Origin of the sequence: Holdemania massiliensis (assembly GCF_022440805.1) — a bacterium.
Lineage (GTDB): Bacteria > Bacillota_I > Bacilli_A > Erysipelotrichales > Erysipelotrichaceae > Holdemania > Holdemania massiliensis_A.
Genome location: NZ_JAKNTK010000001.1, coordinates 1,785,095 through 1,842,765 on the forward strand (window position 1 = coordinate 1,785,095; position 57,671 = coordinate 1,842,765).

At 46.9% G+C, this 57,671-nt stretch carries 54 protein-coding genes (2 of these 54 running past the window's edge); 36 read left to right on the top strand and 18 right to left on the bottom strand.

The genetic code is table 11. The features are described from left to right. From MCG46_RS08105 to nagA (MCG46_RS08115), 3 genes are all read left to right on the top strand, one after another. Positions 1 to 547 carry the 3' portion of a PTS system mannose/fructose/sorbose family transporter subunit IID gene (locus MCG46_RS08105; protein ID WP_020223262.1) on the top strand. Its footprint begins 266 nt before the window's first position, so the window shows 547 of its 813 coding nt (coding positions 267–813); its start codon lies beyond the left edge, outside the window; it ends in the stop codon at positions 545 to 547. 240 nt (positions 548 to 787) lie between these two features. Beyond that, positions 788 to 2,008, top strand: coding sequence for an N-acetylglucosamine-6-phosphate deacetylase (nagA, locus tag MCG46_RS08110; RefSeq protein WP_240279193.1), 1,221 nt, complete (start codon positions 788 to 790; stop codon positions 2,006 to 2,008). Positions 2,009 to 2,023: 15 nt separating this feature from the next. After that, positions 2,024 to 3,226 (top strand): N-acetylglucosamine-6-phosphate deacetylase, encoded by a 1,203-nt coding sequence (gene nagA / locus MCG46_RS08115; RefSeq protein ID WP_240279196.1) that lies wholly within the window; start codon positions 2,024 to 2,026, stop codon positions 3,224 to 3,226. A gap of 43 nt (positions 3,227 to 3,269) precedes the next feature. Here the strand turns inward: nagA (MCG46_RS08115) and MCG46_RS08120 are convergent, their stop codons facing one another. Continuing rightward, positions 3,270 to 3,746: a DUF3021 domain-containing protein gene (locus MCG46_RS08120; RefSeq protein ID WP_240279198.1), complete on the bottom strand. Its 477-nt coding sequence runs from the start codon at positions 3,744 to 3,746 to the stop codon at positions 3,270 to 3,272. Between the two features lie 9 nt (positions 3,747 to 3,755). Next, on the bottom strand, positions 3,756 to 4,196 hold the full coding sequence (locus MCG46_RS08125) for a LytTR family DNA-binding domain-containing protein (protein WP_020223266.1): 441 nt from the start codon (positions 4,194 to 4,196) through the stop codon (positions 3,756 to 3,758). Positions 4,197 to 4,470: 274 nt separating this feature from the next. Between MCG46_RS08125 and MCG46_RS08130 the strand changes: the two genes are divergently transcribed. Next, the gene (locus MCG46_RS08130) at positions 4,471 to 5,856 is read left to right on the top strand and encodes a sodium-dependent transporter (protein WP_240279200.1); all 1,386 of its coding nucleotides are present in this window, start codon (positions 4,471 to 4,473) and stop codon (positions 5,854 to 5,856) included. Between the two features lie 48 nt (positions 5,857 to 5,904). On the opposite strand, the gene MCG46_RS08135 is transcribed toward MCG46_RS08130, so the two are convergent. From MCG46_RS08135 to MCG46_RS08170, 8 genes are all read right to left on the bottom strand, one after another. Next, positions 5,905 to 6,591 (bottom strand): hypothetical protein, encoded by a 687-nt coding sequence (locus MCG46_RS08135; RefSeq protein ID WP_240279202.1) that lies wholly within the window; start codon positions 6,589 to 6,591, stop codon positions 5,905 to 5,907. 23 nt (positions 6,592 to 6,614) lie between these two features. Next, positions 6,615 to 7,310, bottom strand: coding sequence for a hypothetical protein (locus tag MCG46_RS08140; protein WP_240279204.1), 696 nt, complete (start codon positions 7,308 to 7,310; stop codon positions 6,615 to 6,617). Between the two features lie 249 nt (positions 7,311 to 7,559). Further along, on the bottom strand, positions 7,560 to 8,906 hold the full coding sequence (locus tag MCG46_RS08145) for a S1C family serine protease (RefSeq protein WP_240279213.1): 1,347 nt from the start codon (positions 8,904 to 8,906) through the stop codon (positions 7,560 to 7,562). 210 nt (positions 8,907 to 9,116) lie between these two features. Then, the gene (spoIVA, locus tag MCG46_RS08150; RefSeq protein WP_020223273.1) at positions 9,117 to 10,595 is read right to left on the bottom strand and encodes a stage IV sporulation protein A; all 1,479 of its coding nucleotides are present in this window, start codon (positions 10,593 to 10,595) and stop codon (positions 9,117 to 9,119) included. Positions 10,596 to 10,855: 260 nt separating this feature from the next. Further along, positions 10,856 to 11,149 carry a hypothetical protein gene (locus tag MCG46_RS08155; RefSeq protein WP_020223274.1) on the bottom strand — a complete coding sequence of 98 codons (294 nt, stop codon included), beginning with the start codon at positions 11,147 to 11,149 and terminating at the stop codon, positions 10,856 to 10,858. Between the two features lie 8 nt (positions 11,150 to 11,157). Next, entirely contained in the window at positions 11,158 to 11,565 is a 408-nt protein-coding gene (locus MCG46_RS08160) for a hypothetical protein (RefSeq protein WP_240279215.1), read from the bottom strand. Further along, on the bottom strand, positions 11,558 to 12,013 hold the full coding sequence (locus MCG46_RS08165; RefSeq protein WP_020223276.1) for a MarR family winged helix-turn-helix transcriptional regulator: 456 nt from the start codon (positions 12,011 to 12,013) through the stop codon (positions 11,558 to 11,560). Before MCG46_RS08165 ends, MCG46_RS08160 begins: the two co-directional genes overlap by 8 nt. Positions 12,014 to 12,150: 137 nt before the next feature. After that, positions 12,151 to 13,002, bottom strand: coding sequence for a DegV family protein (locus MCG46_RS08170; protein ID WP_020223277.1), 852 nt, complete (start codon positions 13,000 to 13,002; stop codon positions 12,151 to 12,153). 469 nt (positions 13,003 to 13,471) lie between these two features. Here MCG46_RS08170 and dnaE point away from each other — a divergent pair, with 469 nt between their 5' ends. The 4 genes from dnaE to MCG46_RS08190 are packed head-to-tail and all read left to right on the top strand — an operon-like array spanning position 13,472 to position 19,424. Continuing rightward, positions 13,472 to 16,555: a DNA polymerase III subunit alpha gene (gene dnaE / locus MCG46_RS08175; RefSeq protein WP_240279217.1), complete on the top strand. Its 3,084-nt coding sequence runs from the start codon at positions 13,472 to 13,474 to the stop codon at positions 16,553 to 16,555. Positions 16,556 to 16,592: 37 nt separating this feature from the next. Then, a complete protein-coding gene (locus tag MCG46_RS08180) occupies positions 16,593 to 17,255 on the top strand; it encodes a response regulator transcription factor (RefSeq protein WP_020223279.1) in 663 nt (220 codons plus the stop codon). Then, on the top strand, positions 17,245 to 18,714 hold the full coding sequence (locus MCG46_RS08185) for a sensor histidine kinase (protein ID WP_020223280.1): 1,470 nt from the start codon (positions 17,245 to 17,247) through the stop codon (positions 18,712 to 18,714). The genes MCG46_RS08180 and MCG46_RS08185 overlap by 11 nt, the downstream gene beginning before the upstream one ends. A 26-nt stretch (positions 18,715 to 18,740) precedes the next feature. Next, positions 18,741 to 19,424, top strand: coding sequence for a tRNA1(Val) (adenine(37)-N6)-methyltransferase (locus tag MCG46_RS08190; protein WP_240279219.1), 684 nt, complete (start codon positions 18,741 to 18,743; stop codon positions 19,422 to 19,424). Between the two features lie 324 nt (positions 19,425 to 19,748). On the opposite strand, the gene MCG46_RS08195 is transcribed toward MCG46_RS08190, so the two are convergent. Then, a complete protein-coding gene (locus MCG46_RS08195; protein ID WP_240279220.1) occupies positions 19,749 to 20,930 on the bottom strand; it encodes a hypothetical protein in 1,182 nt (393 codons plus the stop codon). A 333-nt stretch (positions 20,931 to 21,263) separates the two neighbouring features. On the opposite strand from MCG46_RS08195, the gene MCG46_RS08200 reads away from it, so the two are divergent. Continuing rightward, entirely contained in the window at positions 21,264 to 24,026 is a 2,763-nt protein-coding gene (locus MCG46_RS08200; protein ID WP_240279230.1) for a glucosaminidase domain-containing protein, read from the top strand. A 57-nt stretch (positions 24,027 to 24,083) separates the two neighbouring features. On the opposite strand, the gene MCG46_RS08205 is transcribed toward MCG46_RS08200, so the two are convergent. After that, positions 24,084 to 24,623 carry a TetR/AcrR family transcriptional regulator C-terminal domain-containing protein gene (locus MCG46_RS08205; protein ID WP_240279232.1) on the bottom strand — a complete coding sequence of 180 codons (540 nt, stop codon included), beginning with the start codon at positions 24,621 to 24,623 and terminating at the stop codon, positions 24,084 to 24,086. Positions 24,624 to 24,780: 157 nt separating this feature from the next. Here MCG46_RS08205 and MCG46_RS08210 point away from each other — a divergent pair, with 157 nt between their 5' ends. Further along, on the top strand, positions 24,781 to 26,670 hold the full coding sequence (locus tag MCG46_RS08210; RefSeq protein ID WP_240279234.1) for an alkyl/aryl-sulfatase: 1,890 nt from the start codon (positions 24,781 to 24,783) through the stop codon (positions 26,668 to 26,670). Positions 26,671 to 26,769: 99 nt separating this feature from the next. Here MCG46_RS08210 and MCG46_RS08215 read toward each other — a convergent pair whose 3' ends face one another. Further along, positions 26,770 to 27,573: an amidohydrolase family protein gene (locus MCG46_RS08215; RefSeq protein WP_240279242.1), complete on the bottom strand. Its 804-nt coding sequence runs from the start codon at positions 27,571 to 27,573 to the stop codon at positions 26,770 to 26,772. 154 nt (positions 27,574 to 27,727) lie between these two features. Here MCG46_RS08215 and MCG46_RS08220 point away from each other — a divergent pair, with 154 nt between their 5' ends. Genes MCG46_RS08220 through MCG46_RS08235 form a run of 4 tightly spaced genes read left to right on the top strand, consistent with a single transcriptional unit; the run spans position 27,728 to position 30,864 of the window. After that, the gene (locus tag MCG46_RS08220; RefSeq protein ID WP_240279247.1) at positions 27,728 to 28,096 is read left to right on the top strand and encodes a GntR family transcriptional regulator; all 369 of its coding nucleotides are present in this window, start codon (positions 27,728 to 27,730) and stop codon (positions 28,094 to 28,096) included. Next, positions 28,080 to 28,979, top strand: a complete 900-nt coding sequence (locus tag MCG46_RS08225; protein WP_240279249.1) for an ATP-binding cassette domain-containing protein — start codon at positions 28,080 to 28,082, stop codon at positions 28,977 to 28,979. The genes MCG46_RS08220 and MCG46_RS08225 overlap by 17 nt, the downstream gene beginning before the upstream one ends. Further along, a complete protein-coding gene (locus tag MCG46_RS08230) occupies positions 28,960 to 30,300 on the top strand; it encodes an ABC transporter permease (protein ID WP_240279251.1) in 1,341 nt (446 codons plus the stop codon). The genes MCG46_RS08225 and MCG46_RS08230 overlap by 20 nt, the downstream gene beginning before the upstream one ends. A gap of 48 nt (positions 30,301 to 30,348) precedes the next feature. Next, positions 30,349 to 30,864 (top strand): GNAT family N-acetyltransferase, encoded by a 516-nt coding sequence (locus tag MCG46_RS08235; RefSeq protein ID WP_240279253.1) that lies wholly within the window; start codon positions 30,349 to 30,351, stop codon positions 30,862 to 30,864. Between the two features lie 66 nt (positions 30,865 to 30,930). Here the strand turns inward: MCG46_RS08235 and MCG46_RS08240 are convergent, their stop codons facing one another. Then, positions 30,931 to 31,698: a sulfite exporter TauE/SafE family protein gene (locus tag MCG46_RS08240; protein ID WP_240279261.1), complete on the bottom strand. Its 768-nt coding sequence runs from the start codon at positions 31,696 to 31,698 to the stop codon at positions 30,931 to 30,933. A gap of 129 nt (positions 31,699 to 31,827) precedes the next feature. Next, positions 31,828 to 33,171, bottom strand: coding sequence for a citrate synthase (locus MCG46_RS08245; RefSeq protein WP_240279262.1), 1,344 nt, complete (start codon positions 33,169 to 33,171; stop codon positions 31,828 to 31,830). A 137-nt stretch (positions 33,172 to 33,308) separates the two neighbouring features. On the opposite strand from MCG46_RS08245, the gene MCG46_RS08250 reads away from it, so the two are divergent. The 12 genes from MCG46_RS08250 to MCG46_RS08305 all read left to right on the top strand — a co-directional run bounded on the left by MCG46_RS08250 (position 33,309) and on the right by MCG46_RS08305 (position 45,753). Then, the gene (locus tag MCG46_RS08250; protein WP_240279264.1) at positions 33,309 to 35,231 is read left to right on the top strand and encodes an aconitate hydratase; all 1,923 of its coding nucleotides are present in this window, start codon (positions 33,309 to 33,311) and stop codon (positions 35,229 to 35,231) included. A gap of 123 nt (positions 35,232 to 35,354) precedes the next feature. Then, on the top strand, positions 35,355 to 36,686 hold the full coding sequence (locus MCG46_RS08255) for an MATE family efflux transporter (RefSeq protein WP_240279266.1): 1,332 nt from the start codon (positions 35,355 to 35,357) through the stop codon (positions 36,684 to 36,686). A 188-nt stretch (positions 36,687 to 36,874) separates the two neighbouring features. Further along, positions 36,875 to 37,798: a DUF5131 family protein gene (locus MCG46_RS08260; RefSeq protein WP_240279268.1), complete on the top strand. Its 924-nt coding sequence runs from the start codon at positions 36,875 to 36,877 to the stop codon at positions 37,796 to 37,798. Positions 37,799 to 37,801: 3 nt separating this feature from the next. Beyond that, on the top strand, positions 37,802 to 38,629 hold the full coding sequence (locus MCG46_RS08265; RefSeq protein ID WP_240279270.1) for a MerR family transcriptional regulator: 828 nt from the start codon (positions 37,802 to 37,804) through the stop codon (positions 38,627 to 38,629). 87 nt (positions 38,630 to 38,716) lie between these two features. Beyond that, positions 38,717 to 39,193 carry an SAM-dependent methyltransferase gene (locus MCG46_RS08270; RefSeq protein ID WP_240279272.1) on the top strand — a complete coding sequence of 159 codons (477 nt, stop codon included), beginning with the start codon at positions 38,717 to 38,719 and terminating at the stop codon, positions 39,191 to 39,193. A gap of 126 nt (positions 39,194 to 39,319) precedes the next feature. After that, positions 39,320 to 40,327, top strand: coding sequence for a D-alanyl-D-alanine carboxypeptidase family protein (locus tag MCG46_RS08275; protein ID WP_240279274.1), 1,008 nt, complete (start codon positions 39,320 to 39,322; stop codon positions 40,325 to 40,327). Next, on the top strand, positions 40,324 to 40,899 hold the full coding sequence (locus tag MCG46_RS08280; protein WP_154238034.1) for a nucleoside recognition domain-containing protein: 576 nt from the start codon (positions 40,324 to 40,326) through the stop codon (positions 40,897 to 40,899). The genes MCG46_RS08275 and MCG46_RS08280 overlap by 4 nt, the downstream gene beginning before the upstream one ends. Then, positions 40,889 to 41,401, top strand: coding sequence for a spore maturation protein (locus MCG46_RS08285; protein WP_020223297.1), 513 nt, complete (start codon positions 40,889 to 40,891; stop codon positions 41,399 to 41,401). Before MCG46_RS08280 ends, MCG46_RS08285 begins: the two co-directional genes overlap by 11 nt. A 67-nt stretch (positions 41,402 to 41,468) precedes the next feature. Continuing rightward, complete coding sequence (locus tag MCG46_RS08290; protein ID WP_020223298.1) at positions 41,469 to 42,203, top strand: pseudouridine synthase; 735 nt, start codon at positions 41,469 to 41,471, stop codon at positions 42,201 to 42,203. Beyond that, entirely contained in the window at positions 42,203 to 42,883 is a 681-nt protein-coding gene (locus MCG46_RS08295) for a YjjG family noncanonical pyrimidine nucleotidase (protein WP_240279276.1), read from the top strand. The genes MCG46_RS08290 and MCG46_RS08295 overlap by 1 nt, the downstream gene beginning before the upstream one ends. 213 nt (positions 42,884 to 43,096) lie before the next feature. Then, entirely contained in the window at positions 43,097 to 43,981 is an 885-nt protein-coding gene (locus MCG46_RS08300; protein ID WP_240279277.1) for a LysR family transcriptional regulator, read from the top strand. 92 nt (positions 43,982 to 44,073) lie between these two features. Beyond that, positions 44,074 to 45,753, top strand: coding sequence for an FAD-dependent oxidoreductase (locus tag MCG46_RS08305; RefSeq protein WP_240279278.1), 1,680 nt, complete (start codon positions 44,074 to 44,076; stop codon positions 45,751 to 45,753). Positions 45,754 to 45,881: 128 nt separating this feature from the next. Here MCG46_RS08305 and MCG46_RS08310 read toward each other — a convergent pair whose 3' ends face one another. The 3 genes from MCG46_RS08310 to MCG46_RS08320 all read right to left on the bottom strand — a co-directional run bounded on the left by MCG46_RS08310 (position 45,882) and on the right by MCG46_RS08320 (position 48,838). Next, the gene (locus tag MCG46_RS08310; RefSeq protein ID WP_240279279.1) at positions 45,882 to 46,784 is read right to left on the bottom strand and encodes a hypothetical protein; all 903 of its coding nucleotides are present in this window, start codon (positions 46,782 to 46,784) and stop codon (positions 45,882 to 45,884) included. Between the two features lie 102 nt (positions 46,785 to 46,886). Then, positions 46,887 to 47,186 (bottom strand): hypothetical protein, encoded by a 300-nt coding sequence (locus MCG46_RS08315; protein WP_240279280.1) that lies wholly within the window; start codon positions 47,184 to 47,186, stop codon positions 46,887 to 46,889. Then, positions 47,183 to 48,838, bottom strand: coding sequence for an Rqc2 family fibronectin-binding protein (locus tag MCG46_RS08320; RefSeq protein WP_240279281.1), 1,656 nt, complete (start codon positions 48,836 to 48,838; stop codon positions 47,183 to 47,185). Before MCG46_RS08320 ends, MCG46_RS08315 begins: the two co-directional genes overlap by 4 nt. Positions 48,839 to 48,975: 137 nt before the next feature. On the opposite strand from MCG46_RS08320, the gene gmk reads away from it, so the two are divergent. The 10 genes from gmk to MCG46_RS08370 form a co-directional block, all read left to right on the top strand. After that, positions 48,976 to 49,539, top strand: a complete 564-nt coding sequence (gene gmk, locus MCG46_RS08325) for a guanylate kinase (protein ID WP_154238027.1) — start codon at positions 48,976 to 48,978, stop codon at positions 49,537 to 49,539. Positions 49,540 to 49,738: 199 nt separating this feature from the next. Continuing rightward, complete coding sequence (locus MCG46_RS08330) at positions 49,739 to 50,482, top strand: sugar isomerase domain-containing protein (RefSeq protein ID WP_240279282.1); 744 nt, start codon at positions 49,739 to 49,741, stop codon at positions 50,480 to 50,482. Positions 50,483 to 50,493: 11 nt separating this feature from the next. Continuing rightward, positions 50,494 to 51,243 carry a sugar isomerase domain-containing protein gene (locus MCG46_RS08335; protein WP_154238025.1) on the top strand — a complete coding sequence of 250 codons (750 nt, stop codon included), beginning with the start codon at positions 50,494 to 50,496 and terminating at the stop codon, positions 51,241 to 51,243. 23 nt (positions 51,244 to 51,266) lie between these two features. Beyond that, positions 51,267 to 51,989 (top strand): sugar isomerase domain-containing protein, encoded by a 723-nt coding sequence (locus MCG46_RS08340; RefSeq protein ID WP_020223308.1) that lies wholly within the window; start codon positions 51,267 to 51,269, stop codon positions 51,987 to 51,989. Between the two features lie 128 nt (positions 51,990 to 52,117). Continuing rightward, positions 52,118 to 53,437 carry an RNA-binding domain-containing protein gene (locus MCG46_RS08345; RefSeq protein ID WP_240279283.1) on the top strand — a complete coding sequence of 440 codons (1,320 nt, stop codon included), beginning with the start codon at positions 52,118 to 52,120 and terminating at the stop codon, positions 53,435 to 53,437. A gap of 345 nt (positions 53,438 to 53,782) precedes the next feature. Beyond that, on the top strand, positions 53,783 to 54,298 hold the full coding sequence (gene nusG / locus MCG46_RS08350) for a transcription termination/antitermination protein NusG (protein ID WP_240279285.1): 516 nt from the start codon (positions 53,783 to 53,785) through the stop codon (positions 54,296 to 54,298). A gap of 116 nt (positions 54,299 to 54,414) precedes the next feature. Further along, positions 54,415 to 55,473 carry an LCP family protein gene (locus MCG46_RS08355; RefSeq protein ID WP_240279286.1) on the top strand — a complete coding sequence of 353 codons (1,059 nt, stop codon included), beginning with the start codon at positions 54,415 to 54,417 and terminating at the stop codon, positions 55,471 to 55,473. A 46-nt stretch (positions 55,474 to 55,519) separates the two neighbouring features. Beyond that, entirely contained in the window at positions 55,520 to 56,227 is a 708-nt protein-coding gene (locus tag MCG46_RS08360; protein ID WP_240279288.1) for a YveK family protein, read from the top strand. Continuing rightward, the gene (locus MCG46_RS08365) at positions 56,227 to 56,982 is read left to right on the top strand and encodes a CpsD/CapB family tyrosine-protein kinase (RefSeq protein ID WP_240279290.1); all 756 of its coding nucleotides are present in this window, start codon (positions 56,227 to 56,229) and stop codon (positions 56,980 to 56,982) included. Before MCG46_RS08360 ends, MCG46_RS08365 begins: the two co-directional genes overlap by 1 nt. After that, positions 56,979 to 57,671, top strand: partial view of a tyrosine-protein phosphatase gene (locus tag MCG46_RS08370; protein ID WP_240279292.1) — the 5' portion only. Its footprint extends 54 nt past the window's final position; only the first 693 of its 747 coding nucleotides appear in the window; it begins with the start codon at positions 56,979 to 56,981; its stop codon lies beyond the right edge, outside the window. Before MCG46_RS08365 ends, MCG46_RS08370 begins: the two co-directional genes overlap by 4 nt.

Below are 57,671 nucleotides of genomic sequence, written 5' to 3' on the forward strand. Positions count from 1 at the left end.
GAAAAAGGATATGGATCCGGCTACAATCAATGCTGTTAAGGTTTCGCTGATGGGGCCGCTGTCAGGAATCGGCGATTCCTTCTTCTGGGGGACTTTCCGCGTGATCGCTGCCGGCGTCGGAATTTCGCTGGCTCAGCAGGGAAGCATTCTCGGTCCGATTTTATTCCTGCTTCTGTTCAATGTTCCGCATCTGATCATCCGATATTACTGTACGGTATGGGGATATCAGCTGGGCAGCAAGTTTATCCAGACTTCGTATGAAAACGGTCTGGTTTCGCACATGAGCAAGCTGGCCACGGTCATCGGTCTGACGACAGTCGGTGCTATGATCGCAACGATGGTTACCTTCAATGTCGGCTTTAGTGCGCAAATTGGGGAAACGACGCTGGTGCTGCAGGACGTGTTCGACCAGATCATGCCGAAAATCCTGCCGCTGTTATTGACTCTGGGCGCCTTTGGTGCGATTCGCAAGGGTGTCAAAGTCAATACGGTAATTTTAGCAATCTTTGCGTTCGGTCTGATCGGAACCTTGATCGGTCTGCTATAATAATCTTAATCGACGGGCGGCTCGTTTTATCCGAGCCGCTTCTTCAATAAGAATCAATGAGGATTCTTTCACCTCGACCGGTGGCAAGCGGAATTACGAAAAACAAAAGAACGGCAGCGGTGGGCAAAGCGAAATCGGCATCCCCGCTGTCATGAAGTCAGTCCACACATCGATAGAGGGGTCGTCCTCGGTTCAAGGATCGAGCATGGATTGAAACAACTGAGAAAGGAGTTGGAAATCTTGCATCAAGAAACAAGTTCATTTTACAGCCGTCATATCGTCACGGAACAGGGTACAGTGGAAGGCGTACTGCAGATTAGCGGAGGGAAGATGACCGAGCTGATTCTCCATCCGACTGCACAACAGATCGCCCAGGCGAAAGATTTTGGGGATGAGCGGATTTTTGTGGGAATCATCGACCTGCACAGCCACGGTTATCACAGCTGGTCAGCTAAGACGATTGATTCTGAGGAGATTCAGGGATTATCTAAAATTCTGCCTTCTATCGGTGTTACCGCGACTCTGGCGACAACTACAGGCTGGAAGGAACATGAGATGGACATGTTAAGCGCGATTGCCGGGGCTTTGGAGCAGGGAGTATCCGGAGCCAGGATTTTGGGAATTCATATGGAAGGCCCGTTTTTTAATCCGGATAAGCACAATGCGACACCGCGCGGCGAGGTTATCCCGCCCAGTGTCCAAAAGTGCGAGGCTTATTGGCAGGCTGCGCGGGGAAAGATTCGCTATATGACGCTGGCGCCGGAAATTGAGGGTGCTGGTGAAACGATCCGCTGGCTGCGTGATCATAACATTGTTGCGGGTGCTGGACATACCCTCGCCAGTGATCAGCAGATGCAGAAAGCCATTGCCGAGGGCATTCAGGTCTCAATTCACACCGGCAATGCGATGCGTCAGATTGACCGCCGGGATATCGGAGCGCTGGGAGCGGCCTTACTGGATCCCGATGTCCTCTGCGAGATCATCTGTGATTTCTATCATATCGCACCGCGAATGCTTGAAATCATGTTCCGGGTTAAAAACAACTTTGATAAATTCATCATGATCTCCGATTCCGACACGCTTTCCGGTGTTGCACCGGGCACGTATTTCGCCTATGGCAAGCGCGTGAATGTGCATGCGGACGGCCGAATCCTTTTGGATGACGGAACGATTTCCGGCAGCTCCAAATTTGTTTTGTACGGAATGGAGAATCTGATTGAAAAGCTGGGCATCCCAGCCCATATTGTCAGCCGGATGGCGTCGCTGAACCCAGCGAAGCTGTTGGGCATGGAGAATCAAAAAGGATCGATCGCAGCCGGCAAAGACGCTGATTTCTTCATTGTCAACGATCGTTATGAGGTGCAGGAAACCTGGGTCGAGGGCCGCTTGGTTTATAAGAACACCGATGTGATCGAAACGAATAAGCATTTTTCCCAGTTCTGCCGGAAACTGGATTCATGATAAGGAGGTCAGAGAATGAAAATACGCTGCAATGAAATCGTAACTCCTACTGGGGTAATCGACGGATTAGTCGTCATCGAAAATAAAAGGATCGTCCAAATCGTGCCTGCGGAACAAATCACAGATACGCAATGGGATCAAGATTGGCAGGGGTATAAGCTGCTTCCGGGACTGATTGATATCCATACCCATGGGTATTACGGCTATTCTGCACTCTCCGTCAAGCGTGAGGATTTCCATGCGCTTTCGCATTTGATGGCTGCGGTCGGCGTGACGAGTTATCTGGTAACGGCCGGGGATCATAATGCCACAGAAATGGAAAATCTGAAAGCCATTGCCCAGGCGATTGAGGATCAGCGTCACGGTTTGAATCAGGAAGCGCGAATGCTGGGCATTCATATGGAAGGGCCGTTCCTGAATCCCAACCGCCGCGGAGCCTTTCAGCCAGAGGAACTGTTAGCGCCCTCCATCACTAAAATGCAGGCTTATATGGAAGCCAGCCAAGGACAGATTCGCTATATGACCCTGGCGCCGGAGCTGGATCCCCAGGGGGAACTGATCCGTTTCTGCCGCACTCAGAATGTTTTGCTCAGCGGCGGCCATACTGTTGCGACCTATGATGAATACAATCAGGCGATAGCGCAGGGATTGTCCTGTTCCACCCATACCGGCAATGCGATGCGGCAGATGGATCGGCGCGAGCCGGGAGCGTATGGCGCAGCTCTACTTTCTGATAAAATTTACAGCGAAGTGATCTGCGATCTGTTTCACATCAGTCTGCCGATGCTTGAAATCATGTTCCGGATCAAACCGATGTCGGGTTTTATCATGATTTCCGATTCCGGACCGATGAGCGGAATGCCGTCCGGCACGTATACCATCCGCGGTCATCGCCGCACGATCAGTGAAGCGGGATTGGTGCTGTTAGAGGATGGAACGATTGCGGGCAGCTCTAAGAACATGCTTTACGGCGTAAAGAACCTAGCGGAAATCTTGCATAAGCCGATTACCGAGATTGTCAAAATGACCTCGGAAAACCCCGCCAGGCTGTTCAAGCTTGAACACAAGGGTGCGATTGAAGTAGGCAAGGACGCCGATCTGATTGTCGTGGATCAGCAGTATCAGCTGATGAGCACGTTTGTCGAAGGGGTTGAGGCCTATCGGCAGCATGATCCAATGACCGTGAATCCGGATTTTTTAAACCCGGATGCAGCGTAACGAAACAAAGGAAAAAGAGAAAAAGAACTGCGGTCATTGCTGATCACAGTTCTTTTTGATTGGTGTTTCCGCGAGTATTCAGTTGTTGATTGAGCTGTCTGATTTTGCGTTTCATCGTGGCGAACTGCCAAAACCAAATCAGGGCATAAATAAGAAAGAACAGGCTGAAATAAAAGCCGATGCCAGGCAGGCTGTGCGGCATCCACCATAGGCAGTAAGCAATCGGCAGCGTCCCGAATGAACAGACAGTCAGATGCACCAGCGTCTGTTTCAGCAAACTCCAATTTTCGATTGTCCAGATCAGACTGGCTAACGCCCAGATCGCGCCGTAAAGCAAGGAACAGATTGTCTGCACAAGCATCGCGCTGACTTCGGTTTTGCAAAGTAAGATTAATTCCGGAACGACAGGATAATACTGTCCGTTGTTGTGCATTAACGAGATGCCAAGGGTGATCAGCGTAGAAAGGGCAACACCCGCTAACGCTCCCACCAGCGCAGTCATCATGATTTTCTTTTTCATCATTTCACCTCATATTCCGCATGTCTGCTTAATTTTTGAAACGTAACGCCGTGAAACAAAAGTTCTCTCACCATTGACCATTGTCACGCCGATGGTGCCGGAATAGCTTAAATCAAAATGTTTTACTTTGTCCAGATTGATCATTTCGGAATGGGATATCCGGACGAAGCTGCCGGAAATCAGCCGTGTTTGAACTTCCTGCAGCGTGAGCCGGATAATACATCGGCCTTTTTCAGTTTCGGCTATGGTTTTCTTCTCCTCAGCATAAATCCGCAGGATATCGCGCGGATGAAGCAGAATAAGCTCCTCGTTCTGAAATCCGGGAAGATAGACGGCTGGTCCTTCCGATAACGACTGAATCAACATCTGAATCTCGTCGGTGAGCTGCCGGGCAACGAGGATGATTTTGCATTCGGTACAGGTTTCGTCAATCTGAATTTCAACTTTCATGTTCATCACTCCCTTAGGTTTGAGGTCTGGCTGTTCTCAGTATATCGGATTTTACCCGTTTATTCATTGGATTTTGGATAAACGGTTGATTTCGCGGGACAGTCGGCCTGCTTACCGGATGAAGTAAACAAGCTCAGGTTAATCTGCGGGAAGTAAAACTGCAGGAAAAGCGCAGGGAAGGGAAAGCAGCCTAATCAAAAAAGCCAGTTTTTCATTCAAATTTAACGCCGCTTTTGATATAATGAAAAACAAGGTTTAAAAAGGGGAGCAGGAAATGAATTCTAAACGAGGACAATGGGCTAGTAATCTGGGCTTTATTCTGGCCGCGGCAGGCAGTGCTGTCGGCTTAGGCAATATCTGGAAGTTTCCAGGCAAAATCGCAGCTTACGGCGGCGGAGCGTTTTTGCTTTTGTATGTACTGATCGTCGCCTTGATCGGCTTGCCAGTCATGCTGGCGGAATTATCCATCGGGCGGGCAACGCAGAAAAATGTCGTCGGCGCGTTTCACAGCTTGAACCGGCGCTGGACTTTCTGCGGCGCACTGGGTGTGATCACGTTGTTTGTTATTTTATCCTATTACTGTATTGTCGGCGGCTGGGTAACGAAATATGTTTTTGTATATTTAACCGGTGCGCACTTTCCGGCAACGGCAGCACCGTTCCAGGATTTCTTCGTACAGTTTATTTCAGCACCGGTGCAGCCTCTGCTGTGGGGAGCTTTGTTTTTAGGCGTATGCATTTTTGTTGTTGTACGCGGAGTTTCCAGCGGAATTGAAAAGTTCAGTAAGTTTTTGATGCCGTGTTTGTTTCTGCTGCTGATTGCAATCATGCTTCGTGCGGTCACTTTGCCGAACGCTTGGGAAGGCGTTAAGTATCTGTTTGAAATCCGGCCGGAGGCGATCAATGGTGATACACTTGTCGCGGCTTTGGGGCAGGCCTTTTTCTCTTTGTCAGTCGGAATGGGGATCATGGTAACCTATGGTTCGTATGTTCCCAAAAAAGAAAATCTTTTGCGCAGTGCGGTGATGATCTGTTTTTTGGATACGCTGGTTGCGATTTTAGCCGGCTTGGCAATTGTCCCTGTGGTTTTTGCTACAATGGGGGCTGAAGGCCTGGGCATGGGCGGCGGCTTTGCTTTCATGGCGCTGCCGGAGGTTTTTGCGATGATGCCCGGCGGTGTGTTGTTTGGCTTAGCATTCTTTCTGTTATTGTTTCTGGCAGCCCTGACCAGCGCGATCAGCATTTTGGAAAGCTGTACAGCATTCTTAAATGAAGAGCTGCACTGGAGCCGGCTGAAATCGACCTTGCTTTTGGCTGTGCCGATGAGTTTGTTCAGTATTGGCTATTCACTTTCTCAAAACGCGGATCGTGGGCTGAATCTGCCGTGGCTGGATTGGAAGCATGGGCTGCAGTGGCTGCCGATGAACGCGGTCATGGAGAAATTTACAGATAATCTGATGATTCCCTTAGGTGCACTGTTATTCTGTGTGTTTGTCGGCTGGATCTGGGGGGCCTCCAAAGCTGCGAAGGAAATCCGCGGCGAGGCGCAGAAACCATTCAAACTGGAAAAATTCTGGAGTTTTATCGTCCGATATGTGGCGCCGGTTGTGATTTTAATTATTTTGTATTTTACCTTAATTCAAGGACAAGGTCTTTCTTAACCGAAAAAATGGAAATGAAGCCTTTGTTATGGACGGGTCGGGATGAGATCAAGCTCTCATCGCGGCCTTTTCTTCTTCCTGGATGATTTCCTGCATGCGCAGATACCGCTTTTTAGCCAGTTCACGGATCAGCGGCTGATCACTGAGATAATCGAGAAAAATCTGCAGCTGAGCGAGCATCGGGTTTTGCCGCGTCAGCTGTCTGATAATCGCGGACTGACTGTGCGGTCGGGCTTCTTTGATAAACCAGCGGTATTGTTCTTCGGCGGAAAGCGGCAGCTGAAAAGGATCATTGACAGTCGGCAAAGGGATTGTTTTCAACTGAATTTTATTAGCGAGCTCAGAGCTTAATCCAAGCTCATTGGGCTGAATTGAACATAGCCTTTGAAGATTGGTTTGGGAAAGCGGAGCCTGAACATAAGTAATGACCATCAACGTATCGACAGCATTGCGCTTATCCGCATTCTGAAGCCGAATCAGTTCAAGCACAGCATCTTTGATTCGTTGAGAAAGAGAACGATAGGCGGTAATAATTTGAAGACTAGCTCCAATAGAATTGTTGAGGATTATGGGCAGCATAATCGATTTAGCGGATTTAAGCGTTTGGGAACTGACAGAAATCTGACATACTTCACCAGTTAACGGATCCTGTTGGGCCGTATAGCCGCTTAAAATCATTTTCAGAAGAAGGTCGTTGGTCAGGGTGAAATACTCATTCAGGGAAGGCTGAGACATAAATTAATTCCTCACTTTCTATTTCAGGCTCTCATCGCGGCCTTTTCTTCAATCTGCATGATTTCCTGCATACGCCGATACCGCCGTTCTGCTAAGTCGCGGATTGCTTCCTGATCACTGAGAAAATCCAGAGTCTGCTGAAGCGCTTTGAAAATCGGATCCTGGCTGAATAAAGCTTTTATGATGGAAGAGAGGGTGTGCGGCCGGGCTTCTTTGATGAACCATCGCCATTGATCTTCTTGAGAAAGCGGAAGTTCAAAGTGTTCTTCTTCCGTGGGAAGTGGAATGATGACCATGGATATTTTATCTTCAAAGGGCGTGATGAAGCCAAAATCTGATAAATGCAGCGTACGGGAAGTCATTTTTTTCGGATAGCTCGTTTTGCTTTGCACAAAGGAAACAGCGACAATCGGAGAGAGGTCTTCAATGTTTTTAACGGCAGGAGATTGGGCAGCCATTAATTCACAGGCAAGATCTTTTGTCCGCAATGTAGCAGTCCGCCAGGCAGTGACGGGCTGAGCACCAAGAAATAGGGAATCGTTAACCCGAAGACCGATCCCGATCGAATCTTTGGATTCGAGAGTTTCCGAATCGATAGAAAAAACCAGGGTTGGACTTTCCGCTTTGCCCAAGGCATGGGGCAGGCTGGTCATAACCAGCTTAAAAACTAGATCATTTGTGAGTGTAAAGTACTCGTTGAGCAGCAGTTGTTGCATCATTGTTCCTCGCTTTCTACTTTAATATTGCAATTTTTTCCAAAAAGCCCCGCGAAAAAATAAAAAAAGTTGAATTTCTTCGCGGAAAAAGTGTTTACCTCTGAAACATTTTACATTTTAGAGAAAAATTCGATGAATAATGAATTATAAATATCGAACATAGATCGGTAAATCCGGGCTGAAGGAACAGTTTTCCATATAAAAAAACCTTCCGCTATTAACGGAAGGCTGAATCAGCTGCAGAAGTTAATTTTAGTTTAACGGAACTTCCGGATTGGATTGTGTTTCGCCGTTTTGATTTTGCGGGACAGTCGTATTTTTCTTTTCCTGCAGTGTCAAAGAGACGGTAACGGTGGAACCATTGCGGCTGACCATAATGTCTACGGTATCTCCGACTGAGTAATTGTCCAGAGCCGCGCTGAGGTCCGCAAAAGTCTCTACGACCTGATTGTTGAGGGAGATGATTCGATCACCGGCCTGCAAACCAGCTTTTTCTGCAGAGCTGCCGCTCTCGACATCCGTGATGTAAACCCCCAGGCTGTTGACTCCGTACTGCATTGCGGTCTGCGCATTTTCAATACTCAAGACCGTCACGCCCATCGCCGGCCGTCCTGTTACATAACCATTAGCAATCAGTTCCTGGGCAATCTTGCTGACAAGATTGGAAGGAATTGCAAAGCCTAAACCTTCGACGTCGCTGCCGCTGGATTTGGCTACGACCATGCCGATCAGTTCACCGCGGGAATTGAACAGTCCGCCTCCGGAGTTGCCCGGATTGATCGCGGCATTGGTCTGCAATAACGTCATCTGCTGGTTATCTAAGGTAATCGAGCGGTCTTTGGCACTGATGATGCCGTTGGTCACAGTGCCGCCCAATTCACCTAACGGATTGCCGATAGCGACGGCGGTTTCTCCGACATTCAGATTGTCGGAATCACCGAAGGTAACCGGCGTCAGGCCGCTGGCATTGATCTTCAGTACGGCAACATCGGTCTTGCTGTCCGTGCCGACTAAAACGGCATCGTACGTTGTTCCATCACTGGTGCGAACCTGAATCGTTGAAGCACCGTCGATGACATGGTTGTTGGTGATCAGATAGCCGTCTTCGGAGATGATGACGCCGCTGCCGGCTCCGGTTTGAACATACTGCTGCAGAAAGCTGCTGTTGGTCACTTTTTCAGTTTTAATCTCAACAACGCTCTGCTGATTTAAGGCAGCAACCTGTTCCACGCTCATTTCACTGCCGGCGGCAACGGGCTGAACTTCAACTTTACTGCCGGTCGAACGGTACAACGTTGTGGAGGAATTGTTCATTTGATTGGCTAACAGACCGCCGCCAAAACCAATGCCGCCTGCCAACAGGCCGCAGCAGAGAAATCCGGTGACCATCGTTCGCTTCATGGATTTACGCTGTTTAGCCAGCTCTTTGAGCACAGGATCCGGTTCAGGCTGAACATGGACATGGGCGTAGCTTTCCTGTTCTTTGGTTTCCGCTTGGGCATTGGCGCTTCTATTTTCCTGTGAGGCAGCGGTCATGCCGGCTTCATGTTCACAGTGGTTTTCTTCTGGGATTGGATTTTCATGATTTTCATTCATCATTATCACACCTCTTTCTTTTTACGAGTCTTATTCTAAACTGGCGATGTGACTTCATATTGACTGAAACATGAAGGTTATGTGAAGGCTTGGGAAAACTGATGTTCACGCAGGCAGATTTTGGAGAATTCTGCTGCTCTGCACATGGATTCAAATTAGGCGATAAAGAAAAAGAAGCCCAGACTTTGAGCTTCCTTTTTAACGAAGGGAAAATCAGAGAACGATGGCGATGACGTTGCCTTTGCCGCGGTTGATCAGCTTTGTCAGAATTCCCTGCAGCCGCACCCGTGCTGTTTCCGGAATCATGGACAGTTTAGAGTTCATGCCGTCCTTGATGATATCCGCCAGTTTGCGGCCGAAAATATCGGATTCCCAGATTGCCTGCGGATCGCTTTCCTGATCACGAAGCAGGTAGCTGACCAATTCCTCACTCTGTTCCTTTGAGCCGATAATCGGTTCAAACGTGCTTTCCACATCGACTTTAATCATGTGAATGGAAGGGGCAACCGCTTTGATTCTTACGCCGTAGCGTCCGCCTTGCTTGACAATTTCCGGAGTGGAAAGCTGAATATCGTGAAGCGAAGCGGAGGCAAAACCATAGCCGGTCTGCTTGACCATCTTCAAGGCGCTGCTGATGGCGTCATATTCACGCTTGGCTTCCGCAAATTCCTGCATCAGCTGCATCAGCTGAGCTTTATCTGTAATATCCTGACCGATAATTTCCTTTAAGACCTGATTGTACAGACCGCTTTTGACTTCCAGATCTACGACAGCGACGCCTTTTCCGGTATCCACCGTTGCCAGATTGGCTTTTTCAACATATTCATTCTCATTGAGAATATCGACAATGCCTTCGACTTCACGCAGTTTGGTGATCGCCTTCATGCTTTCTTCGATCGAACTGTTGACACTTTGTTTCAGCCAGTGTTCGTCGGTTAAGACGGAAACCCATTTCGGCATCTGAACGTTGATTTCAGAAACTGGGAATTCATACAGCGCTTCCCGCAGCAGGACGTGAATATCGTTTTCGTCCAGCCGGTTGACCGCCATCGCTAAAACGGGAACTGCGGTTTTTTCCTTTAATTTGTCGACGACGCTTCGGCATTGTATGGATGCCGGATCTTTTGAGTTGACAATAATGATAAACGGCTTACCAATCTGTGTTAATTCCTCGATGACTTCCGTTTCTGCTTCGATATACGATTCGCGCGGCAGATCAGCGATTGAACCGTCAGTCGTGATGACAATGCCGATCGTGGAATGATCCTGGATGACTTTCTGTGTACCGGTTTTGGCTGCTTCATTAAAGGGGATCGCCTCATCATACCAAGGTGTCCGCACCATCCGCATGCCGTTTTCATCTTTATAGCCTTTGGCTTCCGGAATGACAAAACCAACGCAGTCGACAAGCCGGACCTTGACCGTAAAGCCGTCGTCAAAAGCGATTGTCGCGGCGTTGTTCGGAACAAATTTTGGCTCGGTTGTCATGATCGTCTTGCCTTCTCCAGACTGCGGGAGTTCATCAATCATCCGTCCTTTTTCGTATTCATCTTCGACATACGGAATGACGGCCTGTTCCATGAACTTTTTGATGAAAGTGGATTTGCCTACCCGTACTGGTCCGACAATGCCTAAATATATATCGCCGCCAGTTCTTTCACCGATGTTTTTCAAAATTTCTGTCGTTTCCATAACTTCCTCCCTTAGCTATTTGAAGTGTATGAATTTGCCTGAGTCTCTATGCCAGCCCAAGGAGAAAAATAAGCAGAAATGCGTCTGTTGAGGCGGACAGAGAGAAAAACTGAATGCCGGGAATCTGCCGCAAAGACAAAAGAAGTCCAAAATAAAGGAAAGGTCAGCAGGAAAAAGACAAAAAAACAATCCGAAGATCTGCGGACTGTCTTTCTGTTTAAGCTTTGCTTTTTGTTTTATGCAGAAATGAAGCAGCGCTGTTATTTAATTTCGCGTTCCGTGTATTCCGCGTCGATCACATCTTTTTCATCAACATGCGGACGGCTTTGCGAGGTTTGCGAGTAGGCGGAATCCTGCTGCTGTTGCTGCTGATAGTAATCTTGTTGCTGCTGCTGGGCTTTATAAAAGGCTTCACGCTGCTTTTTATTGCGGTAAATAAACCAAGCGATGATGCCGACCCATAACAGAAGTCCGACCAGGGGATAGGCATAAAGCAGCGGCGAAAGAAACTGCAGAATCATTAATAGAATGAAAAAGTATACAATTGATCCCATACTTTGCCCTACGACTTTCTCTCAAAGGTGCTCTTGCAGCGCGGACAGGTAATTTCAATCTTGCCGTGTCCCCGCGGCACGCGGACGGTCTGATGGCAATGCGGACAGCTGAAATATTTGTGCTCCTTATCACTGGCGTTTTTCTTGATCAGCGAGAAGCGGGAACGAACTGGCCGGGTCAGTTCCATGTATTTGAGGTTTTCCTTCTGCCGTTTCCAGGTGTTGCGGGAAAGGGTGCGGAACAGAGAGAGGAAAATCAGAGCATCGGCCAGCAAATTCACAAAGGGACTGCGCAGCGTCAGCATGTTGATCAGCATGACAGCGATCGCAGCGAACAACAGAAAATTGTTCAGCGAATCTGTTCCATAACGTCCGGCCATAAAACGGTAAAGCGAGTTTTTGATCTTATCAAGCATGGTTAGTATTCTCCTTATAATGAAGTTTGCGCATGATCTGCGTGATATCCTGAAAGCTGTGGTGCAGCGTAGCCAGCTCATCTTCGCTCAGCTGCGCGAAATACGGGGTCAAATGGCGAATCTGTTTCTCTTTATACTCCTGCAAAATCACGCTGCCTTGGGAACTGATTGAAATCAGAATGCTGCGGCGGTTGCTGGGATTGGGCTTGCGGGCTACGATCCCCCGTGTGACTAAACCGTCAATCAGCTTGGACAGCTGCTGTTTGGAAATCAGCGTCTGCCGGCAGCAGTCGGCGAGCGTCATTTCACCGCGGCACTGCAGGGTAAACAATACATATAATTGAACAGGGCTGAAATTCTCATTCTGCGCGATTCCCATGGAACGGTTGAGCATCAGCGGCTGCAGATCAAACAAATCTTCCAATACGATGCGAATAGCTTCTTCCATCTTTATCACCTCATGCAAACTATTATACAGAATTTCGCAATCTTGTAAACACGTGTTTACAGACTTCACATGATTTCACATGAAATCTTCACAGGATCTTCACGTTAAGCCAACAGAAAAGCCGTCAAAGCTGGCGGCTAATCGAGCTTTCTGAAATACTGAATCGCCTGGGTATTCAGCCCGGTGTGAACGGCGACGACATTGACAAGCTTAATGATCTGAACCTCTGACTTCGGGAAGGTGCGCCGCAGGATCGCAGCCAGCTGTTCCGCGGTCTGCGGAGCGTCGACATGCGCGACTGTAATGGAATAGTGCTCGTCGATGCTGTCTTCCTTCATGATCTGCACAGCCCGCTCCAACGCGCGGGTATAGGTTCTGACTTTTTCTTTGACGTCAATCCGGCCCATTGTGCGCTGGTTAATCTCCAGAATCGGCTTGATCTTTAATAATCCAGCCAAGGTTGCGGCCAGCGGCGTCAAGCGTCCGCCGCGTTTCAAATGCTGCATGTCGCTTGGCAGAATCAGCGTATTGGTCGTGTCGATCACTTGCTGGCAGGCTGCCTGAATGTCCTCCATCGAAGCTCCCGCCTCCGCCATCTGCTTCGCTGTGCGGATTAGGTATTCCTGAACTACGGCGGTGACATGCGTATCAATCGTGATGATCGGCAGGTCTAACTGCGCTGCTGTGGTCTGCATTGCGCTGATTGTGCCGGACAGACCGCTGCAGATCGGAACGGCAAAGATGAGCTCATAACCTTCCGCCTTTAGTTTTTCAAAACATTCCTGAATCCGCCCCAAAGCCGGCAGGGACGTTGCCATAGCTTTCTGCTGCTGAAGCAGGGTGATCAGCTGATCCTTGTCAATGTCTTCCATATCCTGAAGACTGCGGCCGTCCACACTGATCTGAAGCGGCAGGCTGATGATATCGTCAGCCGCCATTTCGGCTGCGGTTTTTCCGATGCCGCTGTCGGTAACAAAGGCTATTTTCATAGTTCTTCACTCCTTATATCCTTAATTTTAACGCGATCTGATTTAGAAGTAAACTAATATCCACAGACAGAAAAGGCGGTTTGTCGTACATTCAAAGAAGATCAAAGGTTAATAACAAAGAAGAAAAGGTAGAAATAGAGGAAGTCTGTCAGGAAAAGTAAATTTAAGAGAGCGTTTTTTTGATTACAAGCTTTGTTATTGTTAAAAAATAATTTCAAAAATCGGGGAACTAGAAAAAAATTCAATTCGAAATTGACGTCAAACTCATTCTCTTTTATAATTATTTAAGCAGAAAACCCATAAGTCTTTAGCTTATGGGAGGTTCACAATTAACTCAAGAGAAAGAGCGACCATAAAAAACGAAGAGGAATGATCCGGTGAAGATTCAGGCGGTCTGTCAGGCAAAAAGGGTAAGAGTGGCTGAGGCGGCCGCTTTATGGTAAAATAAATACAGAAGGGAGTGCTGAATATGAGCGTTCATCTGCATGCACGAAGTTGTTATACGTTATTAAACAGCACTCTGACCATACCGCAGTTGGTTTCTCAGGCTAAACAGGCAGGTTATGGTGCGATTGCCTGTACGGATGAGAAAGTCATGCACGGCGCGATGGAGTTTTGGAAGTGCTGTCAGAAAGAACAGATTAAACCGCTTTTTGGCTTGGAAATCCAGGTGAAAATTGAAGAAGAAATTGTCGCGATGACGGTGCTGGCACGGGACAACGAAGGCTATGTCGGACTGATGGAAGTATCGAGCCGCCTGTGCGAGGACAATGCGCAGCTGACACTGGATCAGATTCAGCCACATCTGGATCATTGGGTGCTGATTGTTTATGGCGAGGGCGGTTTTGCTGAAAGCGAGCTGATTCAGGAGGACCGCCGTGGGTTGGGTGATAAGCTGGGATGGCTGAAAACGCAGCTTCCGCTGTTTTATATGGCGATTTCGTTCAATGACGCGTCATTCTGGAAATTAAAGAATATTTTATTGAAGCAGGTGTGCGGCGCTCAGGATATCCCGACAGTGGCGCTGTCAAAAATTTATTACGGTAAGGCTGAGGATGCGCAGCTGTTTAAGATTGTCAATGGCATTCGACTGTCCAAGACGATCAATGACAAAACGCTGCCGTCAGTCAATGGCCGTTATCTGCGCACGCCGGCGGAAATGGAACAGCTGTATGACGCTGAGGATCTGCAGGCGAGCGATCACATCGCCTCGATCTGCAACGTGACGATGGAACTGGCAAAGACGACGCTGCCGGCTTTTCCTTGTCCGCAAGGTGTATCTTCAAAGCAGTATTTAACCCAACTGTGCTTGGCAGGATTAAAAAAACGGCGGCAGGGACTGCCGGAGGATCCGGCTTACCGGCGGCGGTTAAAATATGAGCTGGACGTTATTTTGACGATGCACTTTGAAGACTATTTTTTAATCGTCTGGGATTTTATCCGGTTTGCCCGCAAAGCGGGAATTTATGTCGGACCTGGACGGGGCAGTGCGGCGGGATCCTTGGTTGCCTATGTATTGGGGATTACGCATGTGGATCCGCTGCAGTACGGCTTGCTTTTTGAACGCTTTTTGAATCCGGAGCGCATTTCGATGCCGGATATTGATACGGATTTTCCGGATAATCGGCGCGATGAAGTGATTCGGTATGTCGCTGAAAAGTATGGCGAGAAGCATGTCGCACATATCGCTACCTTTGGTACCTTAGGGGCAAAGCAGGTGCTGCGGGACGTCGGACGGGTGATGGAAATCCCGTTGAGGGAAGTGGATATGTTATGCAAGGCGGTGCCGTTTGGCATTAAAATGACGCTGCAGACCGCGATCCAGCAGAATCCGCGCTTTCATCAGATGGTCTATGCCGATCGGCGGTATCAGGAATTATTTGAAACCGCGCTGCGGATTGAGGGACTGCCCCGGCATGTATCGACCCACGCCGCTGGAATCGTGTTCTCACGCGCGGAACTGGATCAGATCTGCCCGACGATCCGAATTGAAAATGATTTGCTTTCCACGCAGTACACGATGGAGCATCTGGAAGAACTGGGCTTAATTAAAATGGATTTTTTAGGACTAAGAAATCTGACGATTATTGATGATATTGTCCAGCGTGTCAATCAGCGGCAGCCTTTGGATATCATGAAAATTCCGCTGGATGACGCCCGAACCTATGCGCTGCTGAAAAAAGTCGATACGGTTGGAATTTTCCAGCTGGAATCGGAGGGCATGAAGAATCTGATCCGCAAAATGCAGCCGGAATGCTTCGATGATATCGTCGCGACGATTGCGCTGTTCCGTCCCGGACCAATGGAAAATATTCCGGAATATCTGCGCTGCCGGACTAGTCCGTCGGCGGTGCATTATCTGCATCCGGATCTTAAGCCAATTCTGGAAAGCACCTACGGTGTGATGATCTATCAGGAACAGATCATGCAGACAGCACAGAAGATGGCCGGGTTCTCGTTGGGCCGGGCCGATGTGCTGCGGCGGGCGATGTCCAAGAAAAAGCTGAAGGAACTGCAGTCGCTGCAGAAGGAATTCATCGGCGGCTGTATTCAGCAGGGCTATGATGAAAAGCTGGCCAACGAGGTCTATGAATTAATTTTGAAATTTGCCAATTACGGCTTCAATAAATCACATTCCGTCGCGTATGGACTGCTGGCATATCAGCTGAGCTATCTGAAAGCTAATTTCCCATTGGAATTCTATACGTCACTGCTCAACAGTGTGATCGGAGCCGAAGGGAAAACAGCTGAGTATATCGACGAGTGCCGGCGGCATCAGGTTCAGATCTTAGGGCCTTCGGTCAATGCCAGCGACGTGCGCTATCTCATCGAAGGCGATGCGATCCGTTATCCGTTATTGGGCATTAAAAATATCGGCTCGGCCGCCTGTCTGCAGCTGTTGGCGGAACGGCAGGAAAAGGGGCCGTTTGCGGATTACTATGATTTCGTCACGCGGATGCTGACGCGCCGGCTGAACCGCAAGATGATCGAAGCGCTGATCGACGCCGGGGCGCTGGATGAGTTCCACGCCAACCGGCAGAGTCTGCGGCTGTCGCTGGAAGAAGCGATCAGTTATGGCGATTTGGTGCGGATTGAGGTCGGCGGGCAGGTGCGGATTGATTTGGGATTGGTATCCAAACCGGTGATGGTCATGGCCAAAGAAGATCCGATTGAACGCAGCGAACGGGAGCGGGAAGCGTTAGGCTTTTATCTCTGCTCGCATCCGATTCTGCAGATCAAAAAGAAATACCAGATTCAGACCGAGCCGCTGATCCGGCTGCTGGCCAAAGGCGGTTATATTGAAGGTTTCGTTTATCTGCAGCGCGTTCGCCAGCACCGCACGAAAAAAGGCGATCTGATGGCGTTTGCCGTCGGTGTTGATGAAACGGCCCAGATCGATCTGGTCATCATGCCGAGTATCTATGCCCGCAGCACGGCCTTTCTCAACAAAGGACAATACGTGTATTTCCAAGGCAAGATGGACAAAGAAGACTCCTGTCTTGTCAATCGGCTGCAGCCGCTGAATTCGGATTTCACGCAGAATTCACAATAAAACGGTACACTGTTGACCATAAGGAAGGATGAGGAACATGGCCAAAATACTTATAGTTGATGACGAACAGATGATCCGCGAGGTCGTTCGGGAATATGCCCTGATCAATGGTTATGAAGTTGCCGAAGCCAGCGACGGCTTGGAGGCGTTGGAATTAGTGGAAAAGGAAGATTTCGACTGCGTGATTCTGGATATCATGATGCCGAAGCTGGATGGTTTTTCCGCATGCAAGCAAATTAAGAAGATCAAGCCGATTCCGATCATCATGCTTTCCGCCCGGCAGGAAGAATACGACAAGCTGTTCGGTTTTGAGTTAGGCGTCGATGACTATGTTGTCAAGCCGTTTTCACCGAAGGAGCTGATGGCGCGTGTGAAAGTGATTCTGGAACGTTTCAAGACCAAGGACAGCGAAGTTCTGCGTTTTGAAGGCCTGCAGATCAACGTCGAAGGCCGTTCCGTAACGGTCGACGGTGAGAAAGCAAACCTGACGCCGAAGGAAATTGATCTTTTGTTATATATGGTCAAAAATAAAAATATCGCGCTGTCGCGGATGAAGCTGCTTGAGGAAGTCTGGGATTACGATTATTTCGGAGATGACCGGACGGTCGATACGCACATCAAAATGCTGCGGCACAATTTAAAAGACTACCGCAAGTTTATCGTGACTGTCCGCGGAATGGGGTATAAGTTTGAAGCTTGATTTTCATGGTATAAAGTTTAATATCTGGCTGTATTTCATGTTATTTGCAGCCGGACTTTTAGCTTTGGTCGGCGGTGCTCAGCTGCTTTTGATCAAACCGTATTACCGCAGCAACAAGATCTCGGCGATCAAGGAGGTTGCGGCGACGATTCAGGAATACGTGATTGATAATCAATGGCTGGATGAGGCGACGATCAAGAAGGCTTCGCAGTTTGCGATCAACAATAACGTCTGTGCTGTCGTCTATAATGACAGCGGCAGCGTCGTCTATAATTCCGATTCACTAGGCGATTCCTGCATCTTCAATCAGACGATGACCGTCGGCTCAACGCAGCTGCAGCCGCTTAAAAACGGCCAGGCGATGCGCGAGCTTCTGATATTAAGCGACGGGGAGCTGTCGGAGGTTTTAGCCAATCAGCGCAGCGATCAGGAAATGATTCTCTATGGCAAGATGGTGCAGGCCAACTTGGCCAATTTCTATCTGTTTGTCAACAGTCCTTTGGAACCTCTGGATTCGACGCTGACGATCTTTCAGGATCAGTTTTTTGCGTTGGCTTTGATCACGTTGTTTTTATCGATTGTCATTTCGCTGTTTATTTCAACAAAGCTGTCGCGGCCGATCGTGCAGATGAAGCATTCTGCCAATGAACTGGCCAAAGGCCATTATGATATTCACTTTGAAGGCAGCTATTTCAGTGAGATTGATCAGCTGGCTGATACGCTGAATGATGCGACGCACAAGCTGAGCAAGGTGGACGAGCTGCGCCGCGACTTGATTGCCAATGTCTCGCATGATATCAAAACGCCATTAACGATGATCAAGGCTTACGCGGAGATGATCCATGATATCTCCGGCGATATCCCAGCCAAGCGCGATGAGCATCTGGACGTCATCGTCAGAGAGGTGGATTATCTGGACCATCTGGTCACGGATATGGCGGAATTGTCCAAGATGCAGTCAGGCAGCTATCAGCTGAAACTGGGAACGTTTAATTTGAATCAGAAGATTCAGAATATCGTTTCGCTCTGTCAGGTCATGATTGACGATCATCATTACCAGCTGGTTATCGAATGTCCGCGCTCACTGACGATGACCGCGGATGAGGTCAAGATCAGTCAGGTGATTTATAATTTCCTGTCCAATGCCTTTAAGCATACCCCGGATGGTAAAAAAATAACGATCCGGGCGTTTGAGAAAAACGATTGGATTCAGGTTGAAGTGGAAGATGAAGGCGAAGGCATTAAAAAGGAAGATCTGCCTTATATCTGGGACCGATATTACAAAATTGACAAGAAATATCAGCGCGCGGCCGGCGGCAGTACAGGACTGGGATTGGCGATCGTCAAGGCAATTCTGGACAGCCACCATGCGGAATACGCTGTTGAAAGTGAGGAGGGGAAGGGCTCCCGGTTCTGGTTCAGAATCCGGCGCTCAGCAGAATGGAAAATCAAACTATAACGGAAAGGCCGCAGGAGAATCGGCGATTGGATTATTTACCAAAGCTGAAATTACCATTGTGGCAGCGCAAGGATATGTTTTGCATGAATACGGATACGGTGCTGCTGGGCGAGCAGATGGTTGTTAAAAGCGGCGAAAGCGTGCTGGATCTGGGATGCAATAATGGAGCGCTGCTGCTGTACGCATCCCGTTTTTCACCCGCTTCTTTGACCGGCGTTGATCTGTTTGCTGAAGCGTTGGCGCTGGCGGAGGAAAACATGCGGATCAACGGACTGGAAGCCGAGCTGATTTGTGCGGATCTGGCTGAATTCAGGCATTTGCCGTTTGATGTTATCGTCTGTAACCCACCCTATTTTAAAACTCCGGATACCGATTCTATCAATAAAAATTCATTTCTGGCAGCGGCACGTCATGAAGCGAGCTGTACGCTGGAAACATTATTTGCTGCCGGTGGGCGTCTGCTGAAAGACAAGGGCCGGTTCTATATGGTGCACCGGGCTGACCGGCTGGCTGAAATCATCGCCGCGCTGTCAGAATCACCGCTGACTTTACGGGAAGCAACACTGGTCTTTGATCACCGCACCCATCAAGCCACTGCGGTTATTTTAGAACTGCGCAAAGGAAAACTAGGCCCGGTTCGATTTCGTGAACCGTTATGGCGGCCTGAAAACGTCGAGAGCTCTGCTGAGAACGCTGGCTTACAACAATAGGCGGCGTTTTTATTTTTGCTTAGGATAAACTTTATCAAAGTGCTAATTTAACTAACTTTTATTAAATAGAGAGATTTTATCGGTTTTGAATGCACTTAGAAGTAGCGAAATGTATGTAATTTATATATTATTGCAATCATATGAGCAGTTAGGGGAAATGGGTCGACTAAAAAATCATAGCCAAAGTCGATAAACTGCCAATAAGACCTACTAAATTAATAAAAAGGAGACACATGATAAAAAAGATTGCAGAAACCATCACTGATGTTAATACTTTCTTAGGCGTTCTTTTAAGCTGGAGTTCTATGCAGTACAATAACAATCTTAAGCCATGAAAAGTTTTTGATTTTCGATCTCTGATTGGATATAGATATTTTCATTATCAAATAGAATTCTAATCGGCTCGTTGTACAGCATTTTCACTGTTTTTATATTATCAGCAAAAGGTCTAATATTGCTGCTCTGCTTTCCAATTAATGTTTGTAAAGTGAGATTTACTCGTTTTATGCCGAGACTTTCCAAATTTTCACCAACTTCAATTAAAGTTTCATCAATTTGAGACTTACTAATAAGGGGGACTTTCTCAATGGCTTTTCCTGTTATGTTGCTAACTGCAGATAAACCCTTTAATAAATAAGATTGAATTGAAGATTTTGATGTCTTTTCAAATTGGTTGTAACATTGGGTATAAAGCTCTCTGTATTGAAACGAGTAATCTTCTATTTTAGTTGCTATTCCATCAATAAATTCAGATCCAAAATTTTCTAAAAGCATAATTTCTAAGAAAGAAGAAAAAGCATAAGAATATAAAGCGACTTGATAATCTTCAAAAAATGATTGGATCTTTTTGAGTCGTTTTTTGATATCTTCATCACTATTTAACAAAGTTTTTTTATCACATTCGGATGTTATTTGATTTCGGCAAAAAATTATGTTTTGATTTGAGGTTTGTTTAATATCCAATACTTTTGTGTAATTGCTACTCTTATATTTATCATTATCCCAATTGTATTTATAATTAGTCAAAATATCATAGAGAAACAATAGATTTGCTTTAAGTTCGGCTTTATTTTTCTCAACTAAAAAACTAATGATTTCCTGCTGTGTTTGTTGAATAGCATCTAGTTTCATATCAATGCAGTATAAAGTGGCAGCAACAGCAAGCGTCATCGGATCAAATGGCATTGGAATAAATCTGGATTGTCCTGCTATTTTCCCTGTTGCATTGCTCGCCGTGGTTCCTATTTGTCCGATACCATCTTTTGCTCGCATTGCATGCTGTCCCTCTTTAATAATGCGTAAACCTAAACCACTCCCATCCAGATTTGTGATGTTCTGCATGGCAGTTGCTATAGGTGTAAAAAATGTTCCTAAAGAAGCTACTTTAGAAAATGGTATTTTTATAGAATTGTTTAAATCAGGTTGCTCGTCTAAGAAGGTTGGATAAAACTCCATTTCCGACATCTTTGCTAACATTTCGTTTTTCTTCGAAAGTAAATTTGGCATTACACTTAGCTCCTTATTTTTATTCATTGTACTATGGATTATGACAATTATCTATACTTGTTGTTTAGTCTTAGACAGTATCTTTGGTTGAAGCCTATGGTAGATTGAATAAAAAGTAAATATGTAAAAACGTATTCAAAGGTAATAAATTTTATATCAAAATAGTTTATTTATAGGCTTTATATTTTGCTTCAGATAAAGGTAAAAATGCTGAAATGAATTCATTTTGTTTTAAAATTGAAAGAAATGGCAGAATGCGGGGTGTTGCTTTCAGCGCTTAAAACTTTTACAATAAAACTAAGCAAGTTCCCCCAAGCTTTTAGGAGGTCGTAAATGTTAAAACTAGGAAGAAAATGGGCGGCGTTTCTTTTGTGCTGCCTGCTGGTGCCGATAACCCCGCTTAAGGCGGAAACGACAGTGATCGAGATCGTGGATTACCGCGATGGACAGGAAGCTGTGCTGCAGACGTTCAGCACGCTGAAAAGCGCCGCGGATTATTATGCAAAGCACCGTCATGACGAAAGCGTCGTCAACCTGGGCGTGCGGCAGGACGGCAAGCTGATCGCGGTGGATCAGGGAATCGTCTTCTTTGCATCCGAGGGATGCAAGGTTAATACGGAATACAAAGATGCCGATACTGGCAACGATGGATACCTCAACGGCTGTTATGGGGCAGATGGTGCGGCTCTGGATACGGATTTTACCAAAATGCAGGTGGAATTCAAACTTTCCGGCGTGCGCGGAAAAGCAAAGCTGGCGGAGGTGACGCTGGTACCGCTGTCTGAAGCGGGAAATTTAAGCAGTTATACTGTTCGCGAGGGTCGACTGTATCATCAGATCCGTCAAAGTCAGAGTTCCTCACGGTATGCGACGATGATTGATTTAGGACCGGTACCGGCCAATCTCAGCAGTTACGGGCAGCTGTACAGCTACGATGGTCATTATTTTTATGAGGGTCCGGCGGTGATGCTTCAGGATTATCAGAAGGGCAGTACCGCGGCTTCAATCAATTCACAGGAACCTTTTTATTTCTATTATCAATATTTATCCCATCGCTCACTTTCCTACTATACGGAAGCTGAATTAACAGCCTATTTTCAGCAAACATTGGGAATCGATCAGTCGATCGTATCCTATCAGGACCGCGACCGCAATTCCGTTCATGATACGCTCAACCAGTCGCTGTATTATGGTGAAGAAGGAGCCTTCTTACAGGCGCAGTCGCTGTATGGCTCCAATGCGCTGATGATGCTGGCGCTGTCGATGAACGAATCTGCCAGCGGACGCAGCTCGTTAAGCTTTACGCGCAACAATCTGTTTGGGCATGCGGCGTATGACAGCGATGTGGAAGCCAATGCGAAGCGCTACTTCAAATTAAGCAGCTCGATATTGTCGCATGCGAAAACATATGTATCCGCCAGCTATCTCAATCCGAAGAAGTTTCAGTATCACGGCGGCTTCTTTGGCGATAAAGCCAGCGGGATGAATGTCAGCTATGCTTCCGATCCGTATTGGGGAGAAAAAGCCGCGTCTTATTACATGCAGCTGGATGAAGCGATGGGTTCGAAAGATCTCAATCAGCTGACCTTGGGTATTCATACCCAGAATGTCAGTCTTTCAATATACAGCGAACCTTCATCCACTTCCGCCGTCTTGTATTCCACAGGCAAAACCGCGCCGCTGGCCTTTGTGCTGCTGGAAAAGATCGAAAACGGCGAAGGCAGCTGGTACAAGGTCCAGAGTGAAGCGGCTGTGGCTGAGGATTATACCTATCGTTTTGAAGAATGCATCGGCTATCTTCCTGCCTCCAGTTTCGATGTCATTCTCAATGCTGACCGGCTGAATACGCTGCAGCTGAAAACGGCTGTTTTTGATGCCGGCGAGGGAACATTCCCGCAGGGCGGCAGCCGCATTGAAATCGATTTGCTGGAAAACAGTGAGCCTTATGCCCCTGAACCTACAAAAGAAGGCAGTGTGTTTGTTGGCTGGCAGGAAAACAACGGGGTCTATCTTGCCGAGTATAAAGCAATTCAGGAAATTTCCATGGTTTCCCTGCCGCTGCAGCAGTATGCTGCAGGTTCACGCATTGATCTGAAAAAGGGAAAGGTTCAGGTCAAGTATACGGATGGGACTGAGGAAGAGCTGCCGTTAACCAGTTCGATGGTCAGTGGTTTTGATCTGAACAGCGAGGGAGTCCAGACCGTGACGGTGAGTGTCGGAACCGTATCAACCAGCTACGAAATTGAAGTGTCTGAGGAATTGAATCAGCTGCAGGATGCGCTGAAGGAAGATCTGGACGCCCTGATCGAGGCGATTGATCCAGCCGCAGTGACAGAGCAGCAGAAAACTGATTTGCTCAAGCTGAAACAGCGGTTGGATACGACAGAAGTGACTTCCTGGACAATTGCGCAGATCCGCGCTCTGGACACCTTGCTGAAACCCTTGCTGGACAACCAACGTTCTTTGGTTTTAAAATCCAAGGACAGCCAGTTTTCCGTTTCGGGACTAAGTCTGGCGCTGCCGCAGACGGATCCAGGTCAGAAAAAATGGATCAAGGACACCTATAAGCTGACCCTCAAGCAGGCTAAACCGCAGGATGAAGTGCAGCGGCAGGCAGAAACGATTGCCAGCGGCAACGGCGCGGCGATTGAACAGTGGTTTACCGTTGCAGGCCAGAAAAATTATGATTCATCGCTGACGCTGCGTACGCCGCTGTGCATTACAATGAGTCTGCCGGAAGGCTGGGACAGCTCCAAAAAAGTCACGGTGTGGCGCTTGGAGGACGGCGATGTAATTCAGATGCCGACGACCCAGAGTGCTTCAACGCTGACCTTTACAAGTGAAGCGCTGGGACAGTTTGTGCTGACCAGCCGTCAGACTGTCAACCAGTATGAAGATACACCGCCAGTGGAAGTCATGACGATAGCTCAGAACGGCCTGGATTGGCCGCAGCTGATGATTAAGGCATTAATCGCCGTGATTGCCTTGCTGATCTTATTTGCCGCCGTCTTAATTTTACAGCGGCGGGCCGATAAAAAACGCCGTCGTGCGCTTGCGAAAAGAGCGAAGCGTCAGCGTCAGATCCACCGCCGATAAAAAAAGATCCGCCGCTTTGAATGTTAAGAATTCATCGCCGGCGGATTTTTATTTTGATCAGGGAGCGCGAAAGATATTTTCATGGACTGCCTGAGCGATGACGTCAATCGCTTCACCGACATCCTGCTTCATCCCCAGGCTGACCCAGTCTTGAACTAATCCTACGATGGCGTGCGTGTAAAACCGTACGATCAGACCTTGTTCCTTTTCACTTAAAGCTGGATGGCTGAGCTGCAGCTGCTGGCGAAGAAAATCCTGATAGATATCGCGCAGAACCGTTCCTAAATTAACCCGTCCATGGGTGTTTAAGGCATGGACAGAAAGGGCTGGCTGACGCTGCAGTACCTGGGTTGCGGCTTCCAGCGAACGCACCCAAGCAGCACGGGTCAGCAGCGGATTGACTACCGGCGTAAGCTGACTTTTCAATAAAACATCCAGAATTTCATATTTGTCTGAAAAATGATAATAAAGTGTATTGCGGCTGATACCGGTCAGTTCACTGATCTGTCCGATTTGAATGTCGTCCAGTGTCTTCTTTTGCATCAGTGTTTCCAAAGCTTTTAAAATTGCATTGCGGGTCAGTTCAGCGGCGGCCATTCTGCTCCCTCCTTTGATTATTATTGTACCAAAGCTGCTGATTTCTGTCTAAAGTCTTTGGGCAAATTCTCAATTTGTTCAAAAATCAGACAGAAGGGCAGAGTGTTTATAGACAAGCAGAAGCGGTCTGCTTATGATCGAAGGTGGAGGAATGAGTATGGAATATAATGATTTAACCAAACCTGCCAGCGAAGTCACACGTCAGGTTCACCAACAGATGAAGTCGCTGCTGGACTTTGAGGATGCGCATGAAAAAAACTGCGCTCTGCACAACTGCCTGAAAAAAGTGGAAGATCTTGAAATTAAAAATGCGGAGGGTGAAGTCATCTGGAGTCAGAAGATTGCCTGTTTGGACGAGGAACAGGAAGTGGCGACAATCAACCCCAGCCTGTATCGCAACGCCTGGCTGAACCATCAGACAGGTTTGTTCAAAGTCGTTGACGGGATTTATCAGGTCCGCGGCTACGATATGTCCAATCTGACGGTAATTGCCGGAAAAACCGGATGGATTGTCTGCGATCCCCTGATCAGCTGCGAATGCTCAAAAGCCGCCTTAGCACTGGTCAATGAGGTGTTGGGAGAACGGCCGGTATCCGCGATTGTCATTTCCCATCCGCACTTGGATCATTTCGGCGGAATCAAAGGCATTGTCGATGAAGCTGCTGTTTGCAACGGACAAGTTCCGTTGATCGTTCCGGAACATTATACCTTCCATGCGGTGAGTGAGAATGTGTATGCCATGAATGCAATGCAGCGGCGGGCCTGTTATCAATATGGCACAGCGCTGGATTTTAATGAAACGGGAGCGATCGCGATGGGGATCGGCATGGGCCAGTCGCGCGGAACAGTCACCTTTATCCGTCCGACAGATGAAATCAAGCACACTGGCGAAAAACGGATCATCGACGGCATTGAATTCATTTTTCAAATGACGCCGGAAACCGAATCGCCGGCGGAGATGTGCTGGTATCTGCCGCAGTTTAAAGCGTTGTGGATGGCTGAATTATGCAATGCAACGATGCATAATCTCTATACGCTGCGCGGTACGCAGATTCGTGACGGCAATGCCTGGGCTTTTGCGATTACGCAGGCAAAAGCCTTGTTTGGAAGCGAAGCGGAGGTGTTGTTTCAGGCACATAACTGGCCGCATTGGGGAAATCGTGAAGTCAATGAAATCCTGGAGGAAACCGCGGCAGTCTATAAATTTATCAACGATCAGACTTTGTTGTATATGAACCAGGGACTGACGCCGAATGAGATTGCCCATACGATCCAGCTGCCGAAATCGTTGGAAAAGGTCTGGACAACCCGGCAGTATTACGGTACGCTCTCGCACAATGCCAAAGCTGTTTATCAGCGGTATCTGGGCTGGTATGACGGAAACCCGGTTAATCTGAACCCTTTAACGCCAACTGAGCAGGGGCAAAAGCTGATCGCGCTTGCAGGGAGCAGTGAAGCTTTGCTGAAACAGGCTGAGAAAGCCTTGGAGAAAGGGGAATACCAATGGGCTGCCCAGCTGTCCAACGCTGTTGTTTTCGCTGAGCCGGACAATTTGAAAGCCCGTTATCTTTGCGCAGATGCGATGGAACAGATGGGATATCAGGCTGAATCCGGACCTTGGCGCAACTGTTACCTTAATGGGGCGGATGAGCTGCGGCATGGCGTGCGGAGCGGGCGTCAGGCGAAAAACTCCGGGGATCTGGCCCGCTGTATGGACAGCCGTATGATGCTGGATTATTGGGGAATCCTCATCGACGGCCAACGGGCGGAAAATTTAGATATCAAGCTGAATCTGATGATCACAGATACGCAGCAGCGATACTGCGTTCACCTCATTCATGGCGCTTTACTGGTCTATCCGGACATTCATGAAAGCGATGCTGATGCCACGCTGACGATGCCGCGGCTGGGCCTGGCGGCCTTGCTTACCCGCCCTGCCACTCTGCAGGATAAGGGAATTCAGATCGACGGTGATGCTGAGTGTCTGACAAGGATCATGGAAGTCATGGTTGATTTTGACCGGCGCTTTGCGATCATTGAACCCTAGCTCACAATAGAAAAACTTGATGCGCAGGCTTATCTTTTTAATCAAAGATATTGACCTGCGATCAAGTTTTTTGTTTTTATTCATTCTGTCCATCGAAAACTAAAAGTCAACATTTAAAACGCGGGCTAAATTACCGCCTAAAATTCGCTGCTTTGCGTCCTCATCGATAGGCAGGTGCATGATTTCTTCAATGGCTTCGGTGATTTTTCCGGCATCATTGTAAGGAAAATCAAGTCCGAATAAACACAATTCATCGCTTGTCATATGCAGCAGGGTTTGGACTTTTTCCTGACCTAAATACCAAAAGCGGTTGCGGTCTTGATCAAAGACACTGGTCAATCCGGCATAGATGTTGCATTTTCCGGATTCTTCCGCGCGGTTGTTCAGGATCACCGCCAGAGCTTCGTTAAAGAAGCAATAGCCGCCGACATGTTCCATGGAAAATTTGAGATCCGGAAAATTCCAGGCGACTTCATCGAACAACAAAGGCTGATAGTCCTTAATTCGATGCCAGTGTACACCGGTATGAAAGGACAAGAACAGCCCGGCTTCCTGCGCTGCGGCATAAACCTGGAAAGCTTCAGGGCCGTCAATCGCAAATTTCTGAAAGGCTGGATGCAGCTTAATGCCTTTGAATCCCAGCTCACGGATGTGTTTGACCTGACCTTCAAGATCCTGACCATGAATGTCAACAACGCCAAAGCCGGTTAATTCCGGATGATGCTTTAATTCTTCAGCCATCCATAGATTTGGATTGTAGTCAAGCCCCCATTCATAAAATGGGGCAAAACACACACATTGATCAATGCCTGTTTTAGCCATAACTTCAAGCAAAGCACTGACAGTTCCATCCGGCCGCTGATCTTTGCGGAATATGTGCGCATGATTGGCAAATATTTTCATGATAAAACCTCTCCTTCTGTTTAGATTATACAAGGTTGTTGGAATAAGGAAAGAGTTTCGGCATTGAAAAGTTTAAATCAAACATTGACAATTCTTAGTGCATATAATACAGTTAATACAGATAGTACAGATCATACAGACTGGAGGCGGGAGCTTGTTTCTGATCAATACGCAAAGCAATGAACCGATCTATGAACAGATCAAACGTCAGATCGTGCGGTTCATTGAAGCCGGAGTACTGCAGCCGGATGAAAAGCTGATCTCGGTGCGCTCGCTGGCCCAGCAGTTGAATATCAATCCCAACACTGTGCAAAAGGCCTATCAGGAGCTGGAAGCGGAAGGCATTCTTTATACGCTGCCCAAAAAAGGGGTGTTTGTCCGGGGGATGCCCGCGAGCGCAAGCGTCAGCGGTGTGGAAACGGAAGTCCGGCAGCTGCTTCAGCTGTGCCGCAAGCTGAAGATCAGCACTGAAGAGCTGATTGAAATGATCAGGAAGGAAGGGGAAAATGATGTTGATCGTTGACGAGGTAACCAAGTCGATTGCGACGAAAAAGATTTTGCAGGAGTGCAGCATGAATGTGCAGGCGGGTCAGATCTGCGGCCTGGCAGGGCCTAACGGTGCGGGGAAAACGACATTGCTCAACTGCATCGCCGGCGTTTTAACCCCAGAAACAGGTCAGATCGAATTGGATGGGAAGGATCTGATTCATGAGCCTCTGAATCGGAAAGCGTTGTTTCTGATCAGTGATGATTTTGATTTTCATCAGTTCCGGACAATTCGTCAGATGGTAGAATTTTTTGATATTTTTTATTCCCTGGACGAAGGAGAGCTGGCGCGGCATTTCAATCATTTCAAGTTAGAAGAGAAAAATGGGATTTATTCTCTGTCTAAGGGACAGAAACGACAAGTTTTATTTTCCATTGCTTTAAGTCTGGATCTGCGGTTATTGATGGTCGACGAAGTCTTCGACGGACTGGACTGGAATGTCCGGCGTTATCTTGTGGGTGAGCTGACAAATCGGATCAGCGACAAGGCGATGGCTTTATTGTTGGTATCGCATAGTTTGAAGGAGATCAAGGGCATCTGTGATCACTGTTTCTTAATGAAGGATCAGTCCATCGTGGCTCAGGAAGACTTGTTGGAAAATCATTTATTCCGGATTCAGCTGGTGTTTCTGGAAGCATGCAAACCGGATTTTAAAGCTTTGGAAATCATCCAGACCCAACAGATCGGGAAGTGCTGGAACGCGATTGTGCGTGCGGATGAACAGGCCATCCACAGCGTGATTGCGCAGTTATCACCAGCTTTGGCTGACGTCCAGCCGCTTAGCTTGGAGGATTACTTCAGCTTGATGACAGATTCATCGTGGAAAGGGGAGGAAGAAGATGACGGAGAAATATTTTAACTATCTGATAAAGCAATCCTTGCCGCTTCTTGGGATCATCTTTATCGGCGGAAGCTTTTTTGTGACCGGTTTGATCAACCTGGATAATTTGTCGGTCTATGTGTTTCTTTTGTCTGCCGGCATACCCTTTTTATTTGAACTCAGCCGTTATCGTAAGAAGTCGGCGTACTTTTACGGCAGCCTGCCGATTGAACAGAAAAAGTTATGGATGGCAAGAATTGGCTGCGTTCAGTTTTTGGTTCTGGTCCCTTCTCTGTTTTTCCTGTTTGCGCTGATCTGTGGCCACAGCCTCTCCTTTTCCAGGATGCTTCAGCTTATTCTGGCATGGACGGCAAGTTTGTTTTTAGTGACCTCACTGAATTTGCTGATCTTCAGCTTTTGTCATACCCTGCTTGACGCAGTGATTATTTTTGTAAACAGCTTAGCCCTGCCGACATTCTTGATCAACACATTTCTCTATTTAACATCGATGAATATGAAATTGGGTTATACAGTTCCGGTGTGGCTTAGATACATCTCACCCTGGCAGCGGATGTTTGAGATTTTGCGTGAATCGCTGTGGCAGTTGGATTATGGATGGAGCAGTAACACGCTGGGCAATGGGCTGGAATACGGGATTGCCGTGCTGATCGGAAGTCTTGCACTGTTCTGTCTTTTCTTAAAAGTAAGCCGGTTCCGCAGTGAAGAGGCAGGAAGCCTGTCAAGCTCACGGAGGATTCTTATATTTTTGATCCGGTTGGATACGTTTTTGCTTTTGTTAGTGATGACCTGGGAACCGATTTTAGAATGGAGAAACGGGTTATTCTATGCAATTTTCTTAATTTGCCTGCTTTATTTTGGTGGATTGATGCTGGCGAAGCAGCGATTAAAAGTTACCGTGAAGGAAGTGCTTTGCCTGTTCATCCTGATCTTCGCGGCTAGGGGAGTCAACCTTGCTTACCGCAGACTTTGTTATATGAATGAACGGCTGAGAATTCAGCGGATGGATGAAGTTACGTTGGAATTCTATGTTTATCCGAATAAAGGGATGGTTCCGGAAAATTTATCCTGTCACATAGAATTGGCAGGAGTGAAAGATCCGTTAGTCCTCAATGAGCTGCGCGGATGGATGAAAGTCAGATTGGATGGGTATTATAAGGATTCTTATTATTATGAATATGATGATTGGAATGACGATGAGTCACGGGCGATGCAAGTTCGATTTTACGATAATTCTAATTATTTAGGCTATAAAAATATTCCAATGGATATTCTAAAGCATAGTACTGTGGTCAAATTGTTCTTCCAGCAGACTTTGCCACAGAACTGCCAACCTTGGTAACTTCTATTTAGCATATAAAGAGTAAAATGCAAGAAGAAGGGAGAATCAATGATGGAAATTCAACAGATGTCAACTCATTATGAGGTAAAGCGGTTATCGGAAGAGAACATACCGGAGATCCTGCGGTTATGCCAAGGTAATCGCAGTTATTATGAGCTTTGTCCACCGCTTGTTGACGAAACGAGTATTAAGGCCGATATGCAAGCTTTGCCACCCAATAAGACGCAGGAAGAAAAGCATTATATTGGATTTTATCATCATCAAGGCTTAGTAGCGTTGATGGACTGGATAAGCGGCTATCCCGAGGAAAAGACGGCCTTTATTGGTTTCTTTATGCTTGAAAGAACGATGCAGGGACAGGGAATGGGTTCTGCGATTATCACGGAATGCTGCGATTACTTCAAGATATTGAGGTTTCAAAAAATACAGTTAGGCGTCATCCAAGGGAATCAGGCGGCAGTACAATTCTGGCAGAAAAATCAGTTCTTAATTAAGGAAGAGAAACGGGGACAACAATACGATGCCGTGATTTTGATGGAGAGAACAATCGCGGAGAATTGTTAAAAGTAAGCTAAAGGAATAGGAAAAAGAAAAAGCCTTGATTCATAAGAATCAGGGCTTAAATAGGAACTAGCCAAGATATTTGACAGCTAACATAAAGATTCCAAGAACAAACAGCACGATGCCGGTTACCTGATTCAGCTTCTTGGGTTCAGCCTTGTTGGCAAAACGGGCAGCGATCATGGCCCCTAAATAAGTAAAGAAAACGCTGCTGATCAGTGGGAACCATTGGATGACACCGCTGATTGCAAAGTGGCTGAGGGCTCCGGTGAGTGCCGTAAAGGTCATGATGAATACGCTGGTGCCGACTGCTGTTTTTAAATCATAGCCCAAGACGCTGACCAGCACCAACAGCATCATCATGCCGCCGCCGGCTCCGATAAAGCCGCAGATCAAACCGATAAAGATACCGCAGATTAACGACAAAACCGCTTTTTGTTTTGCGGTTCGGGTTTGATTCTTGGAGCTGGCGCTCATGACAGGCTTAATGATGAAGCGGACACCCAGAAGCATGGTCATCCACACCGAGAAGCTGCCTAAGGTTGTCTGCGGGATCAGAGATCCCAACCAGCTGCCCACCATGGTGAACAGCACAGTGGAGATCATCATGATGAGACCGTTGCGGATGTCCAGATTCTTATGTTTGTAGTAAGTATACGCAGAGACGGCTGAGGCCAAGACGTCGGAGGCCAGTGAAATGCCGACCGCTTCATAAGCGTTAAAGCCCAATAAGGTGACAAGCATCGGGGTGATGACTGCCGCTGCCGATAGTCCTGCCAAGCCGGTAGCAATCCCAGCACCAAGTCCGGCAATCATCGTGACGATTAGAATATTCATAGATTCAGCTCCTTCAGTTGGTTTAATTGTAAACTATTTATAAATTATAAAGAGCCGGAAGAGAAAGTCAAGCGAAACTGTCTGTGATTGTTGACAAAGTCAGAAAGTTGTCAAAAAAACCGCTGGAATTCAGCGGCTTTTCCGTTGGTCGATGGGGATATAATCGGCTAAGGTACCGACATATTTGCCGGCTGGACGAACAATCCGATCGCAGTACAGCTTGTTTTCGATATTGTGAGCGAGCCATCCAACCATGCGGCTGGCCGCAAACAGCGGAGAGTAGCAATCTTCTGGGATATCGAGCATCGAGTAGACTAAGCCGCTGTAGAAATCGATGTTGCTGCTGACATGAATACCTTTGCGCCGATAGATAACCTGTTTCGCCAGTTTCTCTGTTCTTTGATAAAATACAAACCGTTCTTTACAGTTTTTCTCTTCAGCCAGAATTTCAATCTGTTTCTTTAAGATTTCACTGCGCGGATCAGAAAGCGTGTAGACCGCATGGCCCATTCCATAGATCAGACCTTTGCCGTCAAAGAATTGTTTGTCCATGATTTTTTCCAAAAGGGCGGTCAGCTGCTCATTACTGGCCTCTAAGCCGATTTCAGCAAGGATCGCATCCATCATCCTTCTGGCAGAAATATTGGCGCCGCCATGGCGCGGACCTTTCAGCGATCCTACTGAGGCCGCCATTGCTGAGTAAATGTCCGTTCCGGTGGAAGCGACAACGATGTTGGCAAACGTAGAGTTGTTGCCGGAACCATGATCTGCATGCAGCACCATCATCAAATCCAAAATCTTGGCTTCCTGGTGAGTGAACTGCTGATCGGGTCGCAGCAAGGATAAGATATTTTCAGCGATGGAGTACTCCGAGCGAACCGGATGAACGATTAAACTCTTATTTTCAAAGAAATGCGCCTTGGCTGCCATCGAATAACAAAGAATGGCCGGCATTTTTGCCAGGATGGAAAGTCCCTGATCCAAGGTGTTGAGCACCGAGATGTCATCGGCCTGGGGATCTTCGCCATACAGCATCAACAACGCTTTCTGGATCTGATTCATAATATTCATGCTGGGATAACGCAGAATATTGGTCGCCAGAAAGCCTTCCGGCAGCGTATAGCGGCTGCGCAGCTGACTGGTGAATAAGGAAAGTTCCTGCTGAGTTGGCAGATGGCCGAATAAAATCAAAAAGCAGGTTTCCTCGTAGCCGCAAATCTCGTTTTGATCCAAGCTGCGGCACAGCTGAGTGATTGGAATTCCCCGATAATACAGCTCACCCTGATCGTCCACTTTTTTGCCGTTGACCAGTTTGTAGCCGACGACATCCGCAATCCGGGTCAGGCCGATCAAAACGCCGGTGCCATCTTCATTGCGCAGGCCTTTTTTGACATCATATTTAGTATATAATTCGTTGTCGATTTTGTTTTCCGGGATTGAATCCTGGAAGATTTTCTGCAGCTCACTGTTCATGTTTTCACCTCAATGGTTCTAGTTTACTACAAAAATGAAAGAAATGACACCAAAAAGAAAACATTTTACTTTTTGTGTAAAGACTTTCAAAAGTGTAGCCAAGCTGATATAATAAAGTCTATGAAAGAAGGGGTTGGATGAAAACTTTGGCAGAAAAAATTCTGGCGGCACACCGCGTCAGCGGCGAACTAAAAGCTGGAATGCCGATTGAAATCAAAATCGATCAGACACTGACACAGGATGCGACAGGAACAATGGCTTACTTACAGTTTGAGGCGATGGGCTGTGAACAGGTGAAGACCGAGTGTTCCCTCAGCTACGTCGATCACAATACGCTGCAAAATGGTTTTGAAAATGCGGATGATCATGAGTACCTGCGCACGGTGGCCGACCGGTACGGCATTATTTTCTCGCGGCCGGGCAATGGCATCTGTCATCAGGTGCATCTGGAACGTTTTGATAAACCAGGCAAAACGTTGTTGGGATCGGATTCTCATACGCCGACGGCCGGGGCGATGGGGATGATTGCGATCGGAGCGGGCGGACTGGATGTTGCCTGTGCCATGGCCGGGATGCCGTTTGCCTTAACGATGCCGAAAATCGTCAATATCCGGCTGAAAAACCGATTGCCGCATGGGGTTGGGGCCAAGGATATTATATTAAAAGTGCTGTCGCTATTGAGCGTGAAGGGCGGCGTCGGCAAAATCTTTGAATACACGGGAGACGGTATTCTTGATTTAAGCGTTCCGGAGCGAAGTACTATCTGCAACATGGGAGCTGAGCTGGGGGCGACGACTTCACTGTTTCCCAGCGACGAAAATACCCATGAATTTTTAATCAAACAGGGACGCGGTGAAGACTTCATCGAACTGAAGGCGGATCCGGATGCGGTATATGACGAAATCCTTGAAATTGACTGTGCCGCGCTGAAACCCTTGGTAGCCTGTCCGCATTCCCCAGATTTGGTGAAGCCGGTTGAAGAGCTTGCGGGATTGAAGGTCAACCAGGTTGCCATCGGCTCCTGTACGAATTCCTCCTTGACCGATTTGTTGGAGGTGGCGCGGATACTCAAAGGTAAGACCGTGCATCCGGATGTTTCGTTGGTGATCTCCTTCGGCTCCAAACAAGTGCTGCGGATGCTCAGCCGCTGCGGAGCCTTGGATGATCTGATCGCCGCAGGTGCGCGTCTGTTGGAAGCAACATGCGGGCCGTGCATCGGGATGGGGCAAAGTCCTAAGACGGAGGGTGTATCGCTGCGCACTTTCAATCGAAACTTCTATGGCCGCAGCGGCACGATGAGCGCGGGGATTTATCTGGTTTCGCCGGCAACGGCCGCCGCCAGTGCCATCGCCGGGGTTGTCTGCAGCGCTGAAATGATCGATTATGTCAAGCCTGAGATGCCTGAGGCGTATCTGATTGATGATTCAATGCTTTTAAAACCGAGCTGTGATCCGCAGCGGGAAATTTTGCGCGGTCCCAATATCAAGCCGTATCCGGCGAAGGAGCCGTTGGCCGAAAGCATCAAAAAACCGGTGATGATCAAAGTCGGCGACAACATTACAACCGACCACATCATGCCGGCTGGGGCCAAAATTCTGCCGTATCGAAGCAACATTGAGAAGATCAGTGAGTTCTGTTACAGTCAGATCGATCCTGAATTTCATGACCGGTGTCTGAAGTATGGCGGAGGCTGGATCCTTGCCGGGGAGAATTACGGCCAGGGCAGTTCGCGCGAACATGCCGCGTTAGCGCCGATGTATTTGAAAATTCAGGCGGTCATCGCCAAAAGCTATGCCCGGATTCACCGGCAGAATTTGATCAATGCCGGTATTCTGCCGCTGGTTTTTGAAGATCCGAAAGATTATGAACGAATTGAAGCGATGGACAGGCTGGAAGTCAACTGTAAAGCACTGGCGGAAGATCAGCCATTAACGATTACGGATGCGACCCAGGGCTTTGCCTTCAACGTCGATCATCATTGTACAGCCCGTGAAATTGAGATTCTTAAAGCCGGCGGACTGCTGAATCGAATCCGAAAACAAAATCAAAGACAAGGCTAAACAGAAAGCTGACCACCGTCAGCTTTTCTTCTTCTCATTCGTTGCTTATTAACAGAAAAACAAAATTGAACTTCCCGCAAAGAAAGCGTATAATCAGACGAGTTCAGAGAATGGGGGAAGGCAATGTTTACCAATCAAAAATTAAAACAACTGATCATTCCGTTAGTGATTGAACAAATCCTGGCGGTATTGGTCGGCATGGCGGACATCATGATGGTCAGCAGTGTTTCAGAAGCTGCCGTATCCGGTGTTTCGCTGGTCGATTCAATCAGTATTCTGATCATCAATATTTTTGCGGCGCTGGCGACCGGCGGAGCCGTAGTTGCAGCGCAGTATCTTGGCCGTCAACAGGAGGAGCAGGCATGCTTTTCAGCCAAGCAGTTAATCTTATGCACCACGGTGATTTCGGCAGTGATTATGGTGGCCTTTCTGCTTTTTGGTCAGCCGCTGATTTCTTTGATCTTCGGCAAGGTGGAACCGGAGGTGCTCTCCAGCGCCCAGACCTATTTGTTTATCACGTCGATGTCCTATCCGTTTATCGCCTTGTATAATTCCTGCGCGGCGCTGTATCGGGCGATGGGCAATTCGCGGATTTCGATGGTGACTTCCTTGATTATGAACTCGCTGAATATCGCCGGCAATGCCCTGTTGATTTATGGCTTTGGCATGGGCGTGGAAGGTGCGGCGATTCCAACCTTAATCTCACGGATCGTATGTGCTGTACTGATTGTGGTCATGCTTCGGCATCGTCAGGATCAGATCCGGCTGGATTCGTATTTCCATCTCGGTTTTGACTGGCCGATGATCAAACGCATCCTGCAGATCGGCGTGCCTAACGGACTGGAAAACGGGATGTTTCAGATTGGCAAGATTCTTGTGCAGAGCTTAGTTGCCGTTTTTGGAACAGCCTCGATTGCGGCCAATGCGGTCGCCAATAACTTCGCTTCGATGGAAGTCATTCCGGCAGCCGCCATCGGCTTAGGTCTGGTGACCGTTGTCGGTCAGTGCGTTGGAGCGGGGAAGATCGAGGAAGCCCGTTATTATACCAAAAAACTGATGAAATGGGCCTATATGGCTTCGATTGCATTAAATATCTGTATTCTGCTCGGGGCCAATGTTCTGTTAAAGCTGTACCATTTGTCGCCGGAAACGCTGGATATTGCTTTTAAACTGTTGTTTATCCATGGTTTCTTTGTCATGGTCATCTGGCCGGTTTCCTTTACGCTGCCCAATGCTTTGCGGGCAGCCAATGATGCTCGTTTCACGATGAGCGTTTCGATCGCTTCGATGTGGATCTGCCGGATTGGGTTAAGCTATGTTTTCGGCTTAGGTCTGGGACTGGGCGTTGTGGGCGTCTGGCTGGCCATGATCTGCGATTGGTTTGTCCGTTCAGCCTTTTTTGCGCTGCGCTTTCGCGGTGACCGCTGGACGCGCCGTCAGCTGATCGAGAGCTGAGCAGCGTTTGAAGCCGAATAACAGGACAGTCTGAGGCTGGCTTGGATACCAGCGGGGACTGATTCTTGGGATAAGCGGAATTCTGATTTCAGGTCAGGATTCTTTTTTCTTTACAGGATTAAAGCTTGAAAATAATTCAACTTTCCGCTACAATGAAGAAAACAAACAGGAACAAAGGGGAGATAACGATGCATGATATCTGGAATCCATGGCATGGCTGTGTTAAAATCAGCGAAGGCTGCGAGCATTGTTATATGTTTTATTTGGATCGTCAGCGCGGCCAGGATGGGTCGCAGATTCGCCGGGTTCAAAATGGTTTCGACATGCCGCTGAAAAAGGATCGCCGCGGTCATTTCAAGATTCAAAGCGGCGAACGGGTGCGCGTATGCATGAATTCCGATTTTTTTCTGGCAGAAGCGGATCCCTGGCGTGAAGAAGCCTGGAAGATCATGAAGAAGCGTTCCGATGTGATTTTTTATCTGCTGACAAAGCGGCCGGAACGCGTCGAAGCTTGTCTGCCGAAGGATTGGGGAGACGGGTGGGAAAATGTTTTTTTCAATGTGACGGCTGAGAACCAGAAACGTGCCGATCAGCGGCTGCCGTGGTTAATCAAGCTGCCGTTTCGGCATAAAGGCGTCATGTGCGCGCCGTTTATCGGACCGGTTGATTTATCGCCGTGGCTGAGCTGCGGTCAGATTGAACAGGTGATCTGCGGCGGGGAAAACTATGAAGGTGCCCGACCTTGCGACTTTGATTGGGTTAAAGCGCTTGCCGCCCAATGCCGTGAGGCGGAAGTGGCGTTTAATTTTATTGAAACGGGTTCGCGGTTGTTCAAGGACGGACGAATGTATTCTTTGCCGTCCAAAAGGCTGCAAAGTGAAATGGCGTGGAAATCAGGCGTCAGTTTCCCGGGAAAGCCGCAGGTTTTCAAACTGGAAGATGAATATGGGCCAATTCCGCCGGAGCGTCTTTATCAGCCTTATTTTGGTCTGCATTGTCAACATTGCGGCGGTCAGCTGACATGCAATGGCTGTACCCGCTGCGGACGCTGCGAAAAAAATGAGCGTGCAGAAAAAACGCTGAAAAAAATAAATTCTGAAAAGAGGGAATAGGAAATGCTGAAAATAGGCGAATTTTCCAAACTGACGCAAATTTCTATCCGCATGCTTCGCTATTATGATGAAACGGGACTGTTAAAACCGGCGGCCATTGATCCGACGAATGGATATCGGATGTATACGTCTGCGCAGATTCCGCAGCTGAATCAAATACTGGCCTTACGGGACTGCGGTTTTACAATTTCTGAAATTGCGGTGTGGATGGATCGGACAGATTCTCTGCCGTTGACCAGGATCGCTGAAAAACAAACTGAAATAGAGCAGGGAATCCGCATCGAACAGGCAAAGCTCAAACGCTTGGAAAGATTGAAAGAACAGCTTGAAAAAGGCGGCCGTCCGGAGCTGCTCAACGTTGCGGTCAAATCCATTCCAGCCTGTCTTGTGCTGTCCCTGCGCCGGGTGCTTACTGATTATTATGGTGAGGGCGAACTGTGGAAGGAAATTGCCGCCTTCATTAAGACAGAACAAATTGAAATCGCCGGTCAGCCGTTTTCGCTGTATCATGATGAAAATTACAAGGAGAAAAACGTGGATGTTGAATTGTGCCTGCCTGTAAAACGAGCTGGAAGCGATCAGGGGAATTTTCACTTCCGCGAAGTGGCAGGGACAGCGGCAATGGCCTGTGCTTGGGTCTGCGGTCCTTTTTCCCTGATTGCTGAAACCTATTTAAGCTTAGCCCAATGGCTGGAAAATAATGATTATCATATCGAAGGACCCGATCGTCAAATTGTTCATCGAGGTCCGTGGAATGAAACGGATCCCCAGCAATATTTAACGGAGATTCAGATTCCGATCAGAAAAACAGACGAAGAACTCCCGCTGTGATTTTTCATCGGGAGTTTGTTTTTTCTGCTTGACTCTCACACCTTGTCAGGGTTTATCGTAGAGCTATCCTGAAAGGAAGGAATAAAAATGAAAACTTATCAAGTTAATTCGATCGGCACAATCCGCTGCGGTGCTCAGGGCACCTTTCTCTGTTTAGACAAACCTTTCATTCCCGCTTTGCTTGGGTTGGAAGGCTTCAGTCATCTGCAGGTATTATGGTGGTTCAGTGATTTTGACAGTGATCCGTACAGAACTGTGCTCCAAACTCCGCAGCCGTATAAGAACGGACCTGAACAAATGGGGATTTTCGCAACCCGTTCGCCGGTCCGGCCCAATCCGATTGGTTTGACAACCGTTGAAATTCTGCATGTGGATGCGGCGCAGGGACTGATTGAAATCGCCTATATTGATGCCCATGACTGCTCGCCGATTCTGGATCTCAAACCGTATACGCCTAGCTTTGACCGACTGAACACGCCGCGGGTACCGGCTTGGTGCGCTCATTGGCCGATGAGTCTGGAAGCGTCAGAAACGTTCGATTGGGAAGCTGAATTCAACTTTTAAGCGGGTTATCGGCCGCTTTGATCTAACGCTGATCCGAAATCCGTAAGCCGTTTTTTTAATCAAGGAGAAAAGTGCTGATTCTTGATCACCGGGTTAAAACATACACTGTCAAACAGGAGGCGCTGTATGAAAAAGATTGCGGTATTTTTTCTGACGCTGAGCTTGTTCTGGACCTCGGTGGCTGCCGAGGGTTCCTATATTGTGATCAGCGGCAATGACGGCAATGTTCTGGAAGCTGAAAATGAACACGAAGTTCGCTCGATCGCCTCGATCTCGAAAATCATGACGGCGGTGGTCGCATTGGAAAATGGAGATTACATCGATCAGTGGATCATCGGCGATGAAGTGACGAACGTGACCGGCAGTATGATCTGGATTGCAAAGGGGCAGCAGGTTTCGATGCGTTCTTTGCTTTACGGCATGATGCTCAAAAGCGGCAATGACGCAGCGGTGGCGATTGCGCATCGGGTCGGCGGGGGATCGGTCGAACGCTTCGTTAAAATGATGAATGAAAAAGCGGCGGAATTGGGCATGAAGGACACCGAATTTCACAATCCGAATGGAATGGATGTCGAAGAAGAAGGAAATTATTCGACAGCCTACGATATGGCATTGTTAATGCAGTATGCGATGACGATTCCGCAGTTTCGTGAAATCGTCGCGACCCAGTATTATACGAGTGAATGGGGATCCCGCTGGAAAAATTCCAACAAACTGCTGAACAATTTTGAGTTCTGTACCGGCGGCAAGACCGGTTTTACCAACAGAGCCGGAGAAACGTTGGTCACAGCGGCGCAGAACGGGCAGCTGGAGTATATCGTCGTGACCTTAGCGGTACCCGATCGCTGGACATTTCACGAACAGAAATACCGCAGGGCGATGGAAACGTGTGAACTGATCACGCTGCAGCCTGCGGGGAAAATCGAACAGGAAGGCTATTACGCCCAACTGGGTGAACCGTTTGAGGTTGTTGTGAAAAAGGAAGACGCGGGACAGGGACAATATACGATGACCCTGGACAAAACCAAAAATGAACTGACGCTATGCTGGACGGATCCCTCACATACGGTGGTCAAGACCCTTGCGGCAGTCAAGCCGCCCCGCCGTTTCTGTTTCTGGAGGTGGTGCGTATGAATCTGATCTGGATCTTACTGATCATGGCTTCCCTGGCCTATGGCTTAATGACCGGTTCGGTCAGTTCTGTCAATCAGGTGATTGTCAACGTCGGCAGGGAAACCCTGGAGCTGGCGCTGCCGTTAGTGGCAGCTACCTGTTTCTGGAGCGGAATCCTCAATATCGCGCGCGAAGTGGGGCTGTTGAACATGCTTCAGAAACTGCTTTCACCGCTGCTGCGGTTTTTGTTTCCGGATCTGCGCGAGGATCCGGAAGCTTTGGGGTATATTGCCGCCAATATTACGATCAACGTGTTTGGGTTAGGCTCAGCAGCGACGCCGAGCGGCTTAAAAGCGATGGAATGCATGCAGCGTCACAATCCGGATAAGAAAACAGCCAGCCGGGCGATGGTGACCTTTTTAGTCCTGAACACAGCGGGAGTGACGATTTTATCAACAACGATCGTTTCGCTGCGGGCGCAGTTTGGGGCCCTGAATCCAACTGACTTTATGCCGCTAGCCATTCTGGCGACCTGCTGTGCCTCAATCGGAGGACTGGCTCTGGATCGGTGGGTGAATTATCGTGGAAAGTAGCCTGTATATTCTGCCTGTTTTAATCCTGCTGATCTTTGTGTTTGCCCTGCTTCGCCAATTTAACGCCTATGACGCGTTTGTCGGCGGAGCGAAGGAGGGCCTGTCTTTGTTTGTCACGCTGTTTCCGAGCCTATTAGCGATGATGTTTGCCGTTTCTTTGTTACGAGAAAGCGGATTGTTTACGGTCATGGCTCAGCAGTTAGGAAAGATCTTTCCGGCAATTCCTTCTGATATCTTTGCTTTGGCGTTCTTCCGTCCGATCTCCGGCAGCGCTTCGCTGGCGATTCTCGTCGATATCTTAAAAACGTTGGGACCGGATTCTTTGGCAGGAAAAATGGCGAGTGTGATTCAGGGATCGACGGATACGACGCTGTATGTTATCACGCTTTACTTTTCATCCGTAGGCGTCAAGAAAATTAAAAACGCTTTGCCGATTGGATTGTTTGCGGATGTCATCGGCATCGGCGTGGGGATCTGGCTGACGCTGCAATTCCTGGTTTAACGCCGATTTCTCTGTTCTTTCCCAGGGTTGTCTGGTAAAATAAGAAGGCAAAGGATGGAGATAAATTATGGATCGACTGCAAAAAATTATTGCGGCCAGCGGTCTGACTTCCCGACGCAAAGCAGAGGAATTGATTCTGCAGGGGCGTGTGAAGGTCGACGGTCAGGTTGTAACGGAATTAGGTGTAAAACCACGCAAGGGAGCTTTGATCGAAGTTGACGGCAAAGCGATTGCGCGCGAAGATAAAGTGTATTATGTCATGAATAAGCCGAAAAAGGTGCTGTGTACGCTCAATGATGAGCATGCCCGGCGAACGGTTGTCGATTTGATGAGTGATGTGCCGCAGCGGGTGTTTCCGGTAGGCCGGCTGGACTATGATACGACCGGCGTGCTGATCATGACCAACGACGGTGAATTCGCCAATGAAATCATTCATCCCCGTTATCATATCGCCAAGGTTTATGAGGTAACGATCAACGGGATTTTGAAAACAGAGGAGATCAAGCAGCTGGAACAGGGCGTTGTTCTGGACGATGGGATCAAGACACTGCCGGCGAAGCTGTGGGTCACGAATAAGGATTTTGCCCATGAACAGACATCGTTTGAATTAACGATTCAGGAGGGGCGCAACCGTCAGATCAAGCGGATGCTGGAGGTTTTCGGTTATGAGGTTCGCCGTCTGCACCGCCGCTCTTTGGGGCCGATTACGGTGCGCGGTCTAAATGTCGGAGAATACCGGCTGATGAAACCGTTTGAGGTTAAGCAGCTGCGCCGATTAGCGAATGAGGGTCGGTTAAAATAATGCGGTACAGCACGTTATTGTGGGATTTAGACGGCACGCTGTATGATTTTGAAAAAAATGAGGATCGTTCCCTGCGCCGGATTCTGGATGATTTCGGTGTCGGGGCAACCGCGGAGCATCTTGCCTGTTACCGGCGGATCAATCATCAGCTGTGGTCGGATTATGAACAAGGGTTGATTGGCAAGCCGGTCATTGAGGACACGCGGTTTCAGCGGACCTTTGATGAATTGGGTGTCAACGCCGATGGATTAGCCGCTTCCCGGGCGTATCGAAAGCTTTTGATGCAGGGCTATGATCTGATTGAGGGCGCCTTTGAAATCATGGAAGCACTGCAGGGAAAAGTAGAAATGGACGTGATTACCAACGGTGACGGACCTACGCAGCGGCAGCGTTTAGCCGGGGCAGATATGGCAAAGTATTTTACGCATCTGTTCATTTCGGATGAGCTGGGCGTGCAGAAGCCGCAGGCTGAATTCTTTGAGCCGGTGCTGCGGACGATTGCGGAAAAAGATCCGCGCCGGATTTTAGTGATCGGGGACTCTCTGAGCTCGGATATTGCCGGCGGTCAGGCAGCAGGGCTGGATACATGCTGGATTAATCGGAAACATCAGTCAATGACGCTAAAGGAAAAGCCAACGTGGCAGATTAATGACCTCTGTCAGCTGCTGGAAATTTTATAAGCCTGAAGTAAGCATGAATGAACCTTGGGAACGATCCTGTTCAAGAAAAGGTTCATTTTTTGTGTTTGTCAGGCTTTTTCAGTTCGAGCTTGACCTGCATTGGAAATTTAGGTAAAGTTTTTTATGGAATATATACGCTTAGGCTAAATTTGAGATCTGGCAATTTATTTTCCATCTGATGGTAAAAAAACGAACAGGAAAGAGGGCAGAAGAATGGAAATCCAGCAGTTAAAATATTTTGTCTGTGCCGTTCATTACGGCAGTATCATTAAGGCTTCCCAGGAACTCTACATCACCCGGCAGACGATCAGCTCAGCTTTGACTCAGCTGGAGAGCGAGCTTGGATTCAGTCTTCTGCAAAGAGGGAAGAACGGCGTCGAGCTGACAAGTGAAGGCCAGCTCTTTTACGGCCGGATCGCTCATCAGTTTGAAGAATTCGAGAAAATCGAAAAGGAACTGCGGGAATTTTCCAGTCAGTATCGACTCCCGATTAAAATTGGGATTGTCAGCTGGGCAGATCAGCGGGAAGTCACTCTTTTGGAAAGATGGATTCAGGCTCATCCCGAAATACAGGGGGAGATTTTATTTCTCAGCGGCCGTCAAAGCAATGAAATGCTGGAGCAGGGACAGCTGCATTTTTGTCTGACGACAATGCCCAGCGAAGCCAATCTCAACTTTACCAGCGAGCAGGTTGCGGAATATCCGCTGATGTTGGCGGTGCATCGGGATAATCCGCTGGCTGGAAAAATGCAGATCACAGCCCAGGATTTTCACAGTCAGACAATTCTGACAACCACCCTGGGTTATGGTAAATTAGAATATACGGGTCAGAAATGGATGCCGTTTGAAATAGAACAACATCAGATTTGTACAGAGGATCCGATTTATCTGTATTCTCTGTTGGCCGCAAACCGAGGTGTCATGGCTTGTCATGATCAAAATACGCTGCTTAATCAAATGCGGGATATCCGTCTGATTCCGTTCACCCAGGGATTTACCTTTCCTTATTTTCTGCGCACTTCCTCATCCACGATGCGTAAAAGACAATATGACGAGGTGGCGCGGGAACTGACGAGCTATTTGAAACAAAATTTATAAGTTGATCAATTCCCATGACGGAAGCTGCTTGTTTTTGCTTCTGTTTTGCTTTCGCTGAACTTGATAAAATGAGAACAAAAGGAGCGAAAGAAATGAAAGAATATTCACGCAGAGATTTTCTTAAAGGCACCGCTGTCGGAGTGATCGGATTATCCGGTCTGTCCCTGATCACCGGCTGCAATTCTACTACTGCACCTGCTGAAAAAGGCAGCGAGCTGACCTGGGATCAAGAAACCGAGATCATCGTCGTCGGAACGGGAACTGTCATTACCGCTGCGATTGCAGCCTGTGAGATGGGAATTTCATCCATCACGGTTTTAGAAAAGGATGAGAACATTTTCGGCGGCACGTCGACGACTTCCGGAGGCGGCTATGCACTGCCCGGTTTTCTGAATGATTTTAAAGAAGAGAATAACGGGGACAGTCGGGAAAAGTGCTTGGCCTATATGCAGGCTGTAGGCGAGGACCGCATGAGCTTAAGTGTAATGGAGTCGTTTGTCGATCATGCTCAGGAATACTGTGACTGGACAAGACAGGCGTTAGGCTGGTCCAGGTTCATCCACTCCGGAGCCCATAATGATTATTATGACCGGTATCCGGAAAGCCTTGTGGTTGGCCGCGGCTCTGCTTTTCCGTTAGATCAGGACAATCAAATGCTGATGGCAGGCGCTCAGTGGAAACAATATCGGGAATACATTGATACCCACGATCAGATTCAGCTGATGATGGGGACGGCAGCCGAGGAGCTGATCGTCGATGAAAACCGTCGGGTGATCGGAGTGATCGCTCGACAGGGTGAGAAAACCTTGCGGATCAAAGCGGCCAAAGGTGTAATTCTTGGAACAGGAGGTTTTGATTACAATGAAGCCATGCGCCGAAATCATCTTTCCTTTCCGCTGTATCGTTCCTGTTCCAGCCACAATAACACCGGAGATGGACAGAAGATGGGAGCCCGTTTGGGAGCTCAGCTGGCTTTGATGGATCGGGTTATGGGTGTTCCGTTTATCTACGACAACCCAGTTTGGAATCCAGGGGACGACCGCAACTATGGAATTATGGCAACATCTGCATTGGCGGATTGGGCTTGTTATCTGAAATTTCCACATGCGATCTGCGTGAATGCCAAAGGGGAACGATTCGCCGATGAAAGCCGCGAATACGATGTTTTTAGCCGGGCATTCAGCGCTTATGATACCGGGACATTAAACTATGAGAACATTCCGGGTTATTTTATCTGTGACGCGGACTATACTTCTCAATTTAAACTGCCGGACGGTGCGACGGCGGAGGCTCTGCCGGATTACATCCAGTGTTATGACAGCCTGGAAGCACTGGCAGCAGGAATGGGAATTGATCCGACCGGCTTGCTGAAACAGGTGGAAGCATTTAACAGTTATGTGGATGCCGGAGCGGATCCGCAATGGCATCGCGGAGAAAGTGAGAATGCTTTGCGTACATTGCAGTCCAATTCGTATATGGCCCTGCCGGGAGTGGATTTCTCTCAGTTTACCACGCTGACGGCAACCCTGGGCAAGATCGAAAAGGCGCCGTTTTATTGCTGCCGGTATGTACCAGGAACCTGTGGAACCCGCGGCGGTCTGCTTACGGATGGACAGGCTCAGGTTTTGGATCAGGATAATAAGCCAATCGCTGGCTTATACGCTGTCGGAACCTGTTCTGCCGGTGTAGCTGGCTATTGGGCTGGCGGAGCCTGTATCTCACAGGGCTGCGTTATGGCCTATGTTGCTGCAAAACAGCTGGCCGCTCAATAATTTTCAAAGCATGAATAAGCAAAAAGAAGACTTAACAGAACTTCAGTTCTGAGAAAGTCTTCTTTTTATGTTAGTGATCAGGAAGTGATCCGGGGTTTTTGGAATTTGTACAGGAAGGATCAGCACTGTCAGCGAAAGGTTTTAACAAATTTAAGATATTTTATGATCCAGTCGGATTTCCACCAGTTTTTACTGACACTCCATGCCTCTGGATAATCAGACCAGGACCACGTAATTGCCCATGATCCATCAGATTCCTGTGTCCTTTCGATAAACTTACATTCAAGCTCACAGATTTCCTGATTTTCGATGTAGAAATCACTTGACTTCGAGCTGATAAAAAATGAGGGTTTACAGGCATAGTCAACGAGCCATGTATCAACATCATAAGTCAGAACCTGCTGGATCTGCCGCTGCAGCAGGTCTTTAAACTCTGTCAAATCAATCTGAGTATTCACTGTACTTTCTTTTAAGTAATCATACAGCTTGACAAAACAGGCGACATTTCCAACGGACTCCAACGGAAAGTGGGATTTAAAATAACGATAGGCTTCCTTTGCCAGGTTCAATGCCAGGGCAAAGAGTTCACTTTCCGAGTCCGCAAATTTGAAAATGAAAGTAATCAGACTGGCAGTTGGATTATAAGAAATTTCATGATTGGAAGTATGCTGCCACCAGGGAGCATGCGGCGCGTCATTGTTGGTCGCGATGGTATTGGCCCAGGTATGCCCATCAAAGTCTTTGCCTGAAGCTAAATAGTGAAGAATTCCCTGAACCAGAGGATGTTCTTTATCTTCCAGTCCTGTTTCTCGGATTATTTCCGTTGCCGCCCATGTCTGGATTGGGGAAGAATTGGGATTCCAGCAATCTGGTTCTAAACCGTGACCAAACCCGCCGTCGTCATTTTGATAGACGGCCAAGGCGGTGAATACCGCTTCGCGGCTGCCGTTTTCAAAACAAAATTGCCAGCGGGCAAGATCCAATGGCCGGGCATTCTGATAAATAAATTTTCTGGCTAAAAGTTCATTCATAGAAGATTCCTTTCTTCGTATAAGGATGAGTCGATGGGGGGGACAGTGATTGCAAATCCGCATTAACAGAAATGCCAAAGGCATTGAGAAGCTGTTTTTGTTTTAGGGATTGTCTTTCTTGGGTGGCAGGCGAAAGGTGAGAAACAGTTTGCCTAAGATCTGATCCCAGCCCTGATCCTCCGGCTCAACGATTCGCAGTTCTGTTTCTGCATGCAGATGATCAATGATCAGCACGGTGTTCTCGGTCTGATCCGTTACTTTTAAAAGGAGCATGATAACCTGGGGACTGATTTCCACCTGACTTAACAGCTGAGCGCGGATACAGCCCCATCGCAGTTCATATTTTAATTTTTTGACGACCTCCAGATATGGCAGTGTCAGACAGTAGCGTGTAGTTTTCATTGATTTTCTTTCAGCAGGGAATCCATCACTGCTTCTTCCGGATCAATATAGATGGTTTTGTAACTGGTCAGTGAAACAAAGCCAGGCTTGGCACCGGGAACCCGTTTGAGATTGCGGATTGGGCAATAATTGACCGGGACACTGCTGGAATAGCGGCCTTTGGAATAATAAGCCGCGACCATGGCAGCGCAGCGCAGCGTTTCCTCACTTGGCTGTTCACAATCCAGGACGACATGCGAACCGTGGAAATCCTTGGCATGAAACCACAGATCATTCTTGCGCGCCAGCTTGAATGTCAGCGCTTCATTCTGCAGGTTGTTCTTGCCGAAATATAAAGTCACGCCGTCAGCCAGATGAATTGTGGTAATCGCCGGCAGAGCTTTGGCTTTTTTGCGGTTGCGGCGGATTTTGGATTGAATCGGCTTCATGTAGCCCAACGCCGCGAGTTCCTCACGGATCTCGCGGGCATCCTCAAAGTTGGCCAGTTCCAGCTGCTGCTCCAGACCTTCAAAATACTCAATTTCCTGCTCGCACAGGGCAATCTGTTCCAACAGGTGCTCCTGGCCTTTTTTGCCTTTGTTGTACTTCTGGAAGCATTTCTTGGCGTTACCGCGGCCGTCAAAGCGCACGTCCAGATCAATTTTAACCTGCTGGCTTTGATCGAAAGTGTTCAAGGTGACGGATGGGGTACCCTTGGCAATGTTTTGTCCATAGGCGTATAACAAATCCCCGTACTCCCGCCATTTCTCACAGTCCAGTGCTTCCTGCAGCGCATCGTTGAGCTTTGGCAGCTTCTGCCGGTAATGCTTAAGCTGCTTGCGTACAAATTTAAACAAATCACCGGTCATCTGACGAATGCGGTCTTTTTCTTCCTTATGATAATAAAGGACATCCATGCCTTCCATCAGCGGATAGGCTTTCGCCGGCTGTTCAAACTGGGTTAAAGGGATCAGATGAAACTGAGTTTCCTTCGGCGTGTTGGTGATGAAAAGCGAATCGCTGTTTTCAAGCTGTTTCATGATCTCGGCAAACGTTTCACCGCGGTGCATCCGGGCCTCGACTTCCCGGCCTAACAGGGGTGAAAAACCGTCAAACTGCTGATGCAGCGGCTGTTGGAAATCCACGGTCAGCGCGGTAAACGGATTTTGTTTAGGCGCTTGTTCAGGCAGGGTGAACTGAGCTCCCGGCTGAATCGTGCGCTTGGTGTTTTCAAAGGGCGGAATCCGTTTTAAGGCGTCAAGAATGCGGTTGTTTTCATCAACCAGGATGACGTTGGCATATTTGCCCATTAATTCGACGTATAGCTTGCGGAACACTTTATCGCCGATCTCATTGCGCAGGGAAACCTCCATCACTAACCAACGGTCTAAGCCGCCCTGTTCGATAGAAAGAATTAAACCGCCTTCTAGATGCTTGCGCAGAAGCATGACAAAATGCGACGGCTCCTCCGGTGTCGGATAGGCGCGGTCGGTGAGATTGATGCGGTTGTATTGCGAATGGCAGGAGATCAGCAAATTCTTTTTCTCCCGCTGAGTCCGCAGATGGAACAACAGTTCCGTATTGGAAATCTGGTGGATTTTATTAATTTTGCAGGGTAATATTTCCTGAAACTGCCGGCACAGCGCGTGCAGCAGAAGTCCGTCTAAAGCCATTGTGATCAACCTTTCTCAAATGTGTTCCTATTATATCATGATTCTGATAAAACCCCAAACCGCACAGGCCGTGGAATTCGTTGACAATCGTGGTGAAGCTTTGTATTATTAAACTAAGGCAAAAGGAGGAAGGAAGCATGAAAAAGGGGTTGCTGATCGTGCTGAGCGGACCAAGCGGAGTCGGGAAGGGGACGATTCTGAAGGAGTTTGTTGAGGATCCGGAATTAAATTTAGCGTATTCGGTTTCCATGACGACCCGCGGGATGCGGCCGGGGGAAGTGGAAGGCGTCAATTATAACTTTGTTGACCGTCCGGCCTTTGAACAAGCGATCAAAGACGGCGAGCTGCTGGAGTATGCGGAATTTGTCGGCAACTATTACGGAACACCGCTAAAAAACGTTGAAAAGCTGCGCAGTGAGGGGAAAAATGTGCTGCTGGAAATCGAAGTGCAGGGTTGTCAGCAGGTCATGGAGAAATGTCCGGATGCCCTGACGATCTTTATCATCCCGCCTAGCATGGAAGAGCTGGAAAAACGGATCCGCGGCCGCGGTACTGAACCGGAAGAAATCGTGCAGCAGCGCTTAAGCAAGGCCAGCCGGGAGATGGAACTGGTGGATCAATATAAATTCATCGTCTGCAATGAAGATCCGAAACTGGCGGCTTCCATCATTTCTTTAATTATAAAACGGCATATGGAATAGAAGAATCGACAAATAGGTTCTTCTTTTATTTTGTCCGTTCCAACGTCAAATTATTTATTCTATATATTATGTGACGAATTGATTAAATTATCCAAAAACATCGTGAAAGCGGTTGACACTGTCCCCGAAAATAGCTATCATAAAGTCAGCGTAAAGGGTCATTCGCGGGAGTGATTCTGCGTGAAAGGGAGGTTTCAGTATGGCTGAAGCAAAAGAATTTTTCTCAGCTGCCAAACACGCTCTGGAAGAGGTTAAAAACACTCAGAGAGAGCCGATTTACCAGGCTGCCAAAATGATGGGCGACTGCATGCTGGAAAACGGTCTTGTTCAGTTGTTCGGGTTAGGACATGGACTGGCGTTTTCCATGGAACTGGGGTATCGTGCCGGCGGGTTGATGCCGTTCCACCAGATCAAAATGGAGGATTTATTGCTGCGCGGCGTCGTTTCTCCGGAAGAAGCGAACCAGCCTGATTTTAACGACCGCACTGATTTGGCGGACAAACTGTGGGATATGTACAATATCGATGATCACGATATGTTCATTCTGATTTCTAATCCGGCCAACAACGGTGTTATCGTTGAATTTGCAAAGAAAGTCAAAGAAATGGGCCGCAAGCTGATCGTGGTAACGTCAAAGGCGGAAGCGGAGGCTTCGGTTTCGCGTCATCCATCCGGGAAGAAACTGACGGATTATGCAGATCTGATTTTGGATAACTGCGCGCCAAGTCCGGATATGGTCGTTTCTCTGGAAAATGGTCAGAAGATCAATCAGGTTTCCACAGTGACCGGCAACGTTATTGCACAGATGCTGTGTGCTGAAACTTATCACTATCTGACCGGATTAGGCCATGACTGTCCGGTATTGCTGAGCGCCAATGTGAAGGGTGCCGATGTCCATAACCGCGAAATCTCAGATGTCTATCTGGGACGCTGGAATTCCTAGGAGGTGCGCTCATGAAAGAAATTACAATGGATTTGTTCTATGAGGAAATGCTGAAAGTTGTCGATGTACTGGAAGGCAAAGAGATGGACAATATCCGCAAGGCTTCAGAGGTCTGCGCGGAAACGATTGCTCAGGGTGGTGTCGTACATGTCTTTGGTTCCGGGCATTCTGTTGGATTTGGCATGGAACTGGCCGGCCGTCCGGGATCTTTAGTTCCATTCCATACGATCGTCACCAGTGATTTCGTTCTGCATGGCAAGGTTACACTGGAAGAGTTTAAAGATCCGGACAATATTTTTGAACGCCGTGCCGATATTGCAGACCGACTGTACGACCTGTATGACATCCGTCCGCAGGACAGCTTCATCATCATCTCGAATTCCGGAATCAACGGTGTCGTCATTGATTTTGCGATCAAAGCGAAGGCGGAAGGCCACAAGGTCATCGTTGTGACCAGCTGGCAGCATACCAGTGCAGAAGCCAGCCGTCATCCAAGCGGCAAGAAGCTGTATGAGATGGGCGATGTGGTCATTGATAACTGCGGTCCGCAGGGCGATGCTCTGATTGAAACCGGCAAGATTGAAAAGATCTGCTCGATTTCTTCGATTACCGGTGCATTTATCGCTCAGTCGATCACGACAGAAACCTGCCGGCTGTTAAGTGAGAAGGGCGTGGAACTGCCGCTGTTGCTGAGTGAAGAAACCGAAGAAAACCGCAGACACAATGCAGAATTAAGACAGAAATACGCAGGCCGTATTTAATTAAGGAAAAGGGAGGTACTAAAATGTACAATTTTGAATACATGAACAAGGTCGATGAGCTGCTGCACACGGTGGATGATGCTAACAAGGAAAAAATCCAGGAATTGGCAGTCAAGTTTGCCGACAACATCAAGAACAATCACATCATCCATGTCTTTGGCACAGGTCATTCCCACATGATCGGTATTGAACTGTTCTGCCGTGCTGGCGGACTGGGCAATGTCAACGCGATCCTGGATCCAGATGCGCTGACTAACTTCGGCGCCCGCCGCAGCGGTGCAATGGAAAAGGTTTCTGGCTTGGCAGATGTCATCTTTGATCAGTATAAAATTGACAAAGACGATATCATGATCATCATCTCCAACTCCGGCCGTAACGCCGTTCCAGTTGAAATGGCTATGCGCTGCCAGAAAGAGGGCGTCTATTCTATCGCTTTAACCAATCTGCACCAGTCGCAGAACACAACCAGCCGTCATCCAAGCGGCAAGCGTCTGTTTGAATGCGTTGACTGCATTCTGGACAACTGTGTTCCTGACGGCGATGCTTTGATGAATGTCGGCGGCGTTGCAACCGGTCCAGGCAGCACAATCTCCAGCATCTTTGTTCTGGATACGATCGTCAATGAAGCACTGAAGATCCTGGCGGCTGAAGGCTGTGAATTGCCGGTATTCCAGAGCCAGAACGTCGATGGCTTCAACAATGATGCGATCTATGCGAAGTATGAAGATCGCGTAAAACATTTCTAAGAATCAGAGAAACAGACTGCAGCATGAATTCAAAGTGCTGCAGTTTTTTTGCGGACTTGTTGAAGATGGTTCTTTCTCTTCCCTTCATTCCCTGACAAGATAGAAAGAGAAAGAAAGGGGGCCGTGACATGTTTGACTTTGAAAACCAAGATTTGGAGTTTAAACAGGAATACACTTCAGATATAAGAAAAGATGTGATTGCTTTTGCGAATGCAGAAGGAGGAACCATTCTTATCGGAATCCGCAAGGATAGAAGAATCTTAGATGTGGTGGATCCCGATTCTGTGATGCTTCAAATTGTGAATTCATTGAAAGATTCCATAGTCCCGGATATCATGCCTTTTGTGATTGTGAAAACGAAAAAAATAGAAGGAAAATTCATTATTGTAGTTGATGTATCAATAGGGATCTATCGTCCTTATTATCTAAAAGAGAAAGGCTTGAAACCAAGTGGTGTCTATATCCGGAAGGGAAGTTCCTCACAACCGATGACAGATGAAGGAATTCGGGAGATGATTGTTCAAAGTAGCGGAAAATCCTATGAAGCTTTAAGAAGTTTGACTCAAGAACTTACCTTTTTAACACTGAGTAAAGAATTAGAGAAAAAATCAGTTGATTTCAGTTCATCTAAAATGAAAACTTTAAAACTAATTGGAGATGATGGACTGTATACAAATTTAGCCTACTTGGTTTCTGATCAATGTGAAGTAACAATAAAAATTACTTTATTTCAAGGCACGGATAAAGCTGTATTCAGGGATCGAAAAGAGTTTTTCGGATCAATTTTAAAGCAGTTGGAGGAAGTCTACGAATTTATTGATTTGGTGAATAAAACCAAAGCTACATTCTCTGGACTAGATCGTTTGGATAAACGTGATTATCCTCAAGAAGCCGTAAGAGAAGCTCTATTAAATTGTATTGTTCATCGAGATTACTCATTTAGCGGAAGTAATATCGTTAATATTTATGATGATCGGATTGAATTTGTATCGCTGGGTGGATTAGTTCCTGGACTGGAAATGAAATCGATTTTCTTAGGTGTTTCGCAATCAAGAAATCCAAATTTGGCTGCTTTGTTCTATCGCATGTGTTTAATAGAAAGTTATGGAACGGGAATTAGTCAAATCCAGCGCGCTTATCATAACGAAGAAAGACATCCTGTTTTTGAAACAGCGAAGGGTGTGTTCCGAGTGACTTTACCAAACCGAAATGAGTTCAGTGAACTTGTGAGATTAGAATCTTCTGATGAATTCGAAGGTATATTAGAAAAACAAAAAAACAGAATCTTAGAAATAGCCTTAAAACAAGGTCAAGTAACTAGAAAAGATGTAGAAGAATTATTAAAAGCGGGGTCAACAAAAGCCTTTCGTTTGCTGCGGCAGTTATGTGAAGAAGGCAAACTGCAGAGTGTAGGCAATGGGAAACTTAGTCATTATGTACTAAAATAAGTTTAGATATAATTTAATGAAGGAGCTGTGACGCAAATATCTAAAAGCGTTGCAGCTCTTTTTTTTATTTTCAAGTTATTCAGAAAAATAAAAACTAACCATTCATGTCATTAATACTGTCGTTGATGACATTTCTTCTTCTAATTGTGTAAAAAAAATTAGACTTTTTTTGACTGATAAACTAGATCTGGAAATTACTGTAAAAAGCATGTTTATTCAGTCTTTATTCATTATAAAGGGCCTACTTTTTAATGTCAATAAAAGTCTACTTTAAATTACAGACTTGTTGACAACTTCGCGGGTGGCGAGAGAAGCGGTCGTTTTTTTATTAAAGGGGGTGAAGGGTTGAACTGGTATTTTATTGAAACGGAACGATTTGAAGAAGCGAAAGTAAAAGAAATCCTGATTGATTCAGGCTTTAACGCCTTTATCCCAAAGAAAGAAATGTACTTTAAAAAAGGAGATTTCACGACAATGACTCACCGGCTGTTGTTTCCAGGGACGGTTATGGTCTGCGATCCGGAATCACCACCGCAATTTACCCAAAAGTTGAATGACTGGCTTGCTTTAAAGAAATCGGGATCAGAACTCATTCGGTTAGAATCGGATACTTATTATTGCTTATCTAATAAGGAGAAAGCTTGTTTAAGTCAATTGTTAGACAGTCAAAAGATTCTACGATTTTCAACAGGTGTGATTCGACAACGGGAGCTTCATGTCCAAAAAGGTCCTTTACAAGGTCACGAAAAAGAAATACAGAAGATCAAACGCCATCAACGCTTAGCGACATTGCCTGTTCAGCTATGCGGTCAAACGATAGCCTTAATCATAGGCTTAGAAGTAATTGAAAAAATCGGATAGAAAACAAATAGTTGTTGCGGCACTTTTGATTCATCCGAGATCATCTTTTACAAACTCATCGTGTGCTTGAGGTGGCGAAGCCTACCTTTTTTATATAGACCAAAGGATGTGACAGATTGAAAAAACAAAAAAGCCCCCACAAAAAAGACAAGAAAACAAGGATCTTATTGATTGTAATAGGTATTCTTGCTTCTTTCATCCTCATTCTCGTTCTAGGTGGAAATCTCTATATCGATTCTTTATTGAATAGAACGATTCGTTCAAAGAAACTTTCCAATGAAGACGCCTTAGTCAGCCAAGAAGTCTTAGATCAAGTTAAGAATCACCGTATAGTGAATATTGCCTTATTTGGCTCTGACAATGCCAGAAAAGCTCAGTGGAATGACTATGAGATGGAGCGTTCTGATGCCATAAAGATTATTTCTTTAGATTTTGATTCCAAGAAGATAAAAATTACTTCTTTGCAGCGAGATACGTTAGTCTACATTCCAGAACCCTACAATGATTATGATAAGCTCAACCATGCCCATTGGCGAGGCGGGTCGGAACTGGCAGTGAAAACATTGAATTATAACTTTGACTTGGATATCACTCAATATGTAGGTTTTAGTTTTGAAGCGTTAGAGGCATTAATTGATTTAGTCGGTGGTATAGATATAACACTACCAGATGGACTCTTAGCTACACAAGTGATGAATTTAGGGGCGACTCGGGATGAAAATGTCTTTCACCTGAAAGGAAAACAAGCGCTGGGTTATTGCCGTATTCGTGAAGTGGATGATGACTTTCATCGTATGGATCGACAAAATGAAGTCATTCTGAAAATCTTAGAGAAGTTATCCAAAAAGAATGTGTTTGAATTAATGGAAATCGTGGATGAAATGCTTCCTTATGTGGAAACCAACTTAACGAATAACGAGATCAAAAATGATATCACTTCCTTGTTGAGTTTTGATTTAAAGCATATTGACCAATTTCAGATCCCATCGAAAGGGATGGATTCGATTGAGAAAGTCATTGAATACAATGGATTCGGTCCAATCTATATGATGGAAAATTATGAGGATCTAGCGAAGGAACTCCATTGGAATATCTATGAAGATGAGAGTTATCAACCGAGTTCCAATATCGTTCAATTAGAAAGAAGCATACAAAATCAATTTGGAGGATCCTGAAGATAGGATTCTTTTTATATAGAGAAGAGAAAAAGGGAGATAGAAAATGTACGAAAACGACGAAATTGAAATTGATCTTTCGCGGGTGTTTGGAATTGTGAAGAAGCATTTCAAACCTTTCGCTTTGATCATCTTGGCGACCTCGATTGTTGCCGCTTTAGTGACTTTGTTTCTGATACCCAAGAAGTATACCGCAGAAGCGAAGCTGATTATTGTCCAGAAGTCGAATCCAGACAGTCAACAGATCAGCTACAATGATCTTCAGACATCGCAAAAGCTGGTCAATACCTATAGTGAAATCTTAAAGAGTGAAGCGATTAGTGATGATGTCATCCAAAATTTGAAATTAGATCAAGACGGAATTGACCATACATCTTATTTAGGTATGGTCAGTATCTCTTCGGTCAAAGATACAGAAGTCATTAAGATCTCAGTAGAAACGAAAGATCCTAAGCTTTCAGCCAATATCGCGAATGAAATTGTTTCAGTTTTCCGAAGAAAGATCGTCACGATCATGAATATTGAAAACGTCACAGTATTAAATTCTGCGAAAGTGCCTGAACAAAAATCCAGCCCATCCAATCTTAAGAATACCTTGATTGGGTTTCTGCTTGGCTGTGTCATTGATGGCTGCATCGTGGTGTATCTCTTATTGAATGATCGTAATATTCGAACCGAAGAAGAAATGAAACAGATCTTTGATTATCCGATTATTGGATTGATTCCAGATATGAATGCAGGGGGGACAGAGTAATGTTAAGAGTCGGGGATGAATTGATTACATTAACCGATCCAGATGCTCCTGCATCGGAAGCCTATCGTACCTTAAGAACCAATATCTTAATGCGCAATTTCGATAAGGATATGAAAGTAATTAATATTATATCCACAACAGCGCAGGAAGGGAAAAGCACTTGTGTCTTAAACTTGGCGATGGTTTATGCTCAGCTTCAAAAGAAAGTTCTTGTCATTGATTTGGACTTAAGAATGCCTACGATCCATAAGAAGCTGAAACTAAAGAATAAAAAGGGCATCTCAGATATTATAGGCCATCAAGCAGAGTTTGAAGAGGTTGTGTTACAACCTTATGAACATGTGGATGTGATTACCGCGGGGACAAAGATCCCCTTTGCTTCCGAGTTCATTCAGTCGAATGCGTTAAAAGTATTTATTGATGAACGAAGAGAAGAATATGATTTGATTTTGTTGGATTGCCCTCCAGTGGGCTTAGTCACCGATGGTGTGGTAGCGGCCAGTTATTGTGATGGGACAATTCTTGTGTGTGCTTCTAATCGCAATGACCGTAAGGAATTACTGCGAGTGAAGGATCAGTTAGAACAGACCCAAGTCAACGTGATTGGGATTGTCATGACGATGATGCCAGTTCAGAAGAAGTACTATAACAGCTATGGCTATCGTTACAGTGACAGTCAGAAGAAAGCTCCAAATAAAAAGAAACAACCGAATTTGTTAGGTTCATTGAATAAGAAAAGCGGCAAAAAGAAATGATTGATATTCACAGCCATTTAGTACCTGGAGTGGATGATGGTAGTCAAAGCTTAGAAGAATCCTTAGCTTTATTAAAACAAGCAGAAGAAGATGGGATAACAGAGTTGATTATGACACCCCATTTCATGAAGAATGGCGAATTTCGGATTAAAGCTTCAGAGTTGGTGAAACGATTCAATGAACTAAAACAAGCTTATCAAGGTTCGATTAAACTTCACTTAGGGAATGAACTTTATATTCACCCTGATTTGCCAGAATTATTTGAAAAGGGAGACATCTTAACCTTGGCAGAATCCAAAACCATTCTCGTTGAGTTTCCATTTCAGAGTTACAAGGATGAATATGATGAGATTCTCTATGAATTATCTCTGAAGTATCAGATTATCATCGCTCATCCTGAGCGATATCACTACGTACAAGAAGATCCCAACTTTTGTTTGCGCTGGTTGAAGGAAGGCTATTGTCTTCAATCAAATCAGAATAGCTTATTCAAAAAGGAAACGAAGAAGATCTTGTTTTCTATGATTGAACATGGTTTCGTTAGCTTCGTTGCGAGTGATGCGCATAATGAATACCGACCATTAATTTTAAAGGAAGCTTATGACTTACTCGAAAACGAGTTTGGAGTGAGCGTCGCAAAGCAATTGACAGAAGAGAATCCAGAGAAACTTTTGGACAATAAAGAAATC

Excerpts from the sequence above, each read along its gene's own strand:
- nagA (WP_240279196.1), top strand. The coding sequence starts at position 2,024 with ATGAAAATACGCTGCAATGAAATCGTAACTCCTACTGGGGTAATCGAC.
- MCG46_RS08120 (WP_240279198.1), bottom strand. The coding sequence starts at position 3,746 with ATGAAAAAGAAAATCATGATGACTGCGCTGGTGGGAGCGTTAGCGGGT.
- MCG46_RS08125 (WP_020223266.1), bottom strand. The coding sequence starts at position 4,196 with ATGAAAGTTGAAATTCAGATTGACGAAACCTGTACCGAATGCAAAATC.
- MCG46_RS08130 (WP_240279200.1), top strand. The coding sequence starts at position 4,471 with ATGAATTCTAAACGAGGACAATGGGCTAGTAATCTGGGCTTTATTCTG.
- MCG46_RS08135 (WP_240279202.1), bottom strand. The coding sequence starts at position 6,591 with ATGTCTCAGCCTTCCCTGAATGAGTATTTCACCCTGACCAACGACCTT.
- MCG46_RS08140 (WP_240279204.1), bottom strand. The coding sequence starts at position 7,310 with ATGATGCAACAACTGCTGCTCAACGAGTACTTTACACTCACAAATGAT.
- MCG46_RS08145 (WP_240279213.1), bottom strand. The coding sequence starts at position 8,906 with ATGATGAATGAAAATCATGAAAATCCAATCCCAGAAGAAAACCACTGT.
- spoIVA (WP_020223273.1), bottom strand. The coding sequence starts at position 10,595 with ATGGAAACGACAGAAATTTTGAAAAACATCGGTGAAAGAACTGGCGGC.
- MCG46_RS08155 (WP_020223274.1), bottom strand. The coding sequence starts at position 11,149 with ATGGGATCAATTGTATACTTTTTCATTCTATTAATGATTCTGCAGTTT.
- MCG46_RS08160 (WP_240279215.1), bottom strand. The coding sequence starts at position 11,565 with ATGCTTGATAAGATCAAAAACTCGCTTTACCGTTTTATGGCCGGACGT.
- MCG46_RS08165 (WP_020223276.1), bottom strand. The coding sequence starts at position 12,013 with ATGGAAGAAGCTATTCGCATCGTATTGGAAGATTTGTTTGATCTGCAG.
- MCG46_RS08170 (WP_020223277.1), bottom strand. The coding sequence starts at position 13,002 with ATGAAAATAGCCTTTGTTACCGACAGCGGCATCGGAAAAACCGCAGCC.
- dnaE (WP_240279217.1), top strand. The coding sequence starts at position 13,472 with ATGAGCGTTCATCTGCATGCACGAAGTTGTTATACGTTATTAAACAGC.
- MCG46_RS08180 (WP_020223279.1), top strand. The coding sequence starts at position 16,593 with ATGGCCAAAATACTTATAGTTGATGACGAACAGATGATCCGCGAGGTC.
- MCG46_RS08195 (WP_240279220.1), bottom strand. The coding sequence starts at position 20,930 with ATGCCAAATTTACTTTCGAAGAAAAACGAAATGTTAGCAAAGATGTCG.
- MCG46_RS08200 (WP_240279230.1), top strand. The coding sequence starts at position 21,264 with ATGTTAAAACTAGGAAGAAAATGGGCGGCGTTTCTTTTGTGCTGCCTG.
- MCG46_RS08205 (WP_240279232.1), bottom strand. The coding sequence starts at position 24,623 with ATGGCCGCCGCTGAACTGACCCGCAATGCAATTTTAAAAGCTTTGGAA.
- MCG46_RS08210 (WP_240279234.1), top strand. The coding sequence starts at position 24,781 with ATGGAATATAATGATTTAACCAAACCTGCCAGCGAAGTCACACGTCAG.
- MCG46_RS08215 (WP_240279242.1), bottom strand. The coding sequence starts at position 27,573 with ATGAAAATATTTGCCAATCATGCGCACATATTCCGCAAAGATCAGCGG.
- MCG46_RS08225 (WP_240279249.1), top strand. The coding sequence starts at position 28,080 with ATGATGTTGATCGTTGACGAGGTAACCAAGTCGATTGCGACGAAAAAG.
- MCG46_RS08230 (WP_240279251.1), top strand. The coding sequence starts at position 28,960 with ATGACGGAGAAATATTTTAACTATCTGATAAAGCAATCCTTGCCGCTT.
- MCG46_RS08235 (WP_240279253.1), top strand. The coding sequence starts at position 30,349 with ATGATGGAAATTCAACAGATGTCAACTCATTATGAGGTAAAGCGGTTA.
- MCG46_RS08240 (WP_240279261.1), bottom strand. The coding sequence starts at position 31,698 with ATGAATATTCTAATCGTCACGATGATTGCCGGACTTGGTGCTGGGATT.
- MCG46_RS08245 (WP_240279262.1), bottom strand. The coding sequence starts at position 33,171 with ATGAACAGTGAGCTGCAGAAAATCTTCCAGGATTCAATCCCGGAAAAC.
- MCG46_RS08250 (WP_240279264.1), top strand. The coding sequence starts at position 33,309 with ATGAAAACTTTGGCAGAAAAAATTCTGGCGGCACACCGCGTCAGCGGC.
- MCG46_RS08255 (WP_240279266.1), top strand. The coding sequence starts at position 35,355 with ATGTTTACCAATCAAAAATTAAAACAACTGATCATTCCGTTAGTGATT.
- MCG46_RS08260 (WP_240279268.1), top strand. The coding sequence starts at position 36,875 with ATGCATGATATCTGGAATCCATGGCATGGCTGTGTTAAAATCAGCGAA.
- MCG46_RS08265 (WP_240279270.1), top strand. The coding sequence starts at position 37,802 with ATGCTGAAAATAGGCGAATTTTCCAAACTGACGCAAATTTCTATCCGC.
- MCG46_RS08270 (WP_240279272.1), top strand. The coding sequence starts at position 38,717 with ATGAAAACTTATCAAGTTAATTCGATCGGCACAATCCGCTGCGGTGCT.
- MCG46_RS08275 (WP_240279274.1), top strand. The coding sequence starts at position 39,320 with ATGAAAAAGATTGCGGTATTTTTTCTGACGCTGAGCTTGTTCTGGACC.
- MCG46_RS08280 (WP_154238034.1), top strand. The coding sequence starts at position 40,324 with ATGAATCTGATCTGGATCTTACTGATCATGGCTTCCCTGGCCTATGGC.
- MCG46_RS08290 (WP_020223298.1), top strand. The coding sequence starts at position 41,469 with ATGGATCGACTGCAAAAAATTATTGCGGCCAGCGGTCTGACTTCCCGA.
- MCG46_RS08295 (WP_240279276.1), top strand. The coding sequence starts at position 42,203 with ATGCGGTACAGCACGTTATTGTGGGATTTAGACGGCACGCTGTATGAT.
- MCG46_RS08300 (WP_240279277.1), top strand. The coding sequence starts at position 43,097 with ATGGAAATCCAGCAGTTAAAATATTTTGTCTGTGCCGTTCATTACGGC.
- MCG46_RS08305 (WP_240279278.1), top strand. The coding sequence starts at position 44,074 with ATGAAAGAATATTCACGCAGAGATTTTCTTAAAGGCACCGCTGTCGGA.
- MCG46_RS08310 (WP_240279279.1), bottom strand. The coding sequence starts at position 46,784 with ATGAATGAACTTTTAGCCAGAAAATTTATTTATCAGAATGCCCGGCCA.
- MCG46_RS08315 (WP_240279280.1), bottom strand. The coding sequence starts at position 47,186 with ATGAAAACTACACGCTACTGTCTGACACTGCCATATCTGGAGGTCGTC.
- MCG46_RS08320 (WP_240279281.1), bottom strand. The coding sequence starts at position 48,838 with ATGGCTTTAGACGGACTTCTGCTGCACGCGCTGTGCCGGCAGTTTCAG.
- gmk (WP_154238027.1), top strand. The coding sequence starts at position 48,976 with ATGAAAAAGGGGTTGCTGATCGTGCTGAGCGGACCAAGCGGAGTCGGG.
- MCG46_RS08330 (WP_240279282.1), top strand. The coding sequence starts at position 49,739 with ATGGCTGAAGCAAAAGAATTTTTCTCAGCTGCCAAACACGCTCTGGAA.
- MCG46_RS08335 (WP_154238025.1), top strand. The coding sequence starts at position 50,494 with ATGAAAGAAATTACAATGGATTTGTTCTATGAGGAAATGCTGAAAGTT.
- MCG46_RS08340 (WP_020223308.1), top strand. The coding sequence starts at position 51,267 with ATGTACAATTTTGAATACATGAACAAGGTCGATGAGCTGCTGCACACG.
- MCG46_RS08345 (WP_240279283.1), top strand. The coding sequence starts at position 52,118 with ATGTTTGACTTTGAAAACCAAGATTTGGAGTTTAAACAGGAATACACT.
- MCG46_RS08360 (WP_240279288.1), top strand. The coding sequence starts at position 55,520 with ATGTACGAAAACGACGAAATTGAAATTGATCTTTCGCGGGTGTTTGGA.
- MCG46_RS08365 (WP_240279290.1), top strand. The coding sequence starts at position 56,227 with ATGTTAAGAGTCGGGGATGAATTGATTACATTAACCGATCCAGATGCT.